Raw genomic sequence first — 54,217 nt, forward strand, 5'->3', positions numbered from 1 at the left:
CGGATGCCGAAGAACCGGTCGAGGGCACTTCCCGGGGCCGCTGGAGAAGTTGTCATGGCTTTCATTGTGAACTGTGGGTGAGCGGGATGTCACGGGTTGACTGCCTCTCCTTCTCCGCCCGCCGGGTCCGGCACTGCCTACACTCTGGAGGTGACGTTTCCCCCCCGAGTCCCCCGGCCCCGACCCCTGGCATCCCGTTTCGCCATCGCCTATACTCAGCCGAGGTTGTTATGCTGCTAGCAGAAATTATCAGCGTGGGCACGGAGCTGCTGTTCGGCGAGATCGTCGACAGCAACGCCGCTTACCTTGCGCAGCAGCTTGCGGCGCGCGGGGTGACCCTGCACCGCAAGACCGTGCTGGGCGACAACCTGGGGCGGGTGTCGGAGGGCCTGCGGCTGGCCCTGTCGCGCGCCGACCTGGTGATCGTGGGCGGGGGTCTGGGACCCACCGACGACGACCTGACCCGCGAGGCGATCTCGGCCGTGCTGGGCGAAACCCCGCAGGAGGACCCCGCGCTGCTCGCCTGGCTGGAGGGGCTGTACACCTCGCGGGGCCGGGTCATGCCCGCCGTGAACCGCAAGCAGGCGTGGCTGATTCCCTCGGCCGAGGCGCTGCCCAATCCGGTCGGCACCGCGCCGGGGTGGTTCGTGCGCACCGAGCTGGAGGGCCGCCCCCGGATGATCGTGGCCCTGCCCGGCCCGCCGCGCGAGATGCACCGGATGTGGCGTGAGCAGGTGCTGCCCCGTTTGCCGAGACCCGACGCGGCGCTGCACGCAGTCACGCTGCACACCCAGGGCATCGGCGAGAGCAACGTGGCCGAGCTGCTGGGCACGCTGACCCGGGGGGCCAACCCCAGCGTCGCCACCTACGCCCGCAAGACCGGCGTGGACGTGCGGGTGGCGGCGAGCGCGCCGACGCTGGAGGAGGCACAGGCCCTGGCCGCCCCGGTGCTGGAGACCGTGCGCGGCCTGCTCGCCCGCTGGCTGTGGGGCGAGGACGGCGACACGCTGGCCGGGGCCGTCACCCGCGCGCTCGCGGGCCGCACGCTGGGCGTGATCGAGGCCGGAAGCGCGGGCGCGCTCTCGGGACTTCTGGCCGACGAACCCGGCTTTCTGGACGCCGCCGTGACCGTGGACCACGCCCGGCTGATCACGCTGGGCCTGACCCCGGTCACCCTGCGCGACCACGGGGTGGTCAGCGAGGCCGCCGCCCGCGAACTCGCCGCCGGGGCACGCGAACACCTCGGCGCGCAGGTCGGGCTGGCGGTCGTGACGGCGCCCAGCGGGGAGGGCGCCGGGCAGACCTACGTGGCGCTGAGCAGCCCGGAAGGCGCCCAGGTGCGCGGCCTGAACTGGCCCGGCGACCCCGCCCAGATTCGCGAGCGCGCCGCCGTGGCCGCCCTGGCGCTGGCCCAGCGCACCCTCCGCCCCGCCCTCCTCGCGGAGGTGCAGGCGTGACCCGCCCTTCCGGCAAGCCTCCCCTCAAGGTCAGGCGCGGCCAGCCCGGCAAGGCCCGGCCAGCGGGAGCCAAACCCGAGCCGACGCCCACCGACCCTCGGCCCCCGCGCGAGGCTCAGCCGCCCGCCTCCCACGAAGACCGCACCTTGCGCCTCTTCTTCGCCCTCAAGGTGCCCGGCGACGTTGCGACTCCGCTGGCCGAGGCGCAGCGGCAGCTCAAGGGCAACTGGCGCCCCGTGCGCGCCGACCAGTTCCACGTCACGCTGGCGTACCTGCCCGCCGTGCCGCCGGGGCGGGTGGACGACCTCAAACGCCTGGGTGCCCGGCTGACCGAGCATCTGGCCCCCATGCAGGTGCGGCTGCGCGGCACCGGCTACTTTCCCAACGAAGGCAGCCCGCGCGTGTGGTTTGTGAAGGTGGAGGCCGAGGGCCTGCCGGAACTCGCCGCCGCGCTGCGCGAGGGCATCCACGCCCTGGGCCTGAGGACCGACGACCTGCCCTTCAAGGCGCACATCACACTGGCGCGCAAGAAAGGCCCCGCGCCGCGCGTGCCGCCGCTGGGCTTCGAGCTGGGCTGGCAGGCAGGGAACGCTGTGCTGTTTCGCAGCACCCTCCGTAAGACCGGCCCGATCTACGACGTGGAAAGCACCTTCCGCCTGCGGGGCACACCGCCGCCTCCCTCGTCAACCGCCCCCTCTCCAACCGCAGAACCCCTCAACCCATCGCCATCCGACCCCCCAGCGGGCGCCGCCGCGCCACAGGAGACCCCATGAGCAAGGACAACCCCAAAGAGTTCGGCACCCCCAACGACAGCAAGGAGCGCGGCAAGGCCATCGACATGGCGATGAGCCAGATCGAGAAGGCGTTCGGCAAAGGCTCGATCATGCGCCTGGGCGCCGAGAGCAAGCTCGACGTGCAGGTGGTGTCCACCGGCAGCCTCAGCCTCGACCTCGCGCTGGGCGTGGGCGGCATTCCGCGCGGGCGCGTGACCGAGATCTACGGCCCCGAGTCGGGCGGCAAGACCACTCTGGCCCTCAGCATCGTGGCGCAGGCCCAGAAGGCAGGCGGCACCTGCGCCTTTATCGACGCCGAGCACGCGCTGGACCCCGTGTATGCCCGCGCCCTGGGCGTGAACACCGACGAACTGCTGGTCTCGCAGCCCGACAACGGCGAGCAGGCGCTGGAGATCATGGAGCTGCTGGTGCGGTCGGGCGCCATCGACGTGGTCGTGGTGGACTCGGTGGCCGCCCTGACCCCCCGCGCCGAGATCGAGGGCGAGATGGGCGACAGCCTTCCCGGCCTCCAGGCCCGCCTGATGAGTCAGGCGCTGCGCAAGCTCACCGCGATCCTGTCCAAGACCGGCACCGCCGCCATCTTCATCAACCAGGTGCGCGAGAAGATCGGCGTGATGTATGGCAACCCCGAGACGACCACCGGGGGCCGCGCGCTGAAGTTCTACTCCTCGGTGCGGCTGGATGTCCGCAAGATCGGCCAGCCCATCAAGGTGGGGAACGACGCCGTGGCGAACACGGTGAAGGTCAAGACCGTGAAGAACAAGGTCGCCGCCCCCTTCAAGGAAGTCGAACTGGCGCTGGTGTACGGCAAGGGCTTCGACCAGCTCAGCGACCTCGTGACGCTGGCGTCCGATATGGACATCATCAAGAAGGCCGGGAGCTTTTACTCCTACGGCGAGGAGCGCATCGGCCAGGGCAAGGAAAAGGCCATTGCCCACATCGCCGAGCGCCCCGAGATGGAGCAGGAGATCCGCGACCGTGTGCTGGCCGCCATCCGCAACGGCGGCGCCGAGGTCCCCAGCGTGGCGACCGTGCCCGCCGTGGCGGAGTAAAACCAGAGCCACACACGAAGCGCCCCTGCCCGGAAGATGGGTGGGGGCGTTTCGCGTTGTCTTACTTTTGTTACCCTGAGTAAGGCGGGGGAATCATGCGAATCAAGACGGCGACGATCAGCAGCAAGGGCCAACTGGTGCTTCCCAAAGAAGTCCGCGAACGGCTCGGCGTCGGGCAGGGCGACGAGGTCGAATTCGTGATGGACGACCAGGGGGTCCACGTTCGGCCCAAACGGGACGCAGATAATCCGTTCCTGGCGTGGGTGGGTGCCTTGCCGCAGGGCGAAGAGACAACGGAGGAGTTTATTCGCAACACCCGGCACGAGGGACTGACGGATGAAGAGTTGCGTCTCCTCCGCAGCGGCCCCGGAGCGCAGGTCTTCCGGATCGGCCCCGACGGGAAAGAGGAGCGGGTCTGATCACCGCGCTCGACACCAACATCATCAGCGATCTGCTGGATCAGACGTCCCATTCCGCACCGCTCTCGGCCCGGCTGGGTCAGTATGCCCACCAGGGGCCGCTGGTCATTTCCGGCACGGTCTACGCCGAACTGCATGGTCGGCGCAATACCAGCCGCGCCGCCATCGACACTTTTATGAACAGCACTGGCATCCGCCTGGACCCCGTCATGAGCGAGGAGGCCTGGGCTGAGGCGGGCCGCGCGAATGCCGATTACCACGCCCGCCGACGTGCGGGGGGAGAGCGAGGTGTCCGGCCCATCCTCCCCGATCTTCTGATCGGTGCCCACGCCCTGTACCTGGCCGACCGGCTGTTTACCCTCCATCCCGCCGACTTCAGCGACTTTCCCGCGCTGAAGGTGGTCACGCTCTAAACCCGCTGTTGCTGGTGGCTTCAGACAAGACAGGGGCTTCCCTCCGGTGCGGTACTTATGGAGCATGGACCCCCACCACCAGCCGGACCCCACCCCGCCTTCCCCCGAACCGTCCCCCTCGGCCGCGCCCTCCCGCTGGCAACGGCTGCGGCCTGCACTGCTGGGCGGGTTGGCGGGTGCGGTCACCGTCACGCTGCTGAATGAAACTGTGCGGCGGCAAGTGCCCCACGCCCCCCGCATGGACGTGATCGGCGAGCGGGCGCTGAGCGGGGCGCTGGACGCCGCCGGAGTCGAGCCGCCGCGCGGAGAGGCCCTGTACCGCTGGACGATGCTGGGCGACCTCGTCTCCAATACCCTCTATTACGCGCTGGTCGGCGTCGGCGCTCGCCAGGGCGGATGGGCGCGGGGCGGGGCGCTGGGGCTGGCCGCCGGGCTGGGGGCCGTTTACCTGCCGGAGCCGCTGGGGCTGGGGCGGCAGCCGGGAGCGCGGCGCCCCGTTACTCCGGTGCTGACCGCCGCGTGGTATCTGGCGGGTGGTCTCGCGGCGGCAGCCACCTATCGCGCGCTGGCGGGCGAGGACGGCGAGGGCTGAGGCTGGCCCTGCGCCATCTCCCCTACCCAGCCCTCCCCCTTTTGGCGGATGCGGGCGCCCCGGCGCGGCGGGCAGACTGGGCGCACGCTTCAGGTGGGGCCTCCGCACGGGAGCATCGACAACCCACCTGAAGAAAAAGCCCCCACCCGAGTGAAGGTGGGGGCGTTTCCTTGGAATGGTTTACCGCTTGCGCGCCATAGCCCACGCTCCCGGCAGCAGCAGCGCGGCCAGGCCGATCTTCAGGGCGTCCCCGAGCAGGAAGGGCGTCAGGCCCGCCGTCAGCAGCGCCTGTCCCTTCAGGCCCGTGACCAGACTCAGCCATGTCAGGCCGAAGGCGTAGATCACGAAGCTGGCGACCAGCATGGCGAGCGCGGCCCCCAGGGGTTTGCGGTCCAGCGCCAGCCGCTGCACCAGCCAGCCGACCAGCGCGGCGGCGAAGGGGTAACTCAGCAAGAACCCCAGGCTGGGCCGGATGACCCCCTCGGCATTCAGAAACGTGCCGGTGCCTCCTGAGAACACGGGCAGGCCCGCACCTCCCGCTGCCAGGTAAAGCGCCAGAGCGGCAAAGCCCCGTTTCCAGCCCAGGGCCGCGCCCACCAGCAACACGGCGAGCGTCTGGAGGGTAATCGGCACGGGCTTCAGCGGCAGCTCGACCTGCGCGACCAGGGCGACCAGGGCGGCGCCGCCCAGAATCAGCAGGGCGTCGCGGACGAGGCCGGGCGTGGGGGCCAGGGTGCGGGCGAGGGTGGGGTGCGTGGCTTGGGTCATGGGGTGTCCTCCTGTGGACGGGAAGAGGGGGTGAAGGAGCCGACGAGTTGAACGTCGCCCGCGTGGACGGGGACGGTCTGGCCTTCGGGGGTCAGGACCAGCAGGCTGCCCCCGGGGTCGAGGTCGAGGGCGGTGCCGCTCAGCGTGCCGCGCCCGGTGGTGACGTGGACCTCGCGGCCCAGGGTGACGTTCGAGCGCCGCCACGCCTCCAGCACGGCGTCCGGTGAGGCGGCCAGACAGCGCTCCAGCTCGGCCAGCACTCGGGCGAGGAGATCGGCGCGGGAGAGGCCGGGCACGAACTCGCCTAGGTGGGCGGCCCCCTCCGGCGCAGCGTGGACATTCACGCCGATCCCCAGCACCGCCCGCCGCGCCTCCTCGCCGCGCAGGTCGGCTTCGAGGAGGATGCCCGCGAGCTTGCGGCCGTCCGGCGTGAGCAGGTCGTTGGGCCACTTCAGGCCGCCGACCCCGCAAGCCCTTTGCAGCGCGACCCCGGCGGCCAGCGGCATGAGGGCGAGGTCCGGCAGCGGCAGCGGCCCGTGCAGCAGCACGCTGAAGACCAGCGAGCCGTGCGCGGTGTCCCAGCCTCGCCCGCGCCGCCCGCGTCCGGCGGTCTGCCGCTCGGCCACGAAGACCGCGCCGTGGGGGGCCGGGTCACGGGGGTCGTCCGCCCAGGCGCGGGCTTCGTCCTGGGTGCTGGAGGCGGTGCCCGCGTAGCGCAGCGCCCGCCCGAACGCTCCTGTGATCGCCACCAGACCCGGCGCGGGCGTGCCCGCCTCCAGCGCGTACCCGCCGCGCGTGGTGAGTACCGGCACCCCTCCTTCGGCCAGCCGCCGGGCGAGCGTGTTCACTGTGACGCGGTTGACGCCCAGCCGGGCACCCAGCGCCTCGCCCGACTGCGGAACGTCGGTGAGGAGGGGCAGCAATCGGGCGGGCACGTTCAGAGTTCTAACGGATAGGCTGAACGAAGGCAAGGAGGGAGGCAGGAAGCGGTTCGCCGAACGCGGAAGAAGCAGGGCGGCAAACCGCGCCCCGCGCCCGGCCTCCCGCGCCCCACCTCAACCGTAACGGCGGCGTCAGGCCCCCAGCCTCCCTTTTGCTATCCTCGCCCCATGACGATGGTGCGGCAGACCCGGCAGCGGCAGGCGGTGATCGAGGTGCTGCGGACTTCGCGGGCACACCCCGACGCGGCCTGGATTCATGCCCAGGTGCGCGCCGAGCTGCCCAGCGTGAGCCTGGGCACCGTCTACCGCACGCTCGACGCCCTGGTGCGCGACGGCGTGCTGATGACCATCGAGCGCGCGGGGCAGGCGACCCGCTACGACTACAAGCACGCGGGCGAGGACCACCACCACGCGGTTTGCCGGGGCTGCGGGGCGATTTTCGACGTGGACATGAGCGCGGTGCCCGGCCTCCCGGCGGCGGCGCTTCCGGGCGGCTTTCAGGTGACCGGGGTCCGGCTGGAATTCATGGGCGTGTGCGCCGGGTGCGCGGCCCAGCCCGAGGCCCGGCCCCCCGAGGGCTGAGGGGGACCCGCAGGAGGGCTGAGCGCCCGGTTTATCCCCGGCCTGCCGCGCTAGCCTGCGCGCATGACCGTGCCTGCCCCCGCCGCCCCCCGCCCGCCCCTCTTTCTCCCCTTTCTGCTGGGGTGGGGACTGGGGGCGCTGGGGCTGCTGCTGGTGCGTCAGATAGGGCTGGCGCTGCTTGAGGGACCATGTCAGGGCCGGACGGTGCTGGCGCTGCTGGTGCCGCTGGTGCTGGGACCGGGCGGGCTGGCCTTTACGGCGTCGAACTGGGGCCACCCCCGGCGGGCGGCGCTGGGGCTGGGACTGGTGGTCGCGTCCCTCTTTCCGGCGCTGGCGGTGGGGGCGCGCGACATCGGCGTGCTGCGCTCGACCGGCTGCGCGGGCGGCTACGTGGTGGTGACCCGCCCGGACGGCAGCCCGGCGGCCGAGATCACCCTGCGGGCGGGCGAGTCGCTCGGCCTGAGGGCGCGGATCGGCGGCTACACCCCCCAGTCTCACCCCGGTCCCTTTGCCCTGCGGACCCAGAGCAGCGCCCCCGGCCTGAGCCTGACGCTGGCCCGGCGCGAGGCCCCGGCAGGTCAGCCCTTTGCCCTGCGCCTGACGGTGGCCCCCGGAACGCCCCCCAACACCTACACCGTGGGCGTGCAGGGCGTCCAGCAGAGCGGCGCGCAGGCCGCCGCCGAGGCGACGGGAAGCCTCGACGTGATCGTGCGCCCCTGACCTCAGCGCGGCGGGGCCGCCGCACGCCTTTTGCGACCGCGCCCCACGGCGGCACAGACCTTTGTGAGGACGCCGACAGGTCCGCCGCAGGGCACGTGGCAGGGTGCAGGCACAGCCGCAAGCAGGCACGGGCAGGCACGGAGGCGGACATGGCACTCAAGGTCGGCGATCACGTGAAATGGAAGAGCCACGGGGGCGAGGCGCGCGGGCGGGTCGTGCAAGTGGCCCACACGGACGGCGAGGTCGGCGGGTTTCACTACCGGGCCAGCCGGGACGATCCCCGCTCCATCGTGGAGCTGCAAGACGGCAAGCACGCCGCGCACACCGGGGAAGCGCTCACGAAGGTGGAGTAGACGCAGGGGCAGACCCCGCTGCGGAAAAAGTGCGGGAGACAGCGGGAGGCCCCGGGGTCGCCCTGTGCCTTCCGGCGCCGATCCTGCTGCCCCCCGGCGCCGCTTGCCCGCACACGCGGCAGTAGGCTAGGGCCGTGAACGTGGCGGAACTTTCCAGCATCAGTCTCCAGACCTTCCTGACCATGCTGGTGGTCATGGACCCCATCGGGCTGGCGCCGATCTTTATCGGGCTGGCTGGCAACCGCCCCAGCTTCGAGCGGCGGCGGGTGGCGGTCAAGGCGACGCTGGTGGCGGGCGTGATCATCCTCCTGTTCGGGCTGTTCGGCCGGGCGCTGCTGGAGCACCTGGGCATCAGCCTGAGCGCTTTCCGGATCGCGGGCGGCATCCTGCTCTTTCTGATCGCGCTGGACATGGTCTTTGCGCGCCCCAGCGGCTCCAAGGAGACGCCCGAGGAGGAGCAGGAGGCCCAGGAGCGCCAGGACATCAGCGTCTTTCCGCTGGCGATTCCCCTGATCGCCGGACCCGGCACGCTGGCGAGCATCATGATTCTGGCGGGCGACGCGCACGGCAGCCTGCCGCTGCTCTCGGCGGTCTTTTTCGTGACCTTTGGGGTGCTGGGGCTGTGTTACCTCGCCCTGCGCCTCTCGGGGCAGATCGCGCGGGTGATCGGCCTGACCGGCGTGCACGTGGTCACGCGGGTGCTGGGCGTGCTGCTGGGCGCCCTGGCGGTGCAGTACGTGGCCGACGGGGTGCTGGAATTCCTGCGCCCCGCCGCAGAGGCCGGGTGGAGGCCGGGGCTGGCCCTGCTGGGCTGAGCAGGCCCAGGCCCGCCCCGGAGCGGCTAAGCGACTTGGCGCAACATCGGGCTGGCGGGCGCGCCTTAAAATGCGCCTCGTGACCCCGTTAACGAGCGTGACGAGAGAGGAGGCGCGCGGGATGCGCGTGGCGCCCGACCTGAATGCGCCGCGTGTGCTGGTCCTGAACGCGTCGTACGAACCCCTGCACGTGACGAGCGCCAAGCGCGCCATCACGCTCGTGCAGTACGGGGTGGCCGAGGTGCTGGAGGCCGGAACCGACGTGGTCCGCTCGCCCAGCACGGTGCTGCGGGTGCCCAGCGTGATCCGGCTGCGGCGCTACATTCGCCGCCCACGGGTGCATCCGGTGCCCTTTAACCGCCGCAACGTGCTGCGGCGCGACACCTTCACCTGCCAGTACTGCGGGGCCGAGGAGGACCTCACCCTCGACCACGTCTTGCCCCGGTCGCGCGGGGGGCGGCACAACTGGGACAACGTGATCACTGCCTGCCGCACCTGCAACCAGCGCAAGGGGAACCGCACCCCCGACGAGGCCGGGATGCCGCTCAGGACCCGGCCTCGCGCGCCCACCTTCGGCGTCTACGCCCACGGCCAGTTCGCCCACTGGCAGCCTGAGTGGGCGCGGTATATCGGCGAACGCGGCTGAGGCCCGCCCGCCGCCGCTGCCCCCTGCCGGGCACCCTGGTCCGCCGCCGGGGTGCCCGGCACGGTTGATGCCCGGTCCCCCGGTTTACCCTGAAGGCCGCTTTCACCTTCGTCGCCTCTCGCCACCCCGGAGGACGCCCGCCCATGCCCAGCCCCCTCAAGCGTTGGTCTCCGCTGCTGCTCACGCTCGCCCTGGCCGCCTGCTCGCAGCCCTCCGGCTCCGGCCCCCGGCCGGACGGCAACTACGACGGGGTGGAGGGGAGCTGGACGCTGCCCGCGCCCCTGGCCCCGCAGGCCCTGACCGCCGGGGTGAACACGCTGGGCTACGAACGCGCGCTCAGCGCCAGCAACGGCTGGGGGCCGATCGAAAAGGACCGCAGCAACGGCGAACGCGCGGCGGGCGACGGGCGGCCCCTGACGGTGGGCGGGCGCGTCTTCGCGCAGGGCTACGGGGTCCACGCGCCCAGCGAGCTGACCTACAGCCTGAGCAGCGCGGACGGCTCGGCGTGCGTGCGTTTTCAGGCGCAGGTCGGCCTCGACGACGAGGTGGGGAGCCGGGGCAGCGCCGTCTTTCAGGTCTGGGGCGACAGTCAGAAGCTGTATGACAGCGGCGTGCAGAGAGGCACCGACCCGGCCCGGGCGGTGGACGTGAACCTGCGGGGGCGGGCGACCCTGCGGCTGGTCGTGACCGACGGCGGCGACGGCAAGAGCTACGACCACGCCGACTGGCTCTCGCCCACCATCACCTGCGAGGCGGGCACGGCGGCGCTGGTGCCGCAGACGGTGACGGTGCCGGGCGGGCTGCGCTCGGCCCCCTTCGACACGCCGCGCACGCTGAACGTGCCCGCCGGCTCGCGCATCTCGGTGGTGGCGCGGGTGCCGGGCGCGCGCTTCCTGCTGACCCTGCCGGGCGGCGACCTGCTGGTCTCGCAACCGGGGCAGGGCCGGGTGCTGCGGCTGGCGGCGGGAACGGCCCCCGACGCGCCCCGCGCGGCCTCGGTGCTGCTGGAGGGCCTGCGCTCCCCCCACGACCTGGTGCTCTCGACCCAGGGGGGCACGCCCTACCTGTACGTGGCCGAGACGCACCGGATCATGCGCTACCCGCTGCGCGGCGGGCTGCCGGACGCGGCCGCCGGGCAGACGGTCGTCTCGGGGCTGCCCGACGCCAGCCTGCCCGAGCTGCGCGGCAACTACGGCCACGCCCTCAAGAACATCGCCGTGGACGGGGACACGCTCTACGTCTCCATCGCCTCGGCCACCAACGCCGACCCCGCCGACCTGGCTGCCACGCCCAAGCGCGGCGCGGTCTACGCCTACGCGGCGAACACCCTGAACCAGGCGGGGGCCGCCGGACGGCTCTACGCCCAGGGCATCCGCAACGCCGAGGGCCTGGCCATCGCGCCCGGCACCCGCGACCTGTGGGTGGCGGTGAACAACCGCGACAACGTGGCCTACCCCTTTCACCGCGACATCACCGGAGACGGACAGGACGATTACGGCCAGGTCGTCCCGAGCTACGTGGACGACCACCCGCCCGAGCCGCTGATCCGGGTGCGAGACGGCGGGCACTACGGCTGGCCCTTTTGCAACCCCAACCCGGACGGCGGGCTGCTGAACATGCCCTTCGACCGCGACGTGCAGACCAACGCGGACGGCCGCCGCCTGAACTGCGACTTGGCCGACCGGGTGACGGTGGGGATGCCCGCCCACGCCGCCCCGCTGGGCCTGACCTTCTGGACGGGGCCAGGTGTGCCGGCGGGCTACAGCGGCGGCGCGGTCGTCGGGCAGCACGGCTCGTGGAACCGGCGCAGCTTCAGCGGGCACAAGTTCGTGCTGTTTCCCAAAACGGCGACGGGTCTGGGCCTGGAACGCGACCTCGTCACCGGCTTCGTGACCGACGCCGTGAACAAGCAGCGCTGGGGCCGTCCGGTGGACGCCGCCGTGGCGCCGGACGGCGGGCTGTACCTCAGCGACGATTTCAGCGGCGCGGTGTATCACCTCTCGCCGCCCGCACCCTGAGGCTGCTGGCCCGGCCCCCACGCAGCGCGGCTCTAGACTGCCGCCATGAACCGCGATCAGGCCTACGCGCTGATGACCGAGCACACGCCCTCCGAGTCGCTGCGGCGGCACATGCTGAACGTGGAGGCGGCGATGCGCTGGTACGCCCGCTTCTTCGGCGAGGACGAGGAACTGTACGCCGTGGCGGGCCTGCTGCACGACTTCGACTACGAGCTGCACCCGCAGGAGCACCCGGCCTGGGGGGTCGCCTACCTGCGCGAGCACACCGACACCCCCCCCGAGGTGCTCGACGCGATCCTGGGGCACGCGAGCTTTACCGGCACGCCGCGCACCACCCGGCTGGCCCAGACCCTCTTCGCGGTGGACGAGTTGACCGGACTGGTGCAGGCCGCCGCCCTGATCCGGCCCGACCGTGACGTGCGCGGCGTGGAGCTGGGCAGCCTGAAAAAACGCTTCAAGAACCGGGCCTTCGCGGCGGGCGTCAACCGTGAGGAGGTCGTGCAGGGGGCCGCCGAACTGGGCGTGGACCTCGAAACTCATCTCGGCAACGTGCTGAGCGCGCTTCAGCAGGAGGCGGCCGCCGGACAGAACACCCAGGGCACATGAAGGTCTCATGGAGGCGTCCTCAGCGTGAGAACATCTGCGGCACTCAGACTGTGGGCAACTCAACCGTTGCTTTTCAAGCGACCTCAAGGAGACCCATGAACAAGACGCTGCTGACCCTCGCTCTGCTGTTTGCCGCCCCCGCCGCCCTGGCGACCGCCCCCAGCTCCAGCTACGTGCAGGTGCAGGACACCACCTCGGGCGACACCAACACCGACGCGACCGACGGCGCGGCCGAGAGCATCGGCGAGAACCTGGACGAGGCGGGCGCGGCCGTCGGCGAGACGGTCGATGACGCCGCCGCCGCGACCGGCGAGGCCGTGGACGACGTGGCGACCGACGTGAACAACGCCGTGGACCCCAACGGCGACGGTGTGGTCGACGCCAACGCCGACGGCGTGGCCGACACCCGCCAGTTCCCCTGGGGCCTGCTGGGCCTCGCGGGCCTCTTCGGCCTGATGGGCCGCAACCGCCCCGGCCCGGTGCCGGTTACCCACACGACCACCACGACCGGCGTGGGCACCACCACCGACCGCCGCTAAGCCTCACCCGCAAAAGTCCCCCCACCGCCAGGGTGGGGGGCTTTGTTGTGCCGGTCACGGGGCAGCGCCCCGCTCAGGCCCGGGGCGGAAAGCGCACGAAGGTCATCCAGAAGTCCTCGAAGGCGCGGATGGCGTTCAGGAAGTTCTCGAAGCCCACCGGCTTGACCACGTAGCCGCTGGCGTGCCGGGCGTAGGAGCCGCGCACGTCGTCTTCCGACTGGCTGGTGGTGAGCATCACGACCGGGATGGGCGCCAGCTCGGGGTCATTTTTGATCTCGGCCAGGACCTCCAGGCCGTTTTTGCGGGGCATGTTGATGTCGAGCAAGATCACGTCGGGGCGGGGCATGCCGGCGTGCTCGCCCTCGCCGCGCAAGAAGCGCAGGGCCTCCACCCCGTCGCGGACTACGTGGACCCGGTTGGGCACCCGCGCACCTTCGAAGGCCTCCTGGGTGAGCAGCACGTCGGGTTCGCTGTCCTCGACCAGCAGGATCTCGATGGGGCGGCTGTGGGCGCGCGCGGCGGCAGAAGCCGGAGTCATGCGGGCGCCTTGCCCTGCGGTGGGGCCAGCGGCGGAGACAGCGGCAGGCGCAGGTGAAAGGTGCTGCCCTGTCCAGGTTCCGAGCTGAGCGTCAGCGAGCCGCCGTGGCTCTCGGCGATCTTGCGGCAGATCGCCAGGCCCATCCCGTTGCCCGGATAGGTTTCGCGTGAATTCAGACGCTGGAAGATCGCGAACACCCGCTCATGATACTCGGCGGCGATGCCGATGCCGTTGTCGGAGACCCGCAGGTGGACCTGTCCCTCCTCGGTGCGGGCCGTCACGCGGACCTGGGGCGCCACGCCCTCGCGGTGAAACTTCAGGCCGTTGCTGATCAGGTTGGTGAGCAGCTGCACCAGCAGCCCCGGGTGGCCCGGCACCGTCTGGTCGGCCTCCCAGCTAAGCTGGCCGCCCGTCTCCTCCAGCGCACTCTGGACATTCTGCTCGGCCTGACGCAGCACCTCGGCCAGGGCGACCGGCTGCGGCGCGGCCCCCACCCGGCCGACCCGGGCGAATCCCAGCAGGTCCTGAATCAGCCCGCGCATCCGCTCGACCGCGTCGCCCATAAAGGCCAGATACTGGTCGGCGCGCGGGTCGAGCTGCCCCTGGTAGCGCCGCGAGAGCAGCTCGGCGTAGCTGCCCACCGTCCGCAGCGGTTCTTGCAGGTCGTGCGAGGCGATGTAGGCGAACTGTTCGAGGTCGTGGTTGCTGCGCTCCAGGTTCGCCACCGCCGCTTCTAGCGCCGCCTGCGCCCGCTGGCGCTCGGTGATGTCCTGAAACATCACGACCGCGCCCGTCACGGCGCCCGCCGCGTCGCGGGTGGGCGTGACCACATAGGACACCGGCACCGCGTGCCCCTGGGCGTGCCAGAACACGTCGGCCTCGCAGCGGCGCGGCTGGCCGTCGCGCAGCGTCTGGTGCACCGGGCAGTCCCCGGGCGGGTAGGGCTGGCCGTCCGCGCGGTGGTGGTGAATCAGGGCGTGCTGGTCAGACCCGATCAATCGCTCGACCCCGTAGCCCAGCACTCCGGCGGCGGCGCGGTTGGCAAAGGTCGTGCGCCCCGCCGCGTCCAGCCCGAAGATGCCCTCCCCGGCGGCGCCCAGCAGCAGGGTCGAGAAGCGGGTGAGGTCGGCCAGCTCGCGGGTGCGCGCCTGCACCCGGTCTTCGAGTTCGGCGTTGAGCGCCCGCAGGTGCTCCTCGGCGGCGCGGACCGCGCTGAGGTCCTGGTTGACCCCCACCCACTCGCGCACGTTCCCGCCCGCGTGCGTGACGGCCACGCCGCGCGCCTGCATGGGCACGTACACCCCGTCGGCGCGGCGCAGGCGGTATTCGGTCTGGTAGGGACGGCCCGTCCCGACCGCCTCCTGCCAGGCGGCCAGCGTGGCGGCGCGGTCCTCGGGATGAATCATCGCCAGCCAGCCTGCGCCGCTGTACTCCCCGGGCGTCTGCCCGGTAAAGGCGGTCCAGCCGGGCTGCGGGCCGAGCATCTCGCCTTCGGGGGAGGTGATCCACACGATCTGCGAGGTCGCCTCGACCAGCGAGCGGTAACGCTGCTCGCTGCGCGCCAGCTGCTCTTGCAACGCCCGCTCCCCGGTCACGTCGGCAAAGACGGTGGTGACCCCCTTGGGCTGCGGGGAACCCGGCACCCCGCGCGGCAGGGCGGTCACGTTCAGCCAGCGGGTCTCGGGCGGGCGCCCCGCCGCGCCCGGAATCACCACGCCCACCGGCACGTCGCGCTGCACCTGGCCGCTGCGCAGGGCGGCCGCCGTGGGCAGCTCGGCGGCGGGCAGCGGTTCCCCCGCCGGGGTGACGGTGTGCCAGCGGGTATCGGCGGGCGCTTCCCCGGTCATCTGGGCGAGGTCGAGGCCCAGCAGAAGCTGCCCCGCCGCGTTGGCGTGCAGCACCCGGCCCTCCTGGTCTTGCACCAGCATCCCCAGGCCCAGGCCGTCCATCAGTTCCTCGGCGACCTCCAGCGGGTGGCGCGAGTCGCGCAGGTGCAGCAGCGCTCGCCCGGGGCCGCCCGGCGTCAGGGTCGCCAGCGCCGGCGCCTGACTGCCCGCCAGCCGCACGCTGCGGCGCACCTCGGCGGCCCCCGCCCAGACCTGCGCCGCCGCCGCCGCGAGCACCTGCGCCGTCTCGGGCACAAAGGCGGCGGTCCAGTCCAGCCCCGCGCCCTCGCCCAGCCGCTCCCGGGCGGCGGGGTTGAGCCACGCGCCGCCCGCCTCGCCTCCCGGACCCGCCTGCTCGATCAGCAGCACCGGATCGGGCAGCGCCCGCAGCAACCCCAGCAGCTCGGCCTGGGCGGGGAACGGACGGGTCTCTGGCCTTTCCACATCCGGCCCGGCGGCGTCCGGGGCGGCGGCGCGGGCCTCGCGGCTCACAGCTCTGTCCTCATCGGCCTGCCCTGGCCCGCTCAGCCGCGCAGGGCGTAGCCGACGCCGCGCACGGTCCGCAGCAGCCCGTAGCCGTCGAGGTCGCGCAGTTTGGCGCGCAGGTTCGCCATATGCACGTCCACGACGTTGCTGCCTTCCGGGAGGCGGCCCTGCCAGATTTCCTGGCCGATCTCGTGGCGCGAGTAGACCCGGCCCGGCTGGCGAATCAGCAGCGCCAGGATGTCGAACTCCTTGGGCGAGAGCCGCAGTTCCTCGGCCTTGTAGGTCACCAGCCGCTTCTGGGGGTCGAGGGTCAGGTCGCCCATGCTCAGGCTCTCGGTGACGCGCTGGCGCAGCTGCACCTTGACGCGGGCGACAAGTTCGTCGGGGTGAAAGGGCTTGATCAGGTAGTCGTCGGCGCCCAGGCCCAGCAGCCGGACCTTCTCGTCCACGGTGTCGCGGGCAGTCAAGACGATGATGGGCACGGCACTGTTCTTGCGCAGCCGCTGCACCACGTCGCCGCCGTCGAAGTCGGGCAGACCGAGGTCGAGGAGGATCAGCTCGGGGTGGTCCTCGCGCGCCCGGATCAACCCGTTCATCGCCGAGTCGGCGTGCTCGACCTCGTACCCCGCGTCCGAGAGGTCCATCCGCAGCACGTTGGCGATGTCGAGGTCATCCTCAATGACAAGAATCCGTTGGGCACTCACCCCCTCATGATACCTGCCTTTACCCGCGCTTTAGCCGCGAAAAGCGGAAGGGGGGGGGCGTCAGGGCGGGGGGGCTTCCCGGCTCCGGCGGCTCCCGCCGGGGCGTGTGCTACCCTGCGGGGACTGCGCCCCGCGCCGCCCCCGCGGCCGGGCCGACACAATCCGCTCTCACTGGGCCGCGCCCGGGATTTCCCGTGTGGCCGCACCATTCTCGCTTAGCCTCCACCCCAGAAGCTGCCCGCCTCGCCCTCCCCGCTGGGGACGCCAGGTCCGGGTCCGCACTATCCCCACGGAGAATTCACATGACCAACCCCCCCCAGGACGGGCCGACGGGCCAGGCGGCCCCCCACCTCGAAGTGATTCCGCTCGGCGGCATGGGCGAGATCGGCAAGAACATCACCGCCTACCGCTATGGCGACGAGATCATGGTCGTGGACGGCGGCCTGGCCTTTCCGGACGCGCACCAGCTCGGGATCGACCTGATCATTCCCCGGATCGACTACCTCCAGGCCAACGCCGGGCTGATCAAGGGCTGGATTCTGACCCACGGCCACGAGGACCACATCGGCGGCCTGCCCTACATCCTGCCCCGGCTGCCCAAGGTGCCGGTCTACGGCGCGGCGCTGACCCTGGGGCTGGTGCGCGAGAAGCTCTCCGAGTTCGGGATCAAGGACGGCGACGTGGACCTGCGCGAGGTGGACCTCAACGACAAGGTCCGCATCGGCAAGACCTTTCAGGTCGAGTTCCTGCGGATGACCCACTCCATCCCCGACAACATGGGCTACCTGCTGACCACACCCGCCGGGGTGGTCATGCACACCGGAGACTTCAAGCTCGACGAGCACCCCGCCGACGGCAAGCCCTCGGACCTCGCGCGCATCGAGCAGGCGGGGAAAGACGGCGTGCTGCTGCTCATCAGCGATTCGACGAACGCCGAGCGTCCGGGGCGCACCCCCAGCGAGGCGGAAGTGGCGAAGAATCTGGAGGAGCTGATCGCGGGCCTCAAGGGCCGGGTCTTCCTGACCACCTTCGCCTCGCAGGTCAACCGCATCCAGAACCTGCTGCACATCGCCCACCGCCAGGGGCGCCGGGTGGTCATGGAAGGCCGCTCGATGCTGAAGTACGCGCAGGTCGCCCAGGCCACCGGGCACCTGGAGACGCCCGACCCCTTCCTGACCTCCGAGGAGGTCTCGGGGCTGCAAGACCAGCAGATTCTCTACGTCTGCACCGGCTCGCAGGGGCAGCCCATGGCGGTGCTGGGGCGGCTCGCCTTCGGCAACCACGCCAAGATCGCGCTGCGGCGCGGCGACAGCGTGATTTTGAGCAGCAACCCGATTCCCGGCAACGAGGAGGCGGTCAACCTGATCGTCAACCGCCTGTACGAGATCGGCGTGGACGTGTACCACCCGCCGACCTACCGGGTCCACGCCTCCGGGCACGGCTCGCAGGAGGAACTGGCGACCATCCTCAACCTCGCGCGGCCCAAATTCTTCCTGCCCTGGCACGGCGAACCCCGCCACCAGATCAACCACGCCAAGCTCGCCCAGACGCTTCCCCGCCCCCCCAAGCGCACCCTGATCGCCAAGAACGGTGACGTGGTCCGCGTCTCACAGAGCGAGTTCAAGGTGACGGGCACCGTGCCTGCGGGCGCCGTGTACGTGGACGGCCTGGGCGTGGGCGACATCGGGGACGACATCCTGCTCGACCGCGCCTCCATGGGCCAGGAGGGCATCCTGATCATGACGGCGGTGCTGCACCCCACCCCGCACGTCGAGATCGTCTCGCGCGGCTTCGTGCGTGCCAACCGCGACCTCGACGCCCAGATTCGCAAGGTCGCGCTGGACGCGGTCGAGGGCGGTCTGCGCGAGAAGAAGCGCCTGGAAGACGTGCGCGACGACATGTACGGGGCGGTGCGCCGTTTTGTCCGCAAGGCGACGGGGCGCAACCCGGTCCTGATCCCCATGATCGTGGACTGAGGCGGAAGGTGGGGCAGGCGGGGGCCGGGGCGCGAGGCGCTTTTCCGGCCCCCGCGCCTGTGGGGAACGGCTCATGGTACAAGCGGCCCATGACCCGGCTGCTGACCGACGCGGATGTTCACGCCTTTCCGATCCTGGCGGCACTGGACGCTCTCCGCGAGGCGCTGCGGGCACACGCACGGGGCACGCTGAGCGCTCCTGCCCGTTTGCACGCCGCCAACCTGGCCTTCACGGTCGGTGCCCTGAGCGGCGGTGGGCGCCAGGGCGTGCTGGGCTTCCGCGCCTACCACACCCTGGACGCTCCACACGACGACCAGCTCGTCGCGGTGTGGGACGCGGCGACCGGAAAGCTGGAGGGCGTGGTCGTGGGATCGGCGCTGGGGCCGCTGCGGACGGCGTGTCTGGGGGCCGTGGCCGCCGACCTGCTGGCCCGGCCGGACGCGCGGACGCTGGGGCTGATCGGCAGCGGCGTACAGGCCCGCGCACACGCTCTGGCCGTGGCCCAGGTGCGTTCCCTTACGCGGGTGCGGGTCTACAGCCGCAGCGCCCAACGCCGGGAGGCCCTGGCCCACGACCTGCGCGCGCGCGGCCTTCCGGCCGAGGCGGTGGGCAGCGCTCAGGAGGCGGCCGGGGGGAGCGACCTGCTCACGCTGGCGACGAACAGCCCGGTGCCCGTGATCGAGAGCGGGTGGCTTGAGCCGGGGACGCACGTCACGACCCTGGGTCCCAAGGAACGGGAGCGGCACGAGTTTCCAGCCGACCTCGCGAACCGCGCCGGGCTGATCGTGACGGACAGTCCGGCGCAGCTCGGGGCGTATCCTGGCGGCCACCTGCTGGCAGGCGCGCCCGTGAAGGCGCTGAGCACCGTGCTGGAAGCCGGATACCTGCGGCCGTCTCCAGACGACATCACGCTCTTTCTCTCGGTAGGCCTGGCTGGAACGGAGGTGGCGCTGGCCCACGCCCTCCTGAACCGGACCTGAACTGCGGAAGCCGGAGAGCCGGGCGAGGAAAAGAGGCCGCCCGGTCCACGCCCCTTTTCAGCGCAGCCTTGCCCACCTTCGCCCCGGAGGCCCGTGCGATAATGCCGCCCATGAGCGTGATTCCCTACGTGATCGAACAGACCGGTCGGGGCGAGCGGATGTACGACATCTACTCGCGCCTGCTCAAGGACCGGATCATCTTTGTGGGCACGCCCATCGAGTCGCAGATGGCGAACACCATCGTCGCGCAGCTGCTGCTGCTCGATTCGCAAAACCCCGAGCAGGAGATCCAGATGTACATCAACTGCCCCGGCGGGGAGGTCTACGCCGGGCTGGCGATCTACGACACCATGCGCTACATCAAAGCGCCGGTGTCGACCATCTGCGTCGGGATCGCCATGAGCATGGGCAGCGTGCTGCTGATGGCCGGGGACAAGGGCAAGCGCATGGCCCTGCCCAACAGCCGGATCATGATCCACCAGGGGTCGGCGGGCTTCCGGGGCAACACGCCGGATCTGGAGGTGCAGGCCAAGGAGGTGCTGCACCTGCGCGACAAGCTGGTCGAGATCTACCACCGCCACACCGATCTCCCGCACGACAAGCTGCTGCGCGACATGGAGCGCGACTACTTCATGTCGCCCGCCGAGGCCCAGAAGTACGGGCTGATCGACTCGGTGATCGAGAGTACCCGCGTGACCGAGGCCACGCTGTGACCGGCAAGGGCCAGGGCCTGGGCGACCGCTGCTCGTTTTGCGGGCGCCAGCACCCCCAGATCGCCCAGCTGATCGAGGCGCCGGGCCGCGCGGCGTTCATCTGCAACGAGTGCACCGACCGGGCCTACGAACTCGTCAAGCAAAACCGCAAGGCGGGCAGCGAGTTCGCCCTTGACGAGCTGCCCACCCCGCGCGAGATCAAGGCCTACCTCGACGAGTTCGTGATCGGGCAGGACGAGGCGAAAAAGGCCCTCGCGGTCGCGGTCGTCAGCCACTACCAGCGGCTGGCCCACCCCGACGTGAGCCTGCAAAAGAGCAACATCCTGCTGATCGGCCCGACCGGCACCGGCAAGACGCTGCTGGCGCAGTCGCTGGCCGAGATGCTGGAAGTACCCTTTGCGATTGCCGACGCGACCACGCTGACCGAGGCCGGGTACGTGGGCGACGACGTGGAGAACGTGATCGTCCGGCTGCTGCAAGCCGCCGAGTACGACGTGGCGGCCGCCGAGCGCGGGATCATCTACATCGACGAGATCGACAAGATCGCCCGCAAGTCGGAGGGCACCTCCATCACCCGCGACGTGTCGGGTGAGGGCGTGCAGCAGGCCCTGCTGAAGATCATCGAGGGTACGGTCGCGCAGGTGCCGCCGCAGGGAGGCCGCAAGCACCCGCAGCAGGAACTCGTGCAGGTCAACACCAAGAACATCCTCTTTATCGTGGGCGGCGCCTTCGAGAGCATGGCCGACATCGCCCGCAGCCGCACCAACGTGCGCGCGGTGGGCTTCGGGGCCGAGCACAAGGGCGAGGAGAAAGAAGAGCTGCGCTTCCTGCCCGAGGACCTGGTGAAGTTCGGGCTGATTCCCGAGTTCGTGGGCCGTCTGCCGCTGGTCGTGCAGCTTCAGGACCTCGACGAGGAGGCGCTGGTGCGCATCCTGACCGAGCCGCAGGGCGCCATCGTCAAGCAGTACCAGGCGCTGTTCGGTTTTCAGGACGTGGACCTGAACTTCACCGACGCCGCGCTGCGCGAGGTGGCGCGCCGGGCGCAGTCGCGCAAGACCGGCGCGCGGGGCCTGCGGGCCGTGCTGGAAAAGGCGATGACCGACCTGCTGTTCGAGCTGCCCCACGAGGGCCTGCGCGAGCTGCATTTCGACGCCGAGCACATTGACCACCCGCTGGCCTTGATTGAGTCTGATGGACTCAAGAAGTCTGCCTAAACGCAAGGAAGATTACAGCAGGCCCCCGCCCACGTCCCTAGAATTCCGGGACATCGTGGGCGGGGGTCTCGTTCTCGGCTTTCCCGCGTTAGACTCACCTATTCCCGGTCCCCCTGCGGGCCGGCGCGCAAGGAGCAAGCATGATCTGGGAACTTCCCGTTGTCGCCCTCAGAAATATGGTCATCCTGCCCGGCATCACCATGAACATCGATGTGGGGCGTCCCAAGAGCAAGCGCGCGGTGGACGAGGCGCAGAGCAGCGACCGCCGGGTGCTGTTGCTGACCCAGCGTGACGCCCGCACCGACGACCCCACCCGGGCCGAGCTGTATGAGATGGGCGTCCTGGCGGTCGTCAAGCAGGTCGTGCGGATGCCCGACAACACCTATCAGGTGCTGGTCGAAGCGCAGGAACGCGCCGCCGTGCAAGACGAGGTGCCCAGCGCCTACCTGCGGGTCCGGGCCGAGACGCAGCCGGCCCCCGAACCCGCCACCGAGCTGGAGGCGCGCGAGGTGCAGGTCATCATGGCGGAGGTCAAGTCGGCCTTCGAGGAATACCAGCGCCAGAACAAGAACCTGCGGCTGGACAACTACCAGCTCGAGGGTCTGAAGAACCTCGCGGACGCCGGGGCGCTGGCCGATTCTGTCGCGCATCACGCCACCTGGACGCCCGAGGAAAAGCAGGAGGTCTTGTCGGCCACCTCGCCGCGCGCCCGGCTGGAGGCGGTGCTGAAGTTCCTGACCCGCGACTCCGAGCGCTTCAACATGGACAAGAAGATCGCCGGGCGCGTCAAGGAGCAGATGGACGCCAACCAGCGCGAGTACTACCTGCGCGAGCAGATGAAGGCCATCGGCAAGGAACTCGGCGGCGGCGAGGACGGCCCAGCCGAGGTCGACGCCCTGCGCGAGAAGATCGAGGCCGCCGGGATGCCCGAGTCCGTCAAGGACAAGGCCCTCAAGGAACTCGCCCGACTGGAGCGCACCCCCGGCGGCAGCCCCGAGAGCACGGTCGTGCGCAACTACATCGACTGGCTCACCGACGTGCCCTGGAGCAAGCGCGACGAGGAGATCCTCGATATTCAGCGCACGCGCGACATTCTCGACGCCGACCACTACGCGCTGGGCGACGTCAAAGACCGCATCCTGGAATTCCTGGCCGTGCGCCAGCTCACCCACAAGGAGGGCGAGACCGAGGAGCAGCGCCGCGAGCGGGCCGCCGAGGAGCGCACCGACGACGCCGAGCTGCGCGCGCCCATCCTGGTGCTCGTCGGCCCTCCCGGGGTTGGCAAGACCTCGCTGGGCAAGAGCATCGCCCGTTCTCTTAACCGTAAGTTCGTCCGCATGGCGCTGGGCGGCGTGCGCGACGAGGCCGAGATTCGCGGCCACCGCCGGACCTACATCGGCTCCATGCCTGGCCGCATCATCCAGGCGATGAAGACGGCGGGCGTGACCAACCCGATCATCCTGCTCGACGAGATCGACAAGATGAGCAGCGACTGGCGCGGCGACCCCTCCAGCGCGATGCTGGAAGTCCTCGACCCCGAGCAGAACCACACCTTCCAGGACCACTACCTGGAGGTGCCCTACGACCTCTCGCAGGTCATGTTCATCACCACCGCCAACACCCTCCAGACCATTCCCCGGCCGCTGCTCGACCGCATGGAGGTGATCCAGATTCCCGGCTACACCCAGCCCGAGAAGGTGGAGATCGCCAAGCGCTACCGGGTGCCCCGGCAGATCAAGAGCCACGGCCTGACCGGCAAGCTGGAGATCACCGACGCGGCCCTGAACCGGATCGTGGAGGAGTACACCGCCGAGAGCGGCGTGCGGAACCTCGACCGCCAGATCAGCAAGCTGGCCCGTAAGGCCGCCCGCGAGCTGCTGGAGCAGCCCTGGGAGGGCCTGAAGGTCGTCGACGCGGCGGATATCCCGGCCTACCTGGGCGTGCCGCTGCACCGTCCGGACAAGATGGAGAAAGAACCCCAGGTCGGCGTGGCGCAGGGTCTGGCGTGGACCAGCGTGGGCGGCACGATGCTGGTGGTCGAGGCGCTCGCCACCCCCGGCAGCGGCAAGATCGTGATGACCGGCTCGCTGGGCGACGTGATGAAAGAAAGCGTCTCGGCGGCCATCGCCTACCTGCGGGCACATGCCCACGAGTACGGCGCCGATCCCGACTTCCACAAGAACCTCGACCTGCACGTGCACTTCCCCGACGGCGCCACGCCCAAGGACGGCCCCAGCGCCGGGATCACGATTGCCACTGCCGTGATCAGCGCGGTCACCGGGCGCCCGGCCCGGATGGACGTGGCGATGACGGGCGAGATCAGCCTGCGCGGCCGGGTGCTGCCCATCGGCGGCCTCAAGGAGAAGCTGCTGGCCGCGCACCAGGGCGGTATCCGCGAGGTGATCTTCCCCAAGGACAACGAGCCGAACCTTCAGGACGTGCCCGAGAGCATCCTGGGCGAGCTGCGCGTCCACACCGCCGAGCGCGTGGGCGAGGTGCTCGACCTGGTCCTGCTGCCCGCGCCGCAAAGCAGCGAGCCGGCCACCATCCCCCCGGTCCAGGGCCGGGACGTGACGCAGCCGGGGGCGTAAAAGCCACCAGCTTAGGACTGCCCCCGCCTCGGCGGGGGTTTTCTTATGCTCCCCGTTGGTGGGCCTGCCACCTCTCCCGCAATGCCTCGAAGTTCTCGTCGATCCTGGCCTGCGGCAGGCTCATCTGGGTCGTCGTGCCATGCCCGATCTCGTCCCCGAGTTCCGACACCGCACGCAGGGCACACAGAATCCGGCGCCCATCCATCCGCTCGAACGTCGCGGTGACGGTCACGGTCATGCCGGGCAGAGCCGAGGCCGTGTGGGTGACCTCCACGCTGGTGCCGATGCCGTCCTCGCCTTCCTCCAGGAAAGGGAGGATGATCTTGCGCCCGGCTTCTTCAAAGTGGCGGGCCAGCCAGTAGGTCGCGTACACCGGATGCACGGCGCCGAGTTCGCCGAACTTCACGGTCATCTCGTCGGTGACGAGCACGGTCAGGGTCTGGGTGAAACCGGGCGGGATCGGGCGCATGGGCCGAGGCTAGCAGGCGGGTGGAGAGGGCCGCCCGGGCTGCCCCCCCCGTAGACTGGAGCGCATGAAGTTCGCGGACCTGTTCACCCTGATCCGGGAGGCGGCGCTGGCCTTTGGGCAGGACAAGGCCCCCCGGCTGGCGGCGGCGGTGGCGTACTACTCGATCTTCGCCATCGCGCCGCTGCTGTTTTTCGCGCTGGCGGTCGCCAGCGGCCTGCTGGCCAACGTGGACGTGCAAGACCGGCTCTTCGATTTTTTGGCCGAGAACATCAACCAGAGCGCCGTGGAGTTCGTGCAGGGCATCTTGCCCTCGGGCAGCCAGTTGCAGCAGTCCAGCCTGTGGGCCAGCGTTCTCGGCTTCGGGACCCTGTTTATGGGCGCGACCGGGCTGTTCGTGCAGTTGCAAGACGCGCTCAACACCCTCTGGGGCGCCGAGCCGGGGCCGCTGGGGGGCGTGTGGAACATCGTCAAGGCGCGGCTGAAGGCCTTCGGACTGATTCTGGGCTTCGGCATCGTGATCATCGCCTTTCTGGTGGGCAACACCTACCTGTCGGCGGTCGCGGGGCAGCTGGGCAGCACCATCGGGCTGGGGGCCTTTTTCGTGCGGCTGGTCACGCTGGGGGTGGGACTGGTCGTGCTGACGCTGGTCTTTGCCGCCGTGTACAAGGTGCTGCCCAACGTCCGGCTCCAGTGGCGCGAGGTGTGGGTGGGCAGCGCGGTCACCGCCACGCTGTTCACGCTGGGGCAGCTGGGGATCAGCTGGTATCTGGGCCGCTTCGCGCCAGGCAGCGCCTTTGGGGTGGCGGGGTCGCTGGTCGTGCTGCTGGTGTGGATCTACTACTCGGCGCTGATCTTCTTTTTCGGGGCCGAGGTGACCTGGGTGTACTCGCAAAAGTACGGCTCGGGCGCGGGCGGGGCCGTGAGCGTCACCAAGAAGGAAGAACTCGTCGCCAAGGGCGCCGACCTCGACCCCACCCCCAGTGAGCAGGAACTGGAGGGCCTGGCGCGGGCCGCCGAGCAGGGCAAGCCCGTTGCGGGGCGCTGGGGCCGCAGGTGGCAGGAAGGCCGCGCCGCGCTGCCCCGGGTGCTGCCGCAGGTCCCCACCCAGGCCGAGGGCCGGGTGCTGCCCACCGTGCGCGGGGCGCTGTGGAACGCGCTGACCGCGCTGATGGCCGTCCCCGCCGTGGTGGTGCTGCGGATGCTGGGGCTGACCGGAGGGCGCCGGAAGTAGGGAGGCCGCGCCTTACCCCAGCTCGGGCAGCGGGTAGGGCAGCGTCCCCTCGTAGATCGCGCGGCCCACGATGGCGCCGTGCAGGCCCTCTTCGGCCAGCAGGCGCACGTCGTCCAGGTTCGCCACGCCGCCGCCCACGATCAGGGTGTTGGTCCACAGCTGGCGTACCTGGCGCATCAGCTCGCGGTCGAGGCCCCGCAGGGTGCCGTCGCGGGTCACGTCGGTAAAGATCAGGGTTTCCAGCCCCGCGTCGGCCAGCGCGGGGGTAAGTTCGGCCACCTGTACGCCGCTGCCCTCGGCCCAGCCGTGGGTGGCGACCTCCAGGCCCCGGGCGTCGAGGCTCACGACCACCCGTTCGGGACCGTGCGCCCGGATCAGGTCGCGCACCAGCTGCGGGTTTTTTACGGCGGCGGTGCCGATCACCACCCGCTCCACCCCGGCGCGCAGCAGCGTCTCGGCGCTCTCGCGGTCGCGGACGCCGCCGCCAACCTCGACGGGCACGTCCCAGTCGTCCGCCAGTTCGGCGGCGATGCGGTGGATCACCTCCCGGTTCTCGCCGCGCCCGGTAGCGGCGTCGAGGTCCACCAGATGGACCAGTCCGGCCCCCAGCCGCGCCCAGTGGCGGGCCGCCTCCAGCGGGGAGTCGAAATACACCGTCTCGCGGTCGGGATCGCCCTCGTAAAGCCGCACGGCGCGGCCCGACTGGATGTCCACGCAGGGAATGATCTGGGGCTGGGGGCGCAGGGAGCCGGGCGTCATGCGGGCCAGCATAGCGGCCCTGGCGGGAGGCTCCGGGGGTACACTCCGGGGAATCGTGCGTATCGGGATCGTGACCGCCACCTACCTGCCGTCCCGCAACGGCGTCGCCACGAGTACCGCGCTGTACGCCCGTGGCCTGCGCGAACGCGGGCACGAGGTCCGCATCTTCGCGCCGCGCCACCCCCAGGCGCGCGGGCCGGAAGAGGGCGTCTACCGCCTCAACTCGTCTTTCGCCGGGGCCAGGACGCTGGGGGCGCCCGCCGACTACCCGGTCATGCTCGCGCCGGGGCCGCTGCTGACCTCGCGGCTGCCGCTGCGCGACCTCGACGTGCTGCACACCATGCACCCCTTTCTGGCCGGGCGGCTGGCGTTGAGGTGGGGCCGGGCGGCGGGCGCCCCGGTGGTCTTCACGGCGCACACCCAGTACGACCAGTACCTGCACTACGCGCCCATGCCCAAGCGGGTGGGCCGCGCGATGCTGCGCCCGCACGTGGCGGCCTTTGCCCGGCGGGTGGACACCGTGCTCGCGCCGGGCCGCGCGATGGTCGAGATGCTGCGCGAGTACGGCTTTGCGGGCGAGGTGACGCTCCTGCCCAACCCGGTGGACCTCGCCAGCTTCCGGGAGGCGCGGGGCGAGGCCTTCCGCGCCGAGTACGGGGTGCCGGGGAACGTGCCGCTGGTGATGTACCTGGGCCGCCTCGCGCCCGAGAAGAATCTGGACGTAATGCTGCGGGCCTTTGCCCAGGCGCAGGCCTCGCGCCCCGAGCTGCGGCTGCTGGTGGTGGGCGACGGGCCAGGCCGCGCGGAGGCCGAGGCGAACGCGCCGCAGGGGGTCACCTTCACCGGCCCGGTCCCCTACGCCCGCGTGCCCGAAGCCCTGGCCGCCGCCGACGCCTTTCTCACCGCCAGCACGTCCGAGGTGCTGCCCATGAGCATGATCGAGGCCCTCGCGGCGGGCGCCCCGCTGGTGGCCGCCCAGAGTCCCGCCGCGCTGGATCTGGTGCAGCCGGGAGTCAACGGCCTGGTCACCGACGCGACCCCGGACGCCCTGGCCGCCGGGCTGTTGGGCCTGCTGCGTCCGGACCGCCTGCCGGCCCTGCAAGCCGGGGCGCGGGCCAGCGCCGGGCAGTACGATCTGCCGGGCCGCGCCGCGGCGCTGGAGGCGGTCTACGCGCGCACGCTGGCGCGGGGACGGACGAGAAGCCGCTTCTCGCGTTCGTCGTGACTCTCCCTCCGGGGCCTTCTCCGGGCCGCCGGATAACCAAGCGAAGACCCCCGCAACCTTCTGCGGGGGCCTTGCGTTGTGGTGCCGAGGATGGGACTTGAACCCACACGCCTCGCGGCGCTAGTCCCTGAAACTAGTGCGTCTACCAATTCCGCCACCTCGGCAACCTGTTTGGTATTTCGCCCGCGCACGGGCGCGTTTCAGAGGCTCGCTTACTTTAGCGGCGGGTGGGGGGTCTGTCAACCGCTGCGGGCCTCAGCGGGGGCAGTGGCCGCCCAACCGGTCTTCGAGGAAGGCCCACACGTCGGCGGCCTCCTCGATCACCAGCGCGGTGGGCTTGCCCGCCCCGTGCCCGGCCCGCGTCTGGATGCGGATCAGCACCGGGGCCTCTCCCCCATGCGCCCACTGAAGTTCGGCCCCGAACTTGAAGGAATGCGCCGGAACCACCCGGTCGTCGTGGTCGCCCGTGGTGATGAGCGTGGCGGGGTAGGGCGTGCCTTCCCTCAGGTTGTGGAGGGGCGAGTAGGCCAGCAGCGCCTCCAGCATCTGCGGATCGTCGGCGCGGCCGTAGTCGGAGGCCCAGGCCCAGCCGATGGTGAAGTGCTGGTAGCGCAGCATGTCCAGCACGCCGACCTGCGGAATGGCCGCTGCGAAGAGGTCCGGCCGCTGGGTCATGCACGCGCCCACCAGCAGGCCGCCGTTGCTGCCGCCCTGGATGCCAAGGTGCGCGGGCGAGGTCACGCCCGTCTTGATCAGGTGCTCGGCCACCGCGATGAAGTCGTCGAAGACGTTCTGCTTGTCCCCCAGCGTGCCTGCCCGGTGCCATTCCTCGCCGTACTCGCCGCCGCCGCGCAGGTTGGCCTGCACGTACACGCCGCCGCGCTCCAGCCACGCGAGGCGCGAGGGGCTGAAGGCGGGCGTCAGGCTGATGTTGAAGCCGCCGTAGCCGTACAGCAGGGTGGGGTTCTGGCCGTCGCGGACCATCCCCTTTCGCGCCACGATAAAGAGGGGCACCCGCGTGCCGTCCCGACTGGTGGCGAACTCCTGCGTGACCTCGTAGGCGGAGGCGTCGAAGGTCAGGGCAGGATCGGCCAGCGGCTCGGGTTCACCGTCCGGCAGCAGCAGGCGGTAGGGCATGGTCGGGGTCAGGAAGGACGTGAAGCCCAGGAAGACCTCGGGGTCGTCCTCCTGGGTGCTCAGGCCCATCAGGGAGCCGAGGCCAGGGAGGGTGATTTCGCGCTGGGGACGGCCGTCGCGTCCGTGCAGCGTGACCCGGTGGCTGGCGTCCTCCAGCGTGACGGCGAGGAGGCCACCAGGCACCGCTGCCACGTAGTCGAGCTTGTGCGGCCCTTCCGGGATGAGGTCACGGCGCTCGCCCGTCTCCAGATTCCAGGCGATCACCTTCTCGCGCGGCGCGCCCTCGTCGGTCTTGAGCAGCAGCACGTCGCCCTCGCTGCCGATCAGCTCGAAGCTGGCGCGGAAGTCGGAGACGAGTTCACGCCAGGGACCGCCGGGGGCGAGGTCGCGCACCCACAGCAGGTTCTTGGGGTCGGTGCCCTTCCACACGTGCAGGACGAGGAAGCGGCCGTCGTGCGTGACCTGCGGGCGGAAGCCCCAGTCGGGTTCGTCAGGGCGGGCGACGACGAGGGTGTCCTCGGCCTGCGGGGAGCCGACCCGGTGGAACATCAGGCGCTGGTTCCGGTTCGCCCCGGTCAGGACGCCGCCTTCCGTGGGCGCGTCGTAGGCGCTGTAGTAGAAGCCGGAGCCGTCGGGGAGCCACTCGGCCCCGCTGAACTTGCTCCAGTCGAGGCGGTCGGGAAGGTCCTCGCCACTCGAAACGTCGCGCACCTGCCAGGTCACCCAGTCGCTGCCGCCGCTCTGGGTGCCGTAGGCGAGCCGCCTGCCGTCCTCGCTCACCGACGCGCCCGCCAGCGCCACCGTCCCATCCGCGCTGAGGGTGTTGGGGTCGAGCAGGGTGCGCCACGGCCCGCGCGGGCTGTCGGCGACCTCCAGCACGGGCTGGTTGAGGAGGCCGGGGTTGAACTGCCGGAAGTACCGCGCCCCGCGTTTCCAGGGCGTGCCTTCCTTGGGATAGTTCCATAGGGCGGTCAGGCGCCCCTGGTAGGCGGCGCGGGCGGGCAGGGTATCCAGGTGGGCGCCGGTCACCCGGTTCTGCGCCTCCACCCAGGCGCGGGTCTCCGGGCTGTCGGGGTCTTCCAGCCAGCGGTAGGGGTCCGGCACGCGGACCTCGCGGCCGTGGGGGTCGGTGTACACGTCCACGTGGTCGCCACGCAGAGACTCCGGGTATTGGAGGGTCACGGGGGGCATTCTGTCACGGCAAAAGCCGGGGGCAGAGGGCGGGAATCTCCCCTGCCCCTCTGCCCCCGTCCTTCCGGTTTTACTTCACCAGGCCGAGCTTGCGAACCTCGTCGCGCTCCTCGATGAGTTCCTGCGCGGTGGCGTCCATCTTGCCCCGGCTGAACTCGGACACGTCGAGGCCCTGCACCATCTCGTACTGGCCGCCGCTGCACCGCACGGGGAAGCCGTAGATCAGGCCCTCGGGCACGCCGTAGGAGCCGTCACTGGGAATGCCCATGCTGACCCACTCGCCTTCGGGGGTGCCCAGCGCCCAGTCGCGCATGTGGTCGATGGCGGCACTGGCAGCCGAGGCCGCGCTGCTGGCCCCCCGCGCCTCGATGATCGCCGCGCCGCGCTTGGCGACGGTGGGGATGTAGGTGCCCTCGTACCACTCGCGCTCCACGAGGTCGAGGGCGGGCTGGCCGTTCACGGTCGCCTGCGAGAGGTCGGGGTACTGGGTTGAGGAGTGGTTGCCCCAGATGGTGATGTTCTTGATCGCGCTCACGGGCTGCCCGGTCTGCTCGGCGAGTTGCGAGATCGCGCGGTTGTGGTCCAGACGCACCATCGCGGTGAACTGCTTCGGGTCGAGGTCGGGCGCGTTCTGCTGCGCGATCAGGGCGTTGGTGTTGGCGGGGTTGCCCACCACGAGCACCTTCACGTCGCGGCTGGCAACGGCGTTCAGCGCCTCGCCCTGCGGCTTGAAGATGCCGCCGTTGGCGCTCAGCAGGTCACCGCGCTCCATTCCGGCCTTGCGGGGCATCGCGCCCACGAGCAGGGCGTAGTCGGCGTCCTTGAAGGCGACCATCGGGTCGTCGGAGGTCACGATGTCCGCCAGCAGCGGGAACGCGCAGTCGCGCAGCTCCATCACGACGCCCTGAAGCGCCTTCAGCGCAGGCGTGATTTCCAGCAGTTGCAGGATGACGGGCTGATCCTTGCCCAGCATGTCGCCGGACGCGATGCGGAACAGCAGGCTGTAGCCGATCTGCCCGGCGGCGCCGGTAACGGCCACGCGGACGGGTTGCTTGGTCATGGTCATGGGGTGTACCTCCTGAAAGGTGAGATTGGTCGCCCAACAATAACGCGGGGGCGGGAGTAGGGGCGGGGGCGTTCCCCAGGGGGAGACAGCTCACCCCATCCGCCCCAGCACCCTGATCACCCGTGCGCAACGGGGCGGATCGATGGTCAACCCCGCCTCCAGCCCCCAGAGCCAGTAATCGACGGTGCGGACATAGGTCCAGGCGCGGGCCAGCCCAGCGTCCAGCCCCGCCGAACTGACGATCCGGTCAAGCGCCCACTCCACCCCGCCGCGCGCCTCAATCTCCTCCAGCCGCCACCACAGCAGTTGGGCCACGCCGTATTCCGAGTCCCCGACGAGCACCTGAGGGTCGATGACCAGCCAAGGCTCGCGTCCAGCACGCAGGACGTTCCCGTCGTGAATGTCCCAGTTGACGAGCAGGTTTCCGGCCGAGGGGGCAAGGGCGAAGGCCAGGTCAGCCGCCCGCTCCATGACCCGTCGGGGCAGCGGGCGGCCCTGCCGCTCCCAACGCTCCGGCAACGTGGCCCCCACCTGCCGAGCCACCGCCGCCAGCGAGGGAAAATCCACCGGGGCCGGAACAGCGAGCCGACTCAGCAGCCCCCCGGCGACATGCAGGGCCTCCTCCACCCCGACCCGGCCCAGGTCCGCCGCACTGTCGAGGCGTTCGAGGAGAAGCACCTGCCGCCCCATGTCCGCCCGCAGCAGCCGAACAGCGCCCTGCCCGTCCCACAGCGTCAGAGCCGTGACCACCCGCTCCAGAGTGCCGTCCTCGCTCGGCCAGGTGACCTTGAGCACGGCGGGCGTGCCCGCGCCGCGCACGGCGAAGACCAAGCCCCATTCCCCATGCATGGCCGGACCCTCCACCTCCAGGCCCCAGGCGGCGCAGACTTCAGCGATCAGATTGGGCAACGACCCGATCCAGCGGCGACCCGCCTCACCCGACCGGGCGACAGTCCTCGTGGCAAACGCTTCGGGCACGGTGATCATCTCAGATCGGCGCGTCTTCCTCAAACCTCGGCTCGCGCTTCTCGCGCAGGCTGCTCAGGCCCTCGCGCACGTCGGGGCCGGTGAAGCCCAGGAACTCGAGGGCGAGGCTGGTGTCGAAGGTCGGTCCCATCGCCCGCAGCCAGTTGTTGAGGGCGTATTTGGTCCAGCGGACGGCGGTCGGACTACCCGAGGCGAGCTTGCGGGCCACAGCCCACGCGCGGTCGAGCAGTTCCTCGTCGGGCACGCACAGGCTGACCAGGCCGATGCGCTCGGCTTCCTCGCCGCTGACGGGTTCGCCCGTCATCAGGTGGTACTTGGCCTTGTTCAGCCCGCACAGCAGGGGCCAGACCATCGCGGCGTGGTCGCCTGCCGCCACGCCCAGCCGCACATGCCCGTCCAGAATCCGGGCCGACTTCGCCGCGACGCTCACGTCCGCGAGCAGGGCGACCGCCAGCCCCGCGCCCACGCAGGGGCCGTGGATGGCGCTCACGACGGGTTTCCCGCAGTTGACGAGGTTGTACACGAGGTCACGGGCTTCTTTCCACACGCGGGCCAGCGCCGTGAAGTCCTGGCTCATCTCCTCGATCAGCGCGAAGTCGCCGCCCGAGGAAAAGCCCCGGCCCTCACCGCGCACCAGTACGCAGCGGACGCCTGAGGCGGCGTCGATGTCGCGCCAGACATACGTCAGGGCGCGGTGAGCGTCGGCGTCCACGGAGTTCAGGGTCTTGTCGTTGCGCAGGACGACTTCGAGAATGCCGCCTTCGTGCAGGGTGAGGTGCAGGCCGGGGTAGGCGCCCGGCGCGGTGAGCTGCTGCGCGGTCAGGGAGTGGGCTGGCATGGGGGGAGGCTAACACCCCCCGGCTTCAGGGCAGGCCCACCAGACCCTCACGGTTGACCAGCGCGGCGGGCACGCCCAGTTCGGCGGACCGCGCCGTGTCGGGCAGGCCGGGGGGGCCAGCGAACAGCAGGGTCGGGCGGGCCTCCAGCCCGATACTCCCGGCCTCATCGATCCGGGCGAGCAGGGCTTCGAAGCTCCAGTCGCGCGCCCACAGCCGCTTGAGGGCGTGCAGGGCGGCGGTGCCGGGGGGCAGCACGGTCGCCGCTTCGGTCTCGCGCCCGCCGGGGCGGCGCAGGTGCAGCTCGCCCGTGCTCAGACCCGCGTTGCCCAGCGCCCGGTAAAAGCGCTGCACCGCGTCGTCGCCCAGATAGCTCGTCAGAATCAGGCCAGCGGCGCGCGGCGCGAGGGTCTCCAGCAGGTCCTCGTCGAGCCGCGCGGGGTTCAGCGGCGCGAGCAGGCGCGAGAGCTGCTCGGGCAAGTTGGCCTCACGGTAAAAGGCTTCCTCGTAGGCGGCGGGAACCAGCATGGCGGCCGGGACGCGCCCCAGGTGTTCGGCCAGGCGGTGGGTCTCGGCGCCCACCTGGGACGGCGGCAGCCGGACAGCCTCGCTGAGGGTCAGCATGGTCAGGAGCTTAGAGGATTTCCCCAGACCGCTGACCGCACGGGGGGTCTTCCCTGCGGAATACTGCCCCCATGACCCAGCAGCCAGACCGCCGCTTTCCCATCGGCCCCATTCAGGACCTGCCCGGCCGGGACCGGGCCGCGCTGGAGGAGGTCGCCTCGCGGCTGGAGGGTGCGGCGCGCGAGTGGCGCGCCCTGCTGACCGGGCTGGACGCGGCGGGGCTGAGCCGCACCTACCGGCCCGGCGGCTGGACAGTCGCGCAGCTCGCCCACCACGCGGCCGACGCGCACCTGCACGGCCTGCACCGCCTGAAATACGGCCTGACGGTGGAGGGGTACGTGATTCAGCCCTTCGCGCAGGAGGCGTGGCTGGCCCTGGCCGACGCGGCCTTGCCGGTGGAGGCGGCGCTGGGCCTGCTGGACGCCGCGAACCTGCGCTGGGCGGCCCTGCTGCGCGGCACCGACCCCGCGCAGTTCGCCCGGCGGGTCACCCACCCGCAGGAGGGCGAGCAGGACCTGTGGCGCCTGACCGCCAAGCACGACTGGCACCTGCGCCATCACCTCGCGCACGCGCGGCTGGCGCTGGAGTAGATCCTAGTCCTCCAGGTGCGCGTGGTCGTTGTAGGTCAGCAGCGTCCAACCTGCCGCGCCGCGTTCCAGGCGGGTGAGGCCGGTGTGCGCGTGGCGGTAGGGAAAGGGCAGCACGTAGCCCCGCTGCGGGGTGGCGGGCCAGCCGAACAGCCCGCACAGCAGGGCGCGCAGGGCGGCCCCGTGGGTAAAGGCGGTGACGGTTCCGCCGGGCAACTCCTCCGCCCAGGCGCGCAGGCGGGCGGCCACCGCCGCCAGGCTCTCGCCGCCGCCGGGCGCGGGCAGGCGCCAGGGGTCTCGCTGCCACGCGGCGTAGTCGGGGTCGTGGAGCACGTCCACCGTGGTGGCCCCCTCGTAACGCCCGAAGTGCAGCTCGCGCAGCCGGGCGTCCAGGGTGAGGTCCGCAGCGGGCAGGGCCAGCCGCGCCGTCTCGGCGGCCCGCCGCAGGTCGCTGGCATAGACGGTGCCGGGGTTGCCCCCCGCCAGCCGCTGTCCCAGCCGCCGCGCCTGCTCCTCCCCCACCTCGCCCAGCGGCGTATCGGTCCAGCCCTGCCAGCGGCCCGCGCCGTTCCAGTCGGTCGCCCCGTGGCGAATCAGGGTCAGGCGCAGCGCGGCGCTCAGGGCCGGGCCTCGGGGTCGGGGTGCTGACTGGCGGTGTCCAGCCCTTCCGCGAGCGGGGGGACCGGGCGCGGCCTCCCCTCCTCGTCGAGCGCCACGAACACGAACACGCCCGTGGTGGCGAGTTGCTGCTCGCCGGAGGCCATGTTCTCGCGGTACACGTCCACCCGGATGGTCATGGAGGAGCGGCCCACCCGCACCACCCGCGCGTCGAGCGCGACCGCGTCCCCCACCCGGATCGGGGTGTGGAAGTCCACGCCGTCCATGCGGGCCGTGACCACCGCGCCCCCCGTGCCTGCGTGCCGCACCGCCGCGACGCTGGCCGCCTTGTCCATCAGCGAGAGCACGAAGCCCCCGAAGGCCGTCCCCAGGTAATTGGTGTCCTTGGGAAAGACCAGTTCGAGCATCCGGGCACGGCTGCGGGGAGCGGGGGTGGTGGGCAGGGCGGGCAGGTCGGTCATCGCGCCCGAGTGTAGCGGCCCCCGGGCCTGGCAAACGGCCCTGCGCGGCGGGAAGGAGCGCCAGAAATGGGGGCAGGACAATTGACACCCCCAGCGGCACGTGCCAGCATGAACGCACCCACAATTTGTACTGCGTGCAGAGGGGGCCGAAGCGCGGCCCAGAGGTGTTGTCCCGGCTTTTATCGCTGTGTCCCGCCCCAGGGGGGCACCGGAGGTTCACTATGACCAAGCGTTCCCTGATTCCTCTTTTCCTCGCGCTCGGCGCGGGGTCCGCGCTGGCCGACAAGGTCGTGAGCATCGGCTTCAGCGGTCCGCTGTCGGGCGGCGCCGCGCTGTACGGCAAAGACACCCAGAGCGGCGTCGAGATGGCGATCAACGAACTCAACCGCGCGGGCGGGATCACCGTGGGAGGCGAGAAAGTCACCTTCCGGCTGGTGTCGCTCGACGACCGCTACCTGCCCAACGAGACGGCCACCAACGTGCGGCGCCTGACCTCGCAGGGCATCGACGTGGTGTTCGTGCCGCACGCGGGCGGCATCTTGGCGGTGCAGCCGCTGGCGGTGCGCGACCCCAACTTCCTGCTGGTGGCGTACTCCAGCGAGCCGAAGATCCTGGACGCCAAAAGCCCCATGACCTTTATGCTCCCGCCGCGCTACGACAACTACCTGCAACCCTTCGTCTCGACCCAGATGAAGGCCTTCGGCAAGAAACTCGGGATGGTGGGCACCACCAGCGCCTACGGCAAGCAGTGGGCCGACGCCGTGACCGAGGAGTGGAAAAAGCAGGGCGGCACCGTCGGGCGCGACAACGGGGTGGACTATTCCACCACCGTGGACTACTCCAGCGCCGTGACCAAGGCGCTGGCGGAAAAACCCGACGTGCTGTTTATCGGCGGCCCCTCGCAGCCCACCGCGCTGGTCGTCAAGGCGGCGCGCGAACAGGGGTTCAAGGGCGGCTTCATCGTGATGGACCAGGCCAAGTTCGAGCAGATGGACACGGTCGTGCCGCGCGCCTACCTCGACGGCTCGGTGGGCGTGCTGCCGACCAAGGAGTTCCCCGGCACCCAGCTCTTTGTCTCGCAGTACCAGCGCGCCTACAAGAAGATTCCCACCAGCGAGGCGGGCCTGAACTACATGGGCATGAACGTGATCGCCAAGGCGATGGAACTCGCCGGGACGACCGACAACCCGCAGGCGATCCGCGCGCAGCTCAACGCCGCCGCCAAGGCGCTGCCGCTCAGCAAGACCGTCTACAAGCTCGCGGGCGTCACCGCCGGGGGCCACGTGGACGCCGAGTTCCTGATCGCCAGCGTCAAGAACGGCAAGTACACCCGCCTGCGCGTGAGCAAGGTCTTCAAGTAAACCGCGTGCTGCCCGGCTGATCGTCCGTACCGCGCCCTGAGGGTCAGAGGGGCGCGGGCTTTTTTCTTTCTGGAGGCTGGTCCTTGACCCTCTTTTTGCAACAACTGTTCAACGCGCTGGCCCTGGGCGGCGTGTACGCGCTGGTGGCGCTGGGGCTGACCCTGGTCTACGGCGTGATGCGGGTGCCCAACTTCGCGCACGGCGGCCTGTACATGCTGGGCGCGTACTTCACCTACGCCGTGCTGAACGGCCTGGGCGTGCCCTACGTCGCCGCGCTCCTGATCGCGGCGGTGGCGGTGGCGGGGCTGGCCGCCGGGCTGGAGCGGGCGGTGTTCTACCCGCTCCGGAACGCGCCGCACGTCCACTCCATGATCGCCGCCATCGGGGTGCTGTTCTTTCTGGAAGCGGCGGTGCAGTTGATCTGGGGACCCGACTTCAAGCAGATCGCCGAGCCGGTGACCGGCATTCTGAACCTGGGCGGCGTGGTCATCACCTGGCAGCGCTTGATCGTGATCGCCGCCTCCGTGCTGGTGATGCTGGGGCTGAACTACTTCCTGAAGCGCACCCTGACGGGCGCCACCATCGAGGCGATGTCTCAAAACCGCGAGGGCGCGCGGCTGGTCGGCATCAACGTGAACCGGGTCGGCATGCTGACCTTCGCCATCTCGGGAGGGCTGGCCGCCGCCGCCGCCGCATTGATCGCGCCCATCGTCTCGGTCGCCCCCTCGATGGGCGAGGTGATGAACCTCAAGGTCTTCGCCATCATCATCCTGGGCGGCATGGGCAGCGTGCCGGGAGCCATCGTGGGCGCCTTTTTGCTCGCGCTGGCGGAGGTGTTCGGGGGCTTTTACATCAACCTGGATTTCGCGGACGTGATCGGGTTCGCGGCGCTGGTGGTCGTGCTGGCGATCCGGCCCCAGGGGCTGTTCAGGAGGGGGACGTGATGCAGGTGAGGGCGTGGAAAGGGGCCGCAGGCGCGGCGGCGAAGCACCGGGGCGTGACCGCATGAGCGCCGCGACCCGCAGGAAGTTCAACCCCGGCCTGCTGGGCTGGCTGGCCGTCTTCGCGCTGGCGGCGGGGCTGCCGCTCTTGCAACCCGGCGGCTACGTGCTGGACGTGGCGATCAACACCATGATCTGGGCGATGCTGGCCTACGGCCTGAACATCATGCTGGGGTATACGGGATTGCTGTCGCTGGCGCACGCGGGCTTTTTCGGCATAGGCGCCTACACGGTGGGCATCCTGACCTTGAAAGCGGGCTGGAGCTTCTGGCTCGCCTGGCCCGCCGGGGTGCTGCTCGCGGCGCTGGGCGGCCTGCTGCTGGGGCTGGTGGCCTTCCGCACGCGCGGGGACGCCTTCTCGATCTTCACGCTGGGGGTCGGGGTGATCATCGCGCTGGTGATCAACAAGTGGGACGACCTGACTGGCGGCAACGACGGCCTCAACGGGGTGCCGCCCGCCTCCAGCCTCCTGGGCATCGACTTTTCCAAGTCGGCGAACTTCTACTACGTGGCCCTGGCCGCGCTGGCACTCACCATTCTGGTGGTCGCGCGCACCCGCCAGAGCGTGTTCGGGCGCTCGCTGGTCGCCATCCGGGGCGGCGAGGACCTCGCGCGCAGCGCCGGAATCGACGTGTATACCCACAAGCTGCGGGCGCTGATGCTCTCGACCGCCATCGCGGGCTTCGCGGGCGGCGTGTACGCGGCCTACGTGGGCTTCCTGGGATCGGGCGCGACCGGGCCGACAACCACCTTCACCGTGCTGCTGTACCTGCTGGTGGGCGGGGTGGGCACGCTGGCCGGGCCGCTGGTGGGCACCGCGCTGATCTACGTGGCGCTCCAGTTCATGAAGGGCCTGCAAGACTACCAGTACATCGTGTTCGGGCCGCTGCTGGTGCTGCTCGTTCTCTTTGCGCCGCAGGGGCTGGCGGGGCTGTGGGACCGCGCCCAGGCGCGGCGGGTGCGCGCCCGCACCGAGCGGACGGTGGACCATGCCTGAGGCGCCCATCCTGGCCCTGCCCCTGCTGGAAGTCGAGGGGCTGGGCATCCACTTCGGCGGCCTGCACGCGGTCCGCGACGTGACCGCCTCGGTCCCGGCCGGGCAGATCACCGCGATTATCGGGCCGAACGGGGCAGGCAAAAGCACCTTCTTCAACCTGATCTCGGGCTTCTACCAGCCCACCTCGGGGCGCATCCGCTTTCAGGGGGAGGACATCACCCGCCTGCGGACCCACCAGGTCGTCGCGCGCGGGATCGCCCGCACCTTCCAGACGACCACCATCTACAAGGAACTCAGCGTGCTCGACAACGCCATGATCGGCCACCGGGTCCGCACCCGCGCCGGGCTGCTCGACGCGCTGCTGCGCACGGGCCGCGAGCGCCGCGACGAGGAGGAAAGCCGGGTGGGCGCGATGCGCGCGCTCGACCGGGTGGGGCTGGCCGCGCAGGCCGGGCGGCCCGCCGGGGCGCTGACCCAGGAGGGCCAGAAACGCGTCGGCATCGCGATGGCGCTGTCGAGCGACCCCAAGCTGCTGCTGCTGGACGAACCCGCCGCCGGAATGAACCCGGAGGAGACGGTCAGCCTGATGGGACTCATCCGCGAACTGGTGTCCGGAGGCCTCACGGTCGCGCTGGTCGAGCACAAGATGAGCCTGGTGATGGGCCTGGCCGACGGCATCGTGGTGCTGCACCACGGCCAGAAGATCGCCCAGGGCACGCCGGGCGCCGTCAGCCGCGACCCCGCCGTGATCGAGGCGTACCTGGGCGGGCACGCGCACGGCGGCCAGATGGGCCAGCCGGGGCGGGCCGCCGGGGAGACGGGAGGCGCCCATGCTTGAGGTCCAGAATCTCAACGTGAACTACGGCGCCTTCCGGGCGCTGCACGAGGTCAGCCTGACCGTCCAACCGGGCGAGATCGTGGTGCTGCTGGGCGCCAACGGGGCGGGCAAGAGCACCCTCTTCCGCACGCTGAGCGGGTTGCAGCGCCCCTCGGGCGGCGCGGCGACCTGGAAAGGCGTTCCGCTGACCGGCGGGCGGCCCGAGTTCAACGTGGCGCGCGGCGTGGCGCAGTGCCCGGAAGGCCGCCTGCTGTTTCCCGACCTCAGCGTGGAGAAGAACCTGCGGCTGGGCGCTTTCGTCCACCGCCGTGACCCTGCCGGAACGGCGCGCGAGCTGGAGCGGGTGTACGCCCTTTTCCCCATCCTGGTGGAAAAGCGCAACGCGCCCGCCGGGAGCCTCAGCGGCGGGCAGCAGCAGATGGTCGCCATCGCGCGGTCGCTGATGGCGCGGCCCGAGCTGCTGCTGCTCGACGAGCCGTCGCTGGGGCTGGCGCCGCTGGTCGTCGAGCAGGTCTTCGAGGCGGTGGAGCGGGTGAACGCGGCAGGGGTCAGCGTGCTGCTGGCCGAGCAGAACGCCTTCGCGGCGCTGGGTATCGCGCACCGGGGCTACGTGCTGGAAGGCGGGCGGGTTTCGCTGCAAGGCTCGCAGGGCGAACTGCTGGGCGACGACCGGGTGCGCAGCGCGTACCTGGGGGTGTAAAGAGAGCGGCCAGCGGCCAGCAGGAGCGGCGCGTAACCTCCCCGTTACACGCCGCTCCTCCTTTGCTTACAGAAGGCCGCTAGACTTCCCTCAGTCGCCCCCCCGTGTGGACCAAGGTGGGGGCCGAACTCCGGACGAGAGCACCGCCGTACCCGGTCACGACAAGACGGCGCAGGAGGTCTCTTATGGCATGGACGCTGCTCGTGATCGCGGGGTTGCTGGAAGTCGGCTGGGCCATCGGCCTGAAGTACACCGAGGGCTTCACCCGGCCCGTCCCCACCGTGCTCACCATCCTGAGCATGGTCGCCAGCATGGGGCTGCTGGGGCTGGCGGCGCGGACGCTGCCCATCGGCACGGCCTACGGGGTGTGGGTCGGCATCGGGGCGGTGGGGGCCGCCATCCTGGGCATCGTGCTGTTCAAGGAACCCGTGACCCTGGCCCGGCTGCTCTTCCTGGGCATGATGATCGCGGCGATCATCGGCCTGAAGGCGACGAGCGGAAGCTGAGGACGGCGAAGGTCAGCGGGCGGCCTGGGCGGCGAGCACTTCCCCGGCCGCCCGCTCGCCGCTCTCGACGGCGCCGTCCATGTAGTTCATCCACACGCGCGCGGTCTCGGCGCCCGCCCAGTGCAGGCGCCCGACCGGGGCACGCAGCGCCTCGCCGTAGCCGGTCCAGGTACCGGGGCCGAACAGCGCCCCGTAGCACCCGCCGCTGTGGGGTTCGGCCGCCCAGTCGCGCTCGACCGTTTCCAGCGGGTACCTGGCCTGCGGGCCGAACAGCCGCGCCAGGCTCTCCAGGGCGGCGGCGCGGCGTTCTTCCCCCGGGCGGTCCATCCAGGCGCGGGCCTCTCCCCCCTCCAGGAAGCCCAGCAGCACGCCGGGAGTACCCTGCGGCGGACTGTTGTCGAAGGTCACGGTGACCGGGCCGCGCTCGCTGATGGACATGCCGCTCAGGCCCGCCTCGCGCCAGAAGGGGCGCTCGTAGACCGCCATGAACTTCACGACCGCGCCCATCGGGAGCCGCTGCTGAAGCTGCGCGCGGCGGGGCGGCAGCGGAGGGTCGAACCCCATGCCGGAGAGCAGCGCCGGGGGCACGGCCACCACCGCGTGCCCGGCGCGGTGCGGTCCCTGCGGGGTGTGCAGGGTCACGCCCGCCTCATTCCGCTCGACCCGGATGACCGGGCACCCCAGCCGCACGTCGGGCAGCGCGTCGGCCAGGCGCAGGGCGAGGCTCTGGGCGCCGCCCAGGATCCGGTCTTGCAGGGCGTGCCCGCGCGTGAGGGTATGCCCGTTGATCCCGCCCCCGTGCGCGGTGTAGGTCAGGGCGTGCAGCAGGCTCAGCTCGGAGGCGTCCGCGCTGAAGACGGCCCCGGCATACAGGCGCATCAGCGCGCGGGTCTGGGGGGTATGGGCATGGCGGGTGATCCAGCTCTCGAACGTCTGGGCGTCCAGCTCTGCCGCGCCCGGGGCCGTCCAGGGAGCCTCCAGGGGAATCTGACGGGCCAGCCGCTCGAAGCGGGCGGAGAGCAGGGCGTAGTCGGCCAGAACATGCGGCGGCAGCGGCGGAATCAGGCCCCGGTACCTCAAGGTGCGGCCCAGCAGGTGCGCGAGGTTTTGCCCGGCGTCGTGCGTGGGGTAGACCTCCAGCCCGAGTTCCCGGATCAGGGCCATGACGTGCGGCTGGTTTGGCCCGACCCACTGCCCGCCGAGGTCCACGCTGACCCCCGTGAGCGGCAGCCGGACAGTGTGGGTGCGCCCGCCGACCCGCCCACGCGCCTCCAGCACCCGCACCCGCCGCCCGGCCCCGGCGAGCCTGCGCGCCGCCGTCAGCCCCGCCAGGCCCGCCCCGACGATCAGCACGTCCACGTCCGCCTGGGTTGTCGTCATGCACCAGCGTACCCCCTGACCCGGCGCGGCGGGAACGGGCGCAGGTGGGCCGCCCCTACCCCGCCAGCAGCAAGATGAGCTGCGCGAGGAAGATCTTGCCGATCAACGCCACCGGATACACCGAGGTGTAGCCCAGCTCGGGAACCTCGTTGCCGGTGCGCTCGGTGCCGTAGCCCAGCACGGCAGGCTGGGTGCCCAGACCGGCGGCCAGACCCGTGAGCAGGCTGTAGGGCAGCCGCAAGAGCCGGTACCCGGTCCACAGCAGCAGCGAGACGACCACGACCGTGATCAGCGTGCCCGCCAGCAGGAGATAGACCCCCTGGGCACTGGCGAGCTGCGCCGCGAAACGCCCGCCGCTGCGCAGGCCCACGCCCGCCAGAAAGAGGGCCAGCCCCAGCTGGCGCAAGGTCAGGTTGGCGCTGTAGGGGATGTTCCAGACGATGCGCCCGCTGCGCCCCAGCGCCCCCAGCAGCAGCCCGACGAGCAGCGGTCCACCTGCCACGCCCAGCCGGAAGGTCCCGCCGCCGGGCAGCGGCAGCGGCAGGGTGCCCAGCGCCAGCCCCAGCACCAGCCCCAGGCTGAAGGTCAGCAGGTTGATCTCGGAGAGGCGGCGGTACGAGTCGCCGAAAAAACGGGTCACCTCGCCCATGCGTTCGCGCGGGGCGACCACACGCACCCGGTCCCCGAGTTCGAGGACCGTCGCCCCGCCCGGCACGATGTCGCGGTCGCCCCGGCGCACGCGGGTCACGGTGGCGCCCAGCCGCTCGCGCACCCTCAGCTCCGAAAGCCGCCGCCCCGCCACCCGGGGGCTGGACACGAAGATGCGCCGGAAATCCAGCACCGAGCGGTCGCTGCTCAGCGATTCGGGCAGTTCCTCGCCGAGCTGCGCGATCACGGCCGCCACGTCGCCCGGCGCCCCGGTGATGGACACCAGATCGCCCCGGCGCAGCACCGACCCCGCCTCGGCCGGTTCAAGCTGCCCGCCGTGCAGCAGTCGCCCGAACACCACCCGCTCGCCGTGCGTCCGCGCGAAGGCCTCCACTGTGGGTTCGCGCGGGTCCTGCACCCGGAGCGTGCGGGTGACGGGTTCTTCCGCCGAGACACCCAGCGTCCGCGCTTCTCCCGGGTAGTCGGGGCGGTAGCGCCGCTCGAAGAAAAACAGCGCCAGCATCACGCCGATCACGCCCATCGGGTAGGCGATGGAGTAGGTCACGACCGGGTCGCCCGCTCCCGGCTGGCCCGCCACCGCCTCGATCACGCCCGCCAGTGCGGGGGTGCTGGTCAAGGCCCCGGTGTACAGCCCGGCGGTGAGCGCAGGGTCCAGGCCCAGCAGCCGCCCGGCCAGCAGCGTCAGCCCCGCCCCCAGGGTCAGCAGGGCCAGCACCAGCGCGTTGCGAATCAGCCCGGCGCGGCCCAGCGACCCCAGAAAATGCCCGCCGCTCGCCAGCGCGATGGAAAAGACGAAGAGCGCCAGCCCCAGCTCGTAGACCGCCGGGTCCAGCGCGATGCGCGGATCGAGCGCGCTGACCAGCAGCCCCGCGAACAGCACCCCCGCCACCCCCAGGCTGAACCCCAGCACCCGCACGCTGCCCAGCGCAAAGCCCAGCAGCAGCACCACGAAGAGGGTCAGGACCGGATTCTCGGCAAGCAGGTTCAGCGCAGCCATGGGGGCAACCTTACCCGGATCGGGGCAGGCAGGGGTTCAGCCGAGCAAGACAGTGGGCAGCCCCGGCCCGCCGTCCAGGATGGGACCGCAGCGTCAGCCGAGCGCCACCGCGGGACATCTCGGTGGCGCTCAAGCTGCGGGACTTCAGATGAGAGCCGTTCTTCCCGCGCCGGAGCCTGACCGTGGAGAACAGGGCGGCAGTGCTCTACCCGAGGTCCCCCCGCTCAGTCCTCGTCGAAAGCGCCCAGCGTGCGGAAGCGGGCGGCCCGGCCCGCCTTCAGCGCGTGCGGTTCCAGCCCCGACAGCTCGGCCAGCTGGCGCGCGACGGCCTCGCCCAGGAAGCGGGCGGCGGCCTCCGGGTCGAGGTGGGCGCCCCCCGGCGGCTCGGGCACGACCTCCTCGACCAGGCCGAGGTCCAGCAGGTCGGGCGCGGTGAGCCGGAGGGCCTCGGCGGCTTCCGGGGCTTTGGCCGCGTCTTTCCAGATGATGCTGGCCGCACCCTCGGGCGAGATCACCGAGTACCAGGCGTTTTCCTGGATGAGCACCCGGTTGCCGACCCCCAGCGCGAGCGCTCCGCCCGAGCCACCCTCGCCGATCACGGCGCACACGGCCGGGACCCGCAACCGCACCATCCGCTGGATGCTCTCGGCGATGGCCCAGCCCTGGCCGCGTTCCTCGGCTTCGATGCCGGGATAGGCGCCGGGCGTGTCGATCAACGTCACCACCGGCAGCCCGAAGCGGTCGGCGAGGTCCATCAGGCGGATCGCCTTGCGGTAGCCCTCGGGATTGCTCATGCCGAAGCGGCGGCGAATCTTGGACTTGGTATCGCGGCCCTTTTGCTGCATCAAGAGCATGACGGGCGTGCCCAGCCAGCGCGCCGGGCCGCCGATCAGGGCGGGGTCGTCCCCGTAGGCGCGGTCGCCGTGCAGCTCGGTAAAGTCGCTGCACAGCCGCTCGACGTAATCCAGGGCGGTGGGGCGCCCCGGCGCGCGGGCCAGCCCGACCCGCTCCCAGCGCGTGAGGCGGGCGTGGCCTTCCCCGCGCAGGCGCTCGACCTCGGCGCGCAGGGGGTTGAGCGCCGCGTCAAGGTTCTGCCCGGTGCGCCCGGCGGTGGCTTCCAGCTCGCGCAGCCGGGCTTCGAGTTCGCGCAGGGTCTCGGCGGGGGCGGTCATGCGCTCCCCCCGGCGGAGCGGCGGGTCAGCACGCCCAGCAGCGTCCGCAGGTAGGCGCGGTGCTCGCGGCGGTCCACCACGGCGTCCACCATGCCGTGCTCCAGCAGGAACTCGGCGCGCTGAAAGCCTTCGGGCAGATGCTGGCGGATGGTCTGCTGGATCACGCGCGGCCCCGCGAACCCGATCAGGGCGCCCGGCTCGGCCACGATCACGTCCGCGACGGTGGCAAAGGAGGCGGTCACGCCCCCCGTTGTCGGATCGCTGAGGATGGAGACGTACGGCAGGCCGCGCTCGGAGAGGCCCTCGAGCGCCACAGTGGTCTTCGCCATCTGCATCAGCGAGAGGGCACTCTCCTGCATCCGCGCGCCGCCGCTGGCCGCGACAAGCACGAAGGGCGTCCCGGCCGAGGCCGCATGTTCCGCCGCGCGGGCGATCTCCTCACCGACCACGCTGCCCATGCTGCCGCCCGAAAAAGCAAAGTCCATCGCGGCGACCGTGACCGGCAGCCCGTGAATCTGCCCCGTGCCGGTCAGGATCGCGTCGGGGCGGCCGGTCTTGGCCTGCGCGCGGGCCAGCCGCGCCGGGTAGGGTTCGGTGTCCTCGAAGCCCAGCGGATCGGTGGGCCGCACCCGGCCCGAGCGCGCTTGAAAGCTGCCGGGGTCGAGCAGCACCTCCAGCCGCTTGCCCGCGTCCAGGCGCAGGTGGTGGCCGCACTTGGGGCACACGAAACTGCTCAGTTCGAGGTCGCGGTTGTACAGCCCCTCCTTGCACTGGGGGCACTGGGTCCACAGGTCCGGCAGCTCCGCGCCCACCTGCTGCTGCGGGCGGCGTCTGCGGAAAAAACGGTCGAGCGCCATAAGCCTTTTCACTCCTTCCTGCGGTCAGGTTCCTGCGGTCTGGCCCTGCGGCGGGTCGGCCCCCGCGTGCCCCCGGTCCCGCTTCTCGCCGCCCACCTTGCCGCAACGGGGCAGCGGACGCCGGGACGAAAGCAGCTCTGGGCACCAGGGGAGAGGCCGCACAACAGGACCTGGAAAAACAGCTTCCCGGCGCATTCTAGACGCGCCGGGAGGGGCACTTCCGAACTTCTGAACCGGGTGCAAGAGAAGCCGGGACCCGCCGCCTCCCGGCCGCTCAGCCCAGGCGGCGCTTGAGGTAATCGTCGATCTGCGCGAGCTGCACGTTCAGGTCGCGTTGCAGGGCGTCGATGCGGGCGTTGGTGGCCTCCAGCCCGGGAGCCGGGAGGGCCGGGCGGCCCACGCTCTGGCCCAGCGTCTCGAAGCGCTCGTCGATATAGCTTTGCAGCTGGGCAAAACGGCTGCCCTCCTGCGAGTCCAGGCTCAGGCGCAGCGCCTCCATGTCGCGCAGCAGCCGGGCGCTGTCGGCCTGGGCACGCAGGCGGTCCACATTGCCCCACAGATAGAACAGCAGCCCCAACGCCAGCCCGGTCAGGAGCAGGATCAGCCCCAGCGGCACGCCGCGGTAGGTCACGAAGCCCAGGTTGAGGGTATGCCCGAACATCAGGGCGTGACGGTTGAGGACCGCGAAAATGGCCGCCAGCACCACGATGATGATCAGGACGATGGTCCGCATCCGCATGGGGTGAGCCTACCCCATTCCCCCCGGAACCGGGCCGGGCGGGGAGGCCGGGGCCGCAGCCTGACCCGGTGCGCCCGCCGAGACCTCTGCCGACACATCTGCCGACACATCTGGAGGAGGCGCGCCCGCCCCTTGTCTACCCCTCACCCCCGCCACCCCGGCGCCTCCCCCTATCCTGCCCCCATGCTCCCGGCGCGAATTTTTCCCCCTTCCGGGAACTGACGGCTCCCCCGCGCGCCGCACGTCTCCCCCGCCCTCCCCTGCGGGGGGTTCCTCTTTTCCGGAGGTACGCATGACCCACCCCCAGCCCTTCACCCCCGGCTCCCTGACGGCCCAGGACGTGCTGCGCCTGGCCCTGACCGGCCGGGTCTACGGCGCGGCGGTGCAGACGCCCCTTAGCCCGGCGCCCGGCCTGAGCGCCCGGACCGGCAACGCGGTGTGGCTCAAGCGCGAAGACCAGCAGCCCATCTTTTCGTTCAAGCTGCGCGGGGCCTACAACAAGATGAGCGGGCTGACCCCGGCGGAGGCGGCGCGCGGCGTGATCTGCGCCTCGGCGGGCAACCACGCGCAGGGGGTGGCCTACGCGGCGCAGAAGCTGGGGCTGCGGGCGGTGATCGTGATGCCCGTGACCACGCCCGAGATCAAAGTGCGCGCCTGCCGCGAGCGCGGCGCCGAGGTGATTCTCCACGGCGACTCCTTCAGCGACGCCGAGGAGCTTGCCCAGACGCTGGGCCGCGAGCGCGGGTTGACCCCGGTTCATCCCTACGACGACCCCCAGGTCCTCGCCGGGCAGGGCACGGTCGCGCTGGAGCTGCTGCGGCAGGTCGAGACGCCCGGCGCCTACACGGTGTTCGTTCCGGTCGGTGGGGGCGGCCTGATCGCGGGGGTGGCCGGGGTCCTCAAGGCGCTGCGCCCCGACGTGCGGATCGTGGGCGTCGAACCCGACGACAGCGACGCGATGTACCGCAGCGTCCAGGCCGGGCGGCGGGTACGCCTGGAGACGGTGGGGATCTTCGTGGACGGGGTGGCGGTGCGCCAGGTCGGTGAGTACACCTTCGACCTCGCCCGCCGCTATGTGGACGACTGGGTGCAGGTGAGCACCGACGAGGTCTGCGCGGCGATCAAGGACGTGTTCGACGACACCCGCGCCGTGATGGAACCCGCCGGAGCGCTGGCGGTGGCGGGCCTGAAGCGCTACGCCGCCGAACAGGGATTGACCGGCGAGACGCTGGTCGCCCTGACCTGCGGCGCCAACGTGAATTTCGACCGCCTGCGCCACGTGGCCGAACGCGCCGAGATCGGCGAACGGCGCGAGGCGATCCTGGCCGTCACCATTCCCGAGCGGCCCGGCGCCTTTCGCGCCTTTATCGGGAGCCTCGGCCCGCGCGCGATCACCGAGTTCAACTACCGCTACGCGCCGCGCGAGGACGCCCGTATCTTCGTGGGGGTGCAGCTCGGGCAGCCCGGCGAGAGATCGGAGCTGCTGGAGTCCCTGGGCCGCCAGGGCTACCCCGTCACCGACCTCACCGACGACGAGCTGGCCAAGGTCCACCTGCGCCACATGGTCGGGGGCCGCGCGCCCGAGGCCACGCACGAGCGGGTCTATTCCTTCACCTTCCCCGAGCGGCCCGGCGCCCTGCTGGAATTCCTGACCGCCCTGCACGCCCGCTGGAACATCAGCCTCTTTCACTACCGCAACCACGGCAGCGCGCACGGCCGCGTGCTGGCCGGACTCCAGGTGCCGCCGGAGCAGGTGGAGGACTTCGCCGCCTTCCTGGCCGGGCTGGGGTATCCGGCCCAGGAGATGACCGGGAACGCGGCCTACCGGCTGTTTCTGACGTAGCGGTCAGGGGAGGAGGCTGGGGCTAATCCCCCGCCCCCGGCAGCTCCACCACCCGCACGTTGCCGTCGCGCGCGCTGAGGTAGGAAACCCTGCGCCCGTCGGGGCTGACGTTCCAGTCGCCCTGGCGGACCTGATCGCCCAGGTCGCCCAGGGTGCGCCAGGCGTTCGCGCGGGCGTCATACTCGCGCAGGACGTGGGGCGAGCCGTCGGGGTCGAGGGGGATCAGCAGCAGGCGGCCAGGGTCGCGCCAGCGGTAGGAGCCGAACGCCGCGAGCTTCCTGGCCGCGCCCCCCGCCGTGGGCCGCACCCACAGCCCGTTGCGGGCCGCCGAGTCGAAGGCGACGTAGTACACGACCCGCGAGCCGTCTGTGCTGAGGCTCACGCCCCGGAAGGACAGGGCGGTGGCGAGGGTGCGCCGCGCGCCCGTGCGGGTATCGAGGGTGAAGAGGTCGCGGTCGCGGTCTCCCGCGTTGCGTTTGCCGCTGAGCAGCAGGGTGGTCTCGTTCACCCAGCCGCTGATGCCGCCGCCGTAGAGGGTGGCGACCTGCCGGGGCGAGCCGAAGGCGTCCGCCACGAAGACGCGGGTGGTCCGGCGGTCGAAGTTGCCGCTGGTGTCGCTGCGGGTATACGCCAGCCGGTTCTCCGAGCGCGTCCAGGTCACGTCGCCGCCGCGCGTGGGCAGGGTGAAGCGCCGTCCGTCGGCCAGCCGCTCCAGGGTGGTGTTCTCCCCGGTGCCGGGCCGCACCGCCCACAGCAGCCGGGGCGAGAAGAAGGCGACGCTGGAAAAACGCCGGGTGACCGCTCCACCGTTCGCCGGAACCGTGTAGATGCCGGTCGCGGCGCGGGCCGGGGGACCGTCCAGAAAGAGCAGCGCCCGTGAATCCGGCGTCCAGACCGCGCCGGGGCAGCAGGTGCCGCTCAGCACAGCTTTGGAGGGCAGGGTGGCGGCCAGGGCCGGGGTGCCCAGCGCGAGGGCCAGCGCCAGGGCGCGCCTCACCGTGCCCCCCCGGCGGCGGGCGGCCAGGGCCGGGCGAACTCGTTGAGCAGGGCGCCTCCCCGCCTGACCTCGGGCTGAGACTCGGGGGTCTGCCAGCGGCGGGGCGCGTTCAGGTCGTACTGGTACCCACGCCCGAACGACCCCGCCAGCGCCAGCGAGTCCCAGTCGGCGGCGATGTAAGGCAGCGGGTTGAAGAACCGCTGGTGCGAGCGGTCGCGCAACTCCAGGTGCAGGTGCGGCGCGCTGACGCAGGTGAACTGCGAGTCGCCGCTTTCCCCGATGACCTGCCCGCGTTTGACCTGCTGGCCCACCCGCAAGGAGGACCGCACCCGCAGGTGCCCGTACAGGCTGCTGAGGTTTCCCGCGTGGTCGATCACCACGTTGTGCGGCGGGCTGCCGTGCGGGCCGTCCACCTCGGCGACCACCCCGTCCCCGATGGCGCGGACCGGGGTGCCGCACGGCGCGCTGAAATCCAGCCCCGCGTGGACCCCCTGGAGGTTCCCGTAGGTGCTGCGCCGCTGCCGGTACGCCCCCGTCGTGTTGCCGTACCCCTGCCCCAGCAGCCAGGTGTCCGGCCCCGGTGCCCCCGCGAAGGGCAGCCCGAACTGCCGCGCCGGTTTCGCAATCGCGCTGTCCGGCAGCGCAGGCGCGTAGTGCGCCAGGGCCACCGCCGACACGGCGAGCGCCCCAGCCGCCGCCACTTTTCTGATCGACATGCACGATGCTGACCCACAGCCGAGGCCAGGACGGTGCGGGGGGTTACACGATGGAGACGAGGCAATAAAAAATCCGCCTCTGCGGGCGGTGATGGACAGAAGATAGCGCGGGATGCAGCGGAAGTCAACTTATGCAGGCGGATTTTTTCCTGGTGAGCTGCGTGGCGGCTCTGACACGGCCTACGTCAGCAGCTCTGCGAGTCCCCCGCGAGGGAGAGAAGGAGCGACAGCGCCAAAGCCTGAGCTTCCTCAACAACGGGCACAGCGGACGCCGCACAGATGAAAGCGAGCTGATCCCGCACCGCCTTCGCCACGCCTCAATCGCGCAGCGAGACGGTGGCAGTGGCGAGGCCGCATCAAGATTCAACATTCCGGCCGAAGATGACGCCCACCAACGCCGCCCATCTGCCCTTGCCCAGCGCAGCGCTGCTCCCCCAGCCCCCCTGGGGTAGGGGGCTGGGGGGTGGGGTATGCCCTCCCTCATTCCCCCCGCACGAACTCCGCCGCCCGCTTCTCCTTGAACGCTGTGACCCCTTCCAGATGCTCCCAGTGGTCCCCGGCGAGCTGCTGCAACTCCGCTTCCCGGTCCAGCGCCTCGTCCAGCGTGCCCGTCAGCGCGGCATTCAGCGCCCGCTTGGTCAGCGCGAGCGCGTGCGCGGGCCGCGCCGCCAGCCGCTCGGCATAGGCCTGCACGTCCGCCGCGAAGGTCTCGTCGGGATAGACGTGCTCGCACAGCCCCAGACGCAGCCCGTCCTGGGCGCCCACCCGCTCGGCCAGGGCCATCAGCTCGAAGGCGCGGTGGTAGCCCACCAACCGGGGCAACAACCAGGTGCTGCCCGAGTCCGGCACCAGCGCGATATTGGAAAAGACCTCGATCAACATGGCCGACGCCGACCACAGCCGGATGTCGCCGCAGAGCGCCAGGCTGGCCCCCGCGCCCGCCGCGACCCCGTTGACGGCGGTCACCACCGGCTTGTCCAGGCCCCGGATGGCGCGGATCAGGGGGTTGTAGGTCGCTTGCAGGTGCTCGGTGAAGGTCATGTCGCGCCCCGACACGTCGCCCAGGTCCTGCCCGGCGCAAAAGCCGCGCCCCGCGCCCGTGATGACGACCACGCGCACGCCGGGGTCGGTGCCCGCCGCCAGCACCTCCTCCGTCAGCGCGAGCAGCAGGGCGTCGTTGGCGGCATTGAGACGCTCGGGGCGGTTGAGGGTCAGGGTGCGGACGCCCGCGCGGGTGCTGGAAAGGATCACGGCTTCGCTGCTGGTCATGCGTTCCAGCGTAGCGCGTCCCTGCTGCACCTCTGGCCTCCGCTACACTCGCCGCGATGACCGCCCCCCCGACCGGCCTGCCCACCATCCTCGCGCTGGACGTGAGCAAATCGCGCATCGGCTTCGCGGTGAACGCCGGGCGGCTGGCTTTCGGGCGCGGCAGCGTGGACCGCAAACGGCTTCCCCTCGATCTCAAGGCCGTGCGGCTCAAGGTCGAGGAAACGGGCGCGGGCGTGCTGCTGCTGGGCCTGCCGCTGCGCACCGACGGCGCCCACAGCCCCGCCGCCGACCGGGTGCGGGCGTTCGGCAAGGTCTTGCAGGAGAAGGGTTACCGGGTCGAGTACCAGGACGAACGCTTCACCACCCAGCGTGCCCGTGCCCTGGGCGCCGCCGACGAGGACGAGGCGGCGGCGGTGCAGATTCTGGAGCTGTACCTGCTGGGCCGGGCCGGGGCGGCGGAGCACCCCGACTGAACGTCCCGGAAGCAGGTACGCTGGAGCATGAACCGCCAATCGGGGAGGCTGGGGCTGGACTGGCTGCGGCGTCTGCTGGACCGTCTGGGAAGGGGGAGGGTCTACGAGCAGCCCGCGAGCCTGATCGTTGGCCCCCCCGGTAACGATGACGACGAGGAGGACGGCCCCGGCGTGCCCGTTCCCGTCGGCCCGCGTCCCCGGCGCGGAGGAGCGCAGGCCCGGCCACCCGTCGCCGAGGAGGCCCCGGAGCTTCCGACCCGCCGCTGACGCCCCAGCCACCGGCAACGAAGTCCAGTTGATGACGAGACCGCCGGAGCGACCCGCCAAAACCGGGCCCCCGGCGCGCGGTCTGGACCCGGTTCACTTTGCCGCTAGAATGCCTGACACGACCGACAGCCTTCAGCCCCGCGCGGCACGCTTCCCCACGGCGGGCCGCACGTTCCTTCTCCCTCCGGAGGTCATCCCATGCACGGCAATATGATGGACGTTCCCCTCACCATCCCCTTTATCCTCGAGCGCGCCCGCACGGTGTATGCCGGACGTGAGGTCGTGAGCCTGCTGGTCGGCGGCCGCGACGAGGCGGGCCATCCCGTGCCGCACAAGCACCGCACGACCTACGGGGCAGTGGCCGACCGCGCTTTGCGGCTGGGCGCGGCCCTTCAGGGACTGGGCCTCCAGCCCGGCGACCGGGTGGCGACGCTGGCCGTCAACTCGTTCCGGCACCTGGAGGCGTACCTGGGCGTGCCCTCGGCGGGCTTCGTGGTGCATACCGTGAATATCCGGTTGCACCCCGAGCAGATCGCCTGGATTCTGAACCATGCCGAAGACCGGGTGCTGCTGATCGAGAACGTCTTCGCGGCGATGATCCCGGCGCTGCGGGCGGCGTGCCCGCAGTTGGAACACATCTTCGTGCTGGGGCCGACCCCGCAGCCTATCCCCGGCGCCCAGGACTACGACGCCTGGATCATGGGCCACGAGCCGCTGGCCCGCTACCCGCGCCTCGACGAGAACGACGCGGCGGCGATGTGCTACACCTCCGGCACGACCGGCAACCCCAAGGGCGTGATGTACACCCACCGCTCGACCGTGTTGCACTCGCTGGCCTCGGCGCCCAAGGACGCGCTGAACGTGGGCGAAAGCGACGTGGTCCTGCCGGTGGTGCCGATGTTCCACGTGAACGCCTGGGGCCTGCCCTACACCTGCGCGATGTACGGGGCCGCGCAGGTGTTCGCCGGGGCCTTCAGCGACGGCAAGACGCTGGCCGCGCTGATGCAGGACGAGGGCGTCACGATCACGGCGGGCGTGCCCACGATCTGGATGGGCCTGCTCGCCGAACTCGACCGCGCGAAAGCCGGGGGCCAGCCCTACGACCTCGCGCGGCTGGAGCGGCTGGTCGTGGGCGGCTCGGCAGCCCCCGAAAGCATGATTCGCGCCTTCCAGGACCGCCACGGCCTGCGGCTGGCGCACGCCTGGGGCATGACCGAGACGCATCCCCTGGGCACCGCCAGCATCGTGCCTCCCGGCGTCCCTGAAACCAGCGACGAGGGCTACGCGCTGCGGGCCAAGCAGGGCCGGGCGGTGCCGCTGGTCTTTCTCGACATCCTTTCGGAAGACGGCGAGGCTCTGCCCCACGACGGCAAGACGATGGGCCGCCTGATCGCGCGCGGTCCCTGGATCGCCAGCGGGTACTACAAGGGCGAGGGACAGGACAACTTCTTCGAGCGGGACGGCGAGCTGTGGTTCGACACCGGCGACATCGCCACGCTGGACCCGCAGGGCTTCATGCACATCCAGGACCGCGCCAAGGACCTGATCAAGTCGGGCGGCGAGTGGATCAGCAGTGTGGACCTGGAAAACGCGATCATGGCCCACCCGGCAGTCGCGCTGTGCGCCGTGATCGCGATGGACGACCCCAAGTGGGACGAGCGGCCCCTGGCGGTCGTGACCCTCAACCCCGGCCAGCAGGTCACCCACGAGGAACTCAGCACCTTTCTGGCCCCCCGCTTCGCCAAATGGTGGCTGCCCGACGCGACCGTGGTCGCCGAGAGCATCCCCATCGGCGCGACCGGCAAGTTCCTCAAGCGCGAGCTGCGCGAGCAGTACCGGGGCTACCCGCACACCCACCAGGTCCACTCGGCCAACCTGGAGGGTGGAGGCCGCTGAGCCTCCCGCTAAGCCCCCCGCCTTTCCCGGTTCCCGGCCCGTAGAATCGCCCGCATGGCCGTATCGGTACAGGGGCAGCAGGTCACCTTCATTCCCCCGGCGGGTGCTGCGGCGCTCGTCGGGGACTTTACCGACTGGCGGAAGAAACCCCCGCTGGCCGTGACCCCCGGGCAACCGCTGACGCTGACCTTGCCGCGCGGCGCCTGGGTCGAGTACGCCTGGCTGGACGCGGCGGGCGAGGCCTTCGCCGACCCCGACAACCCCCAGAAGTCGCTCAATCCCTGGTGGCCCTATCCCCGCGCGGTGGCGGTGGGCGACTACATCCGCCATCCCCTCTGGGAGCGGCCCGACGCCATCCAAAAGGGCACCGCCCACCGCCTGACCTGGGCGGGCGGCGTCTTTCCGGGCACCCGCCGCGCCATCGTGTACACGCCGCACGGCCACGACCCGGCGCGGCCCACCCCCGTGTACTACGTGCAAGATGGGGTCGCCTTTTACCGCACCGGGCGGCTGGGCGAGGTGATGGACCGGGCGGTGGAAGCTGG

56 protein-coding genes, 1 tRNA gene and 1 riboswitch (2 of these 58 running past the window's edge) are annotated in these 54,217 nt (G+C 71.1%); of the genes, 33 read left to right on the top strand and 24 right to left on the bottom strand.

Annotated features, from left to right (window positions below; translation table 11 throughout):
- On the bottom strand, positions 1-56 hold the start of the coding sequence (locus HNQ09_RS05940; protein WP_246363166.1) for an NCS2 family permease. 1,330 nt of this gene lie to the left of the window's left edge; the window shows 56 of its 1,386 coding nt (coding positions 1-56); it begins with the start codon at positions 54-56; its stop codon lies off the left edge, out of view.
- Positions 57-230: 174 nt separating this feature from the next.
- Between HNQ09_RS05940 and HNQ09_RS05945 the strand changes: the two genes are divergently transcribed.
- The 6 genes from HNQ09_RS05945 to HNQ09_RS05970 all read left to right on the top strand — a co-directional run bounded on the left by HNQ09_RS05945 (position 231) and on the right by HNQ09_RS05970 (position 4,727).
- Positions 231-1,457 carry a CinA family nicotinamide mononucleotide deamidase-related protein gene (locus HNQ09_RS05945; RefSeq protein WP_184026733.1) on the top strand — a complete coding sequence of 409 codons (1,227 nt, stop codon included), beginning with the start codon at positions 231-233 and terminating at the stop codon, positions 1,455-1,457.
- Complete coding sequence (gene thpR, locus HNQ09_RS05950; protein ID WP_184026735.1) at positions 1,454-2,230, top strand: RNA 2',3'-cyclic phosphodiesterase; 777 nt, start codon at positions 1,454-1,456, stop codon at positions 2,228-2,230. Before HNQ09_RS05945 ends, thpR begins: the two co-directional genes overlap by 4 nt.
- Positions 2,227-3,303, top strand: coding sequence for a recombinase RecA (recA, locus tag HNQ09_RS05955; protein ID WP_184026737.1), 1,077 nt, complete (start codon positions 2,227-2,229; stop codon positions 3,301-3,303). The genes thpR and recA overlap by 4 nt, the downstream gene beginning before the upstream one ends.
- Positions 3,304-3,398: 95 nt before the next feature.
- A complete protein-coding gene (locus HNQ09_RS05960; RefSeq protein WP_184026739.1) occupies positions 3,399-3,722 on the top strand; it encodes an AbrB/MazE/SpoVT family DNA-binding domain-containing protein in 324 nt (107 codons plus the stop codon).
- A gap of 176 nt (positions 3,723-3,898) precedes the next feature.
- A complete protein-coding gene (locus tag HNQ09_RS05965) occupies positions 3,899-4,135 on the top strand; it encodes a type II toxin-antitoxin system VapC family toxin (protein WP_184026741.1) in 237 nt (78 codons plus the stop codon).
- A 64-nt stretch (positions 4,136-4,199) separates the two neighbouring features.
- On the top strand, positions 4,200-4,727 hold the full coding sequence (locus HNQ09_RS05970) for a hypothetical protein (RefSeq protein WP_246363167.1): 528 nt from the start codon (positions 4,200-4,202) through the stop codon (positions 4,725-4,727).
- A gap of 180 nt (positions 4,728-4,907) precedes the next feature.
- On the opposite strand, the gene HNQ09_RS05975 is transcribed toward HNQ09_RS05970, so the two are convergent.
- Together HNQ09_RS05975 and HNQ09_RS05980 are read right to left on the bottom strand one after the other, a co-directional pair.
- Positions 4,908-5,495 carry a biotin transporter BioY gene (locus HNQ09_RS05975; protein WP_184026743.1) on the bottom strand — a complete coding sequence of 196 codons (588 nt, stop codon included), beginning with the start codon at positions 5,493-5,495 and terminating at the stop codon, positions 4,908-4,910.
- Positions 5,492-6,430 carry a biotin--[acetyl-CoA-carboxylase] ligase gene (locus HNQ09_RS05980; RefSeq protein WP_184026744.1) on the bottom strand — a complete coding sequence of 313 codons (939 nt, stop codon included), beginning with the start codon at positions 6,428-6,430 and terminating at the stop codon, positions 5,492-5,494. The genes HNQ09_RS05975 and HNQ09_RS05980 overlap by 4 nt, the downstream gene beginning before the upstream one ends.
- Before the next feature lie 174 nt (positions 6,431-6,604).
- Between HNQ09_RS05980 and HNQ09_RS05985 the strand changes: the two genes are divergently transcribed.
- The 8 genes from HNQ09_RS05985 (at position 6,605) to HNQ09_RS06020 (ending at position 12,715) form a co-directional block, all read left to right on the top strand.
- Positions 6,605-7,018 carry a Fur family transcriptional regulator gene (locus HNQ09_RS05985; RefSeq protein WP_184026748.1) on the top strand — a complete coding sequence of 138 codons (414 nt, stop codon included), beginning with the start codon at positions 6,605-6,607 and terminating at the stop codon, positions 7,016-7,018.
- A gap of 63 nt (positions 7,019-7,081) precedes the next feature.
- The gene (locus HNQ09_RS05990) at positions 7,082-7,738 is read left to right on the top strand and encodes a hypothetical protein (RefSeq protein ID WP_184026750.1); all 657 of its coding nucleotides are present in this window, start codon (positions 7,082-7,084) and stop codon (positions 7,736-7,738) included.
- Between the two features lie 149 nt (positions 7,739-7,887).
- Positions 7,888-8,091, top strand: a complete 204-nt coding sequence (locus HNQ09_RS05995; protein ID WP_184026752.1) for a hypervirulence associated TUDOR domain-containing protein — start codon at positions 7,888-7,890, stop codon at positions 8,089-8,091.
- A 134-nt stretch (positions 8,092-8,225) separates the two neighbouring features.
- Positions 8,226-8,906, top strand: a complete 681-nt coding sequence (locus HNQ09_RS06000) for a MarC family protein (protein WP_184026754.1) — start codon at positions 8,226-8,228, stop codon at positions 8,904-8,906.
- A 70-nt stretch (positions 8,907-8,976) separates the two neighbouring features.
- Positions 8,977-9,552 (top strand): HNH endonuclease, encoded by a 576-nt coding sequence (locus tag HNQ09_RS06005; RefSeq protein WP_246363168.1) that lies wholly within the window; start codon positions 8,977-8,979, stop codon positions 9,550-9,552.
- 143 nt (positions 9,553-9,695) lie between these two features.
- Positions 9,696-11,570, top strand: coding sequence for an NPCBM/NEW2 domain-containing protein (locus tag HNQ09_RS18790; protein ID WP_246363169.1), 1,875 nt, complete (start codon positions 9,696-9,698; stop codon positions 11,568-11,570).
- Positions 11,571-11,615: 45 nt separating this feature from the next.
- Complete coding sequence (locus tag HNQ09_RS06015; protein WP_184026756.1) at positions 11,616-12,176, top strand: HD domain-containing protein; 561 nt, start codon at positions 11,616-11,618, stop codon at positions 12,174-12,176.
- Positions 12,177-12,271: 95 nt separating this feature from the next.
- On the top strand, positions 12,272-12,715 hold the full coding sequence (locus tag HNQ09_RS06020; protein WP_184026758.1) for a hypothetical protein: 444 nt from the start codon (positions 12,272-12,274) through the stop codon (positions 12,713-12,715).
- A 73-nt stretch (positions 12,716-12,788) separates the two neighbouring features.
- Here the strand turns inward: HNQ09_RS06020 and HNQ09_RS06025 are convergent, their stop codons facing one another.
- Genes HNQ09_RS06025 through HNQ09_RS06035 form a run of 3 tightly spaced genes read right to left on the bottom strand, consistent with a single transcriptional unit; the run spans position 12,789 to position 16,329 of the window.
- Positions 12,789-13,253 carry a response regulator gene (locus HNQ09_RS06025; RefSeq protein WP_184026760.1) on the bottom strand — a complete coding sequence of 155 codons (465 nt, stop codon included), beginning with the start codon at positions 13,251-13,253 and terminating at the stop codon, positions 12,789-12,791.
- Positions 13,250-15,631, bottom strand: coding sequence for a PAS domain-containing sensor histidine kinase (locus HNQ09_RS06030; RefSeq protein WP_343057630.1), 2,382 nt, complete (start codon positions 15,629-15,631; stop codon positions 13,250-13,252). Before HNQ09_RS06030 ends, HNQ09_RS06025 begins: the two co-directional genes overlap by 4 nt.
- A gap of 32 nt (positions 15,632-15,663) precedes the next feature.
- A complete protein-coding gene (locus HNQ09_RS06035) occupies positions 15,664-16,329 on the bottom strand; it encodes a response regulator (RefSeq protein ID WP_184026762.1) in 666 nt (221 codons plus the stop codon).
- Positions 16,330-16,631: 302 nt separating this feature from the next.
- Here HNQ09_RS06035 and HNQ09_RS06040 point away from each other — a divergent pair, with 302 nt between their 5' ends.
- From HNQ09_RS06040 to lon, 5 genes are all read left to right on the top strand, one after another.
- A complete protein-coding gene (locus tag HNQ09_RS06040; protein WP_184026764.1) occupies positions 16,632-18,305 on the top strand; it encodes a ribonuclease J in 1,674 nt (557 codons plus the stop codon).
- Positions 18,306-18,394: 89 nt separating this feature from the next.
- A complete protein-coding gene (locus HNQ09_RS06045) occupies positions 18,395-19,285 on the top strand; it encodes an ornithine cyclodeaminase family protein (protein WP_184026766.1) in 891 nt (296 codons plus the stop codon).
- A gap of 101 nt (positions 19,286-19,386) precedes the next feature.
- The gene (gene clpP, locus HNQ09_RS06050; protein WP_221269641.1) at positions 19,387-19,998 is read left to right on the top strand and encodes an ATP-dependent Clp protease proteolytic subunit; all 612 of its coding nucleotides are present in this window, start codon (positions 19,387-19,389) and stop codon (positions 19,996-19,998) included.
- Positions 19,995-21,212, top strand: coding sequence for an ATP-dependent Clp protease ATP-binding subunit ClpX (gene clpX / locus HNQ09_RS06055; RefSeq protein ID WP_184026770.1), 1,218 nt, complete (start codon positions 19,995-19,997; stop codon positions 21,210-21,212). The genes clpP and clpX overlap by 4 nt, the downstream gene beginning before the upstream one ends.
- 140 nt (positions 21,213-21,352) lie before the next feature.
- Complete coding sequence (gene lon, locus HNQ09_RS06060) at positions 21,353-23,803, top strand: endopeptidase La (RefSeq protein ID WP_184026772.1); 2,451 nt, start codon at positions 21,353-21,355, stop codon at positions 23,801-23,803.
- A 43-nt stretch (positions 23,804-23,846) separates the two neighbouring features.
- Here the strand turns inward: lon and HNQ09_RS06065 are convergent, their stop codons facing one another.
- Entirely contained in the window at positions 23,847-24,272 is a 426-nt protein-coding gene (locus tag HNQ09_RS06065; protein WP_184026774.1) for a thioesterase family protein, read from the bottom strand.
- A 64-nt stretch (positions 24,273-24,336) separates the two neighbouring features.
- Here HNQ09_RS06065 and HNQ09_RS06070 point away from each other — a divergent pair, with 64 nt between their 5' ends.
- Complete coding sequence (locus HNQ09_RS06070) at positions 24,337-25,503, top strand: YihY/virulence factor BrkB family protein (protein WP_184026776.1); 1,167 nt, start codon at positions 24,337-24,339, stop codon at positions 25,501-25,503.
- Positions 25,504-25,515: 12 nt separating this feature from the next.
- Here HNQ09_RS06070 and hisA read toward each other — a convergent pair whose 3' ends face one another.
- Complete coding sequence (hisA, locus tag HNQ09_RS06075; protein WP_184026778.1) at positions 25,516-26,262, bottom strand: 1-(5-phosphoribosyl)-5-[(5-phosphoribosylamino)methylideneamino]imidazole-4-carboxamide isomerase; 747 nt, start codon at positions 26,260-26,262, stop codon at positions 25,516-25,518.
- 55 nt (positions 26,263-26,317) lie between these two features.
- Here hisA and HNQ09_RS06080 point away from each other — a divergent pair, with 55 nt between their 5' ends.
- Entirely contained in the window at positions 26,318-27,487 is a 1,170-nt protein-coding gene (locus HNQ09_RS06080) for a glycosyltransferase (RefSeq protein ID WP_184026780.1), read from the top strand.
- 79 nt (positions 27,488-27,566) lie between these two features.
- Here HNQ09_RS06080 and HNQ09_RS06085 read toward each other — a convergent pair.
- The 6 genes from HNQ09_RS06085 to HNQ09_RS06110 form a co-directional block, all read right to left on the bottom strand.
- Positions 27,567-27,651, bottom strand: a tRNA-Leu gene (locus tag HNQ09_RS06085).
- A gap of 91 nt (positions 27,652-27,742) precedes the next feature.
- Positions 27,743-29,806 carry a prolyl oligopeptidase family serine peptidase gene (locus HNQ09_RS06090; RefSeq protein ID WP_184026781.1) on the bottom strand — a complete coding sequence of 688 codons (2,064 nt, stop codon included), beginning with the start codon at positions 29,804-29,806 and terminating at the stop codon, positions 27,743-27,745.
- A 79-nt stretch (positions 29,807-29,885) separates the two neighbouring features.
- Positions 29,886-30,881: a malate dehydrogenase gene (locus HNQ09_RS06095; RefSeq protein WP_221269644.1), complete on the bottom strand. Its 996-nt coding sequence runs from the start codon at positions 30,879-30,881 to the stop codon at positions 29,886-29,888.
- A gap of 90 nt (positions 30,882-30,971) precedes the next feature.
- Positions 30,972-31,868 (bottom strand): aminoglycoside phosphotransferase family protein, encoded by an 897-nt coding sequence (locus HNQ09_RS06100; RefSeq protein ID WP_184026784.1) that lies wholly within the window; start codon positions 31,866-31,868, stop codon positions 30,972-30,974.
- Between the two features lies 1 nt (position 31,869).
- Complete coding sequence (locus HNQ09_RS06105; protein WP_184026786.1) at positions 31,870-32,706, bottom strand: enoyl-CoA hydratase/isomerase family protein; 837 nt, start codon at positions 32,704-32,706, stop codon at positions 31,870-31,872.
- Between the two features lie 25 nt (positions 32,707-32,731).
- Positions 32,732-33,328, bottom strand: coding sequence for a hypothetical protein (locus HNQ09_RS06110; protein WP_184026788.1), 597 nt, complete (start codon positions 33,326-33,328; stop codon positions 32,732-32,734).
- Positions 33,329-33,399: 71 nt separating this feature from the next.
- On the opposite strand from HNQ09_RS06110, the gene HNQ09_RS06115 reads away from it, so the two are divergent.
- Complete coding sequence (locus HNQ09_RS06115) at positions 33,400-33,918, top strand: DinB family protein (RefSeq protein ID WP_184026790.1); 519 nt, start codon at positions 33,400-33,402, stop codon at positions 33,916-33,918.
- Positions 33,919-33,921: 3 nt separating this feature from the next.
- Here the strand turns inward: HNQ09_RS06115 and HNQ09_RS06120 are convergent, their stop codons facing one another.
- Entirely contained in the window at positions 33,922-34,536 is a 615-nt protein-coding gene (locus HNQ09_RS06120) for a histidine phosphatase family protein (RefSeq protein ID WP_184026953.1), read from the bottom strand.
- Positions 34,533-34,994: an acyl-CoA thioesterase gene (locus tag HNQ09_RS06125; protein ID WP_184026791.1), complete on the bottom strand. Its 462-nt coding sequence runs from the start codon at positions 34,992-34,994 to the stop codon at positions 34,533-34,535. The genes HNQ09_RS06120 and HNQ09_RS06125 overlap by 4 nt, the downstream gene beginning before the upstream one ends.
- Before the next feature lie 221 nt (positions 34,995-35,215).
- On the opposite strand from HNQ09_RS06125, the gene HNQ09_RS06130 reads away from it, so the two are divergent.
- From HNQ09_RS06130 to sugE, 6 genes are all read left to right on the top strand, one after another.
- The gene (locus tag HNQ09_RS06130; RefSeq protein WP_184026793.1) at positions 35,216-36,355 is read left to right on the top strand and encodes an ABC transporter substrate-binding protein; all 1,140 of its coding nucleotides are present in this window, start codon (positions 35,216-35,218) and stop codon (positions 36,353-36,355) included.
- Between the two features lie 83 nt (positions 36,356-36,438).
- Positions 36,439-37,299, top strand: a complete 861-nt coding sequence (locus HNQ09_RS06135) for a branched-chain amino acid ABC transporter permease (RefSeq protein ID WP_184026795.1) — start codon at positions 36,439-36,441, stop codon at positions 37,297-37,299.
- 61 nt (positions 37,300-37,360) lie between these two features.
- Positions 37,361-38,353: a branched-chain amino acid ABC transporter permease gene (locus tag HNQ09_RS06140; RefSeq protein WP_184026798.1), complete on the top strand. Its 993-nt coding sequence runs from the start codon at positions 37,361-37,363 to the stop codon at positions 38,351-38,353.
- Positions 38,346-39,191 (top strand): ABC transporter ATP-binding protein, encoded by an 846-nt coding sequence (locus HNQ09_RS06145; protein WP_184026800.1) that lies wholly within the window; start codon positions 38,346-38,348, stop codon positions 39,189-39,191. Before HNQ09_RS06140 ends, HNQ09_RS06145 begins: the two co-directional genes overlap by 8 nt.
- Positions 39,184-39,891 (top strand): ABC transporter ATP-binding protein, encoded by a 708-nt coding sequence (locus HNQ09_RS06150; protein ID WP_184026801.1) that lies wholly within the window; start codon positions 39,184-39,186, stop codon positions 39,889-39,891. Before HNQ09_RS06145 ends, HNQ09_RS06150 begins: the two co-directional genes overlap by 8 nt.
- Before the next feature lie 103 nt (positions 39,892-39,994).
- Positions 39,995-40,067: riboswitch (guanidine-III (ykkC-III) riboswitch) on the top strand.
- Between the two features lie 9 nt (positions 40,068-40,076).
- Positions 40,077-40,397: a quaternary ammonium compound efflux SMR transporter SugE gene (sugE, locus tag HNQ09_RS06155; RefSeq protein WP_184026803.1), complete on the top strand. Its 321-nt coding sequence runs from the start codon at positions 40,077-40,079 to the stop codon at positions 40,395-40,397.
- A gap of 12 nt (positions 40,398-40,409) precedes the next feature.
- Here sugE and HNQ09_RS06160 read toward each other — a convergent pair whose 3' ends face one another.
- The 5 genes from HNQ09_RS06160 to HNQ09_RS06180 form a co-directional block, all read right to left on the bottom strand.
- Positions 40,410-41,777, bottom strand: a complete 1,368-nt coding sequence (locus HNQ09_RS06160; RefSeq protein ID WP_184026805.1) for a flavin monoamine oxidase family protein — start codon at positions 41,775-41,777, stop codon at positions 40,410-40,412.
- A gap of 55 nt (positions 41,778-41,832) precedes the next feature.
- Positions 41,833-43,443: an aspartate:alanine exchanger family transporter gene (locus tag HNQ09_RS06165; protein WP_184026807.1), complete on the bottom strand. Its 1,611-nt coding sequence runs from the start codon at positions 43,441-43,443 to the stop codon at positions 41,833-41,835.
- Between the two features lie 224 nt (positions 43,444-43,667).
- Positions 43,668-44,615, bottom strand: coding sequence for an acetyl-CoA carboxylase carboxyltransferase subunit alpha (locus HNQ09_RS06170; protein ID WP_184026809.1), 948 nt, complete (start codon positions 44,613-44,615; stop codon positions 43,668-43,670).
- Positions 44,612-45,472, bottom strand: coding sequence for an acetyl-CoA carboxylase, carboxyltransferase subunit beta (gene accD / locus HNQ09_RS06175; RefSeq protein WP_184026811.1), 861 nt, complete (start codon positions 45,470-45,472; stop codon positions 44,612-44,614). The genes HNQ09_RS06170 and accD overlap by 4 nt, the downstream gene beginning before the upstream one ends.
- Positions 45,473-45,746: 274 nt before the next feature.
- On the bottom strand, positions 45,747-46,205 hold the full coding sequence (locus tag HNQ09_RS06180; protein WP_184026955.1) for a LapA family protein: 459 nt from the start codon (positions 46,203-46,205) through the stop codon (positions 45,747-45,749).
- Between the two features lie 298 nt (positions 46,206-46,503).
- Here HNQ09_RS06180 and ilvA point away from each other — a divergent pair, with 298 nt between their 5' ends.
- Positions 46,504-48,054, top strand: a complete 1,551-nt coding sequence (gene ilvA / locus HNQ09_RS06185) for a threonine ammonia-lyase, biosynthetic (RefSeq protein ID WP_184026813.1) — start codon at positions 46,504-46,506, stop codon at positions 48,052-48,054.
- Positions 48,055-48,076: 22 nt separating this feature from the next.
- Here the strand turns inward: ilvA and HNQ09_RS06190 are convergent, their stop codons facing one another.
- The 3 genes from HNQ09_RS06190 to HNQ09_RS06200 all read right to left on the bottom strand — a co-directional run bounded on the left by HNQ09_RS06190 (position 48,077) and on the right by HNQ09_RS06200 (position 51,036).
- Positions 48,077-49,051: a hypothetical protein gene (locus HNQ09_RS06190; RefSeq protein WP_184026815.1), complete on the bottom strand. Its 975-nt coding sequence runs from the start codon at positions 49,049-49,051 to the stop codon at positions 48,077-48,079.
- Complete coding sequence (locus tag HNQ09_RS06195) at positions 49,048-49,767, bottom strand: M23 family metallopeptidase (protein WP_184026817.1); 720 nt, start codon at positions 49,765-49,767, stop codon at positions 49,048-49,050. The genes HNQ09_RS06190 and HNQ09_RS06195 overlap by 4 nt, the downstream gene beginning before the upstream one ends.
- A gap of 480 nt (positions 49,768-50,247) precedes the next feature.
- Positions 50,248-51,036, bottom strand: coding sequence for an enoyl-CoA hydratase-related protein (locus tag HNQ09_RS06200; protein WP_184026819.1), 789 nt, complete (start codon positions 51,034-51,036; stop codon positions 50,248-50,250).
- 56 nt (positions 51,037-51,092) lie between these two features.
- On the opposite strand from HNQ09_RS06200, the gene ruvX reads away from it, so the two are divergent.
- The 4 genes from ruvX to HNQ09_RS06220 all read left to right on the top strand — a co-directional run.
- Positions 51,093-51,509, top strand: coding sequence for a Holliday junction resolvase RuvX (gene ruvX / locus HNQ09_RS06205; RefSeq protein ID WP_184026822.1), 417 nt, complete (start codon positions 51,093-51,095; stop codon positions 51,507-51,509).
- 27 nt (positions 51,510-51,536) lie between these two features.
- Entirely contained in the window at positions 51,537-51,776 is a 240-nt protein-coding gene (locus tag HNQ09_RS06210; RefSeq protein ID WP_184026824.1) for a hypothetical protein, read from the top strand.
- Between the two features lie 198 nt (positions 51,777-51,974).
- Positions 51,975-53,672, top strand: a complete 1,698-nt coding sequence (locus tag HNQ09_RS06215; RefSeq protein ID WP_184026826.1) for a long-chain fatty acid--CoA ligase — start codon at positions 51,975-51,977, stop codon at positions 53,670-53,672.
- A 54-nt stretch (positions 53,673-53,726) separates the two neighbouring features.
- Positions 53,727-54,217, top strand: partial view of an alpha/beta hydrolase gene (locus HNQ09_RS06220; RefSeq protein ID WP_184026828.1) — the beginning only. Its footprint extends 520 nt past the window's final position; only the first 491 of its 1,011 coding nucleotides appear in the window; it begins with the start codon at positions 53,727-53,729; the stop codon falls past the right edge of the window.

Source organism: Deinococcus budaensis (genome assembly GCF_014201885.1).
In the GTDB taxonomy this organism is placed as follows: domain Bacteria; phylum Deinococcota; class Deinococci; order Deinococcales; family Deinococcaceae; genus Deinococcus; species Deinococcus budaensis.

Excerpts from the sequence above, each read along its gene's own strand:
- HNQ09_RS05945 (WP_184026733.1), top strand. The coding sequence starts at position 231 with ATGCTGCTAGCAGAAATTATCAGCGTGGGCACGGAGCTGCTGTTCGGC.
- recA (WP_184026737.1), top strand. The coding sequence starts at position 2,227 with ATGAGCAAGGACAACCCCAAAGAGTTCGGCACCCCCAACGACAGCAAG.
- HNQ09_RS05960 (WP_184026739.1), top strand. The coding sequence starts at position 3,399 with ATGCGAATCAAGACGGCGACGATCAGCAGCAAGGGCCAACTGGTGCTT.
- HNQ09_RS05965 (WP_184026741.1), top strand. The coding sequence starts at position 3,899 with ATGAACAGCACTGGCATCCGCCTGGACCCCGTCATGAGCGAGGAGGCC.
- HNQ09_RS05970 (WP_246363167.1), top strand. The coding sequence starts at position 4,200 with ATGGACCCCCACCACCAGCCGGACCCCACCCCGCCTTCCCCCGAACCG.
- HNQ09_RS05975 (WP_184026743.1), bottom strand. The coding sequence starts at position 5,495 with ATGACCCAAGCCACGCACCCCACCCTCGCCCGCACCCTGGCCCCCACG.
- HNQ09_RS05985 (WP_184026748.1), top strand. The coding sequence starts at position 6,605 with ATGACGATGGTGCGGCAGACCCGGCAGCGGCAGGCGGTGATCGAGGTG.
- HNQ09_RS05990 (WP_184026750.1), top strand. The coding sequence starts at position 7,082 with ATGACCGTGCCTGCCCCCGCCGCCCCCCGCCCGCCCCTCTTTCTCCCC.
- HNQ09_RS05995 (WP_184026752.1), top strand. The coding sequence starts at position 7,888 with ATGGCACTCAAGGTCGGCGATCACGTGAAATGGAAGAGCCACGGGGGC.
- HNQ09_RS06005 (WP_246363168.1), top strand. The coding sequence starts at position 8,977 with ATGCGCCTCGTGACCCCGTTAACGAGCGTGACGAGAGAGGAGGCGCGC.
- HNQ09_RS18790 (WP_246363169.1), top strand. The coding sequence starts at position 9,696 with ATGCCCAGCCCCCTCAAGCGTTGGTCTCCGCTGCTGCTCACGCTCGCC.
- HNQ09_RS06015 (WP_184026756.1), top strand. The coding sequence starts at position 11,616 with ATGAACCGCGATCAGGCCTACGCGCTGATGACCGAGCACACGCCCTCC.
- HNQ09_RS06020 (WP_184026758.1), top strand. The coding sequence starts at position 12,272 with ATGAACAAGACGCTGCTGACCCTCGCTCTGCTGTTTGCCGCCCCCGCC.
- HNQ09_RS06025 (WP_184026760.1), bottom strand. The coding sequence starts at position 13,253 with ATGACTCCGGCTTCTGCCGCCGCGCGCGCCCACAGCCGCCCCATCGAG.
- HNQ09_RS06040 (WP_184026764.1), top strand. The coding sequence starts at position 16,632 with ATGACCAACCCCCCCCAGGACGGGCCGACGGGCCAGGCGGCCCCCCAC.
- HNQ09_RS06045 (WP_184026766.1), top strand. The coding sequence starts at position 18,395 with ATGACCCGGCTGCTGACCGACGCGGATGTTCACGCCTTTCCGATCCTG.
- clpP (WP_221269641.1), top strand. The coding sequence starts at position 19,387 with ATGCCGCCCATGAGCGTGATTCCCTACGTGATCGAACAGACCGGTCGG.
- lon (WP_184026772.1), top strand. The coding sequence starts at position 21,353 with ATGATCTGGGAACTTCCCGTTGTCGCCCTCAGAAATATGGTCATCCTG.
- HNQ09_RS06065 (WP_184026774.1), bottom strand. The coding sequence starts at position 24,272 with ATGCGCCCGATCCCGCCCGGTTTCACCCAGACCCTGACCGTGCTCGTC.
- HNQ09_RS06070 (WP_184026776.1), top strand. The coding sequence starts at position 24,337 with ATGAAGTTCGCGGACCTGTTCACCCTGATCCGGGAGGCGGCGCTGGCC.
- hisA (WP_184026778.1), bottom strand. The coding sequence starts at position 26,262 with ATGACGCCCGGCTCCCTGCGCCCCCAGCCCCAGATCATTCCCTGCGTG.
- HNQ09_RS06095 (WP_221269644.1), bottom strand. The coding sequence starts at position 30,881 with ATGACCATGACCAAGCAACCCGTCCGCGTGGCCGTTACCGGCGCCGCC.
- HNQ09_RS06100 (WP_184026784.1), bottom strand. The coding sequence starts at position 31,868 with ATGATCACCGTGCCCGAAGCGTTTGCCACGAGGACTGTCGCCCGGTCG.
- HNQ09_RS06105 (WP_184026786.1), bottom strand. The coding sequence starts at position 32,706 with ATGCCAGCCCACTCCCTGACCGCGCAGCAGCTCACCGCGCCGGGCGCC.
- HNQ09_RS06110 (WP_184026788.1), bottom strand. The coding sequence starts at position 33,328 with ATGCTGACCCTCAGCGAGGCTGTCCGGCTGCCGCCGTCCCAGGTGGGC.
- HNQ09_RS06115 (WP_184026790.1), top strand. The coding sequence starts at position 33,400 with ATGACCCAGCAGCCAGACCGCCGCTTTCCCATCGGCCCCATTCAGGAC.
- HNQ09_RS06125 (WP_184026791.1), bottom strand. The coding sequence starts at position 34,994 with ATGACCGACCTGCCCGCCCTGCCCACCACCCCCGCTCCCCGCAGCCGT.
- HNQ09_RS06130 (WP_184026793.1), top strand. The coding sequence starts at position 35,216 with ATGACCAAGCGTTCCCTGATTCCTCTTTTCCTCGCGCTCGGCGCGGGG.
- HNQ09_RS06140 (WP_184026798.1), top strand. The coding sequence starts at position 37,361 with ATGAGCGCCGCGACCCGCAGGAAGTTCAACCCCGGCCTGCTGGGCTGG.
- HNQ09_RS06145 (WP_184026800.1), top strand. The coding sequence starts at position 38,346 with ATGCCTGAGGCGCCCATCCTGGCCCTGCCCCTGCTGGAAGTCGAGGGG.
- HNQ09_RS06150 (WP_184026801.1), top strand. The coding sequence starts at position 39,184 with ATGCTTGAGGTCCAGAATCTCAACGTGAACTACGGCGCCTTCCGGGCG.
- sugE (WP_184026803.1), top strand. The coding sequence starts at position 40,077 with ATGGCATGGACGCTGCTCGTGATCGCGGGGTTGCTGGAAGTCGGCTGG.
- HNQ09_RS06160 (WP_184026805.1), bottom strand. The coding sequence starts at position 41,777 with ATGACGACAACCCAGGCGGACGTGGACGTGCTGATCGTCGGGGCGGGC.
- HNQ09_RS06165 (WP_184026807.1), bottom strand. The coding sequence starts at position 43,443 with ATGGCTGCGCTGAACCTGCTTGCCGAGAATCCGGTCCTGACCCTCTTC.
- HNQ09_RS06170 (WP_184026809.1), bottom strand. The coding sequence starts at position 44,615 with ATGACCGCCCCCGCCGAGACCCTGCGCGAACTCGAAGCCCGGCTGCGC.
- accD (WP_184026811.1), bottom strand. The coding sequence starts at position 45,472 with ATGGCGCTCGACCGTTTTTTCCGCAGACGCCGCCCGCAGCAGCAGGTG.
- HNQ09_RS06180 (WP_184026955.1), bottom strand. The coding sequence starts at position 46,205 with ATGCGGACCATCGTCCTGATCATCATCGTGGTGCTGGCGGCCATTTTC.
- ilvA (WP_184026813.1), top strand. The coding sequence starts at position 46,504 with ATGACCCACCCCCAGCCCTTCACCCCCGGCTCCCTGACGGCCCAGGAC.
- HNQ09_RS06195 (WP_184026817.1), bottom strand. The coding sequence starts at position 49,767 with ATGTCGATCAGAAAAGTGGCGGCGGCTGGGGCGCTCGCCGTGTCGGCG.
- HNQ09_RS06200 (WP_184026819.1), bottom strand. The coding sequence starts at position 51,036 with ATGACCAGCAGCGAAGCCGTGATCCTTTCCAGCACCCGCGCGGGCGTC.
- ruvX (WP_184026822.1), top strand. The coding sequence starts at position 51,093 with ATGACCGCCCCCCCGACCGGCCTGCCCACCATCCTCGCGCTGGACGTG.
- HNQ09_RS06210 (WP_184026824.1), top strand. The coding sequence starts at position 51,537 with ATGAACCGCCAATCGGGGAGGCTGGGGCTGGACTGGCTGCGGCGTCTG.
- HNQ09_RS06215 (WP_184026826.1), top strand. The coding sequence starts at position 51,975 with ATGCACGGCAATATGATGGACGTTCCCCTCACCATCCCCTTTATCCTC.